This is a genomic window from Undibacterium sp. SXout7W (assembly GCF_049339385.1).
Lineage (GTDB): Bacteria > Pseudomonadota > Gammaproteobacteria > Burkholderiales > Burkholderiaceae_D > Undibacterium.
This window is the reverse complement of record NZ_JBMPPF010000013.1, coordinates 1-57,671: the sequence shown is the minus strand read 5'-3', so window position 1 is coordinate 57,671 and position 57,671 is coordinate 1. Positions and strand designations below refer to the sequence as shown.

At 47.5% G+C, this 57,671-nt stretch carries 50 protein-coding genes (1 of these 50 running past the window's edge); 31 read left to right on the top strand and 19 right to left on the bottom strand.

The genetic code is table 11. The features are described 5' to 3' along the window. On the top strand, nt 1-312 hold the 3' portion of the coding sequence (locus ACO0LB_RS13100) for a hypothetical protein (protein WP_423049701.1). The gene continues 1,956 nt to the left of window position 1, outside the view; only the last 312 of its 2,268 coding nucleotides appear in the window; its start codon lies beyond the left edge, outside the window; its stop codon occupies nt 310-312. Nucleotides 313-338: 26 nt separating this feature from the next. On the opposite strand, the gene ACO0LB_RS13095 is transcribed toward ACO0LB_RS13100, so the two are convergent. From ACO0LB_RS13095 to kbl, 3 genes are all read right to left on the bottom strand, one after another. Beyond that, on the bottom strand, nt 339-1,721 hold the full coding sequence (locus ACO0LB_RS13095) for an L-serine ammonia-lyase (protein ID WP_423049699.1): 1,383 nt from the start codon (nt 1,719-1,721) through the stop codon (nt 339-341). A 118-nt stretch (nt 1,722-1,839) separates the two neighbouring features. Next, nucleotides 1,840-2,811, bottom strand: a complete 972-nt coding sequence (locus ACO0LB_RS13090) for an NAD-dependent epimerase/dehydratase family protein (RefSeq protein WP_423049697.1) — start codon at nt 2,809-2,811, stop codon at nt 1,840-1,842. Between the two features lie 11 nt (nt 2,812-2,822). Continuing rightward, a complete protein-coding gene (kbl, locus tag ACO0LB_RS13085; RefSeq protein ID WP_423049695.1) occupies nt 2,823-4,028 on the bottom strand; it encodes a glycine C-acetyltransferase in 1,206 nt (401 codons plus the stop codon). Nucleotides 4,029-4,176: 148 nt separating this feature from the next. Here kbl and ACO0LB_RS13080 point away from each other — a divergent pair, with 148 nt between their 5' ends. Together ACO0LB_RS13080 and thrC are read left to right on the top strand one after the other, a co-directional pair. Further along, entirely contained in the window at nt 4,177-4,749 is a 573-nt protein-coding gene (locus ACO0LB_RS13080) for a helix-turn-helix domain-containing protein (protein ID WP_423049693.1), read from the top strand. A gap of 456 nt (nt 4,750-5,205) precedes the next feature. Continuing rightward, nucleotides 5,206-6,666, top strand: coding sequence for a threonine synthase (gene thrC / locus ACO0LB_RS13075; protein WP_423049691.1), 1,461 nt, complete (start codon nt 5,206-5,208; stop codon nt 6,664-6,666). A 131-nt stretch (nt 6,667-6,797) separates the two neighbouring features. On the opposite strand, the gene ACO0LB_RS13070 is transcribed toward thrC, so the two are convergent. The 4 genes from ACO0LB_RS13070 to ACO0LB_RS13055 form a co-directional block, all read right to left on the bottom strand. Further along, on the bottom strand, nt 6,798-7,334 hold the full coding sequence (locus ACO0LB_RS13070; protein ID WP_423049689.1) for a glutaredoxin domain-containing protein: 537 nt from the start codon (nt 7,332-7,334) through the stop codon (nt 6,798-6,800). A gap of 91 nt (nt 7,335-7,425) precedes the next feature. After that, nucleotides 7,426-8,406, bottom strand: coding sequence for a GlxA family transcriptional regulator (locus tag ACO0LB_RS13065; protein WP_423049687.1), 981 nt, complete (start codon nt 8,404-8,406; stop codon nt 7,426-7,428). A gap of 30 nt (nt 8,407-8,436) precedes the next feature. Further along, nucleotides 8,437-9,348, bottom strand: a complete 912-nt coding sequence (locus ACO0LB_RS13060; protein WP_423049685.1) for an EamA family transporter — start codon at nt 9,346-9,348, stop codon at nt 8,437-8,439. Between the two features lie 147 nt (nt 9,349-9,495). Continuing rightward, on the bottom strand, nt 9,496-9,804 hold the full coding sequence (locus tag ACO0LB_RS13055) for a DUF1272 domain-containing protein (protein WP_423049683.1): 309 nt from the start codon (nt 9,802-9,804) through the stop codon (nt 9,496-9,498). A gap of 428 nt (nt 9,805-10,232) precedes the next feature. Between ACO0LB_RS13055 and ACO0LB_RS13050 the strand changes: the two genes are divergently transcribed. The 9 genes from ACO0LB_RS13050 (at nt 10,233) to ACO0LB_RS13010 (ending at nt 21,710) form a co-directional block, all read left to right on the top strand. Next, complete coding sequence (locus ACO0LB_RS13050; protein WP_423049681.1) at nt 10,233-11,054, top strand: TatD family hydrolase; 822 nt, start codon at nt 10,233-10,235, stop codon at nt 11,052-11,054. Next, complete coding sequence (locus tag ACO0LB_RS13045) at nt 11,054-13,489, top strand: DNA internalization-related competence protein ComEC/Rec2 (RefSeq protein ID WP_423049679.1); 2,436 nt, start codon at nt 11,054-11,056, stop codon at nt 13,487-13,489. The genes ACO0LB_RS13050 and ACO0LB_RS13045 overlap by 1 nt, the downstream gene beginning before the upstream one ends. Before the next feature lie 14 nt (nt 13,490-13,503). Continuing rightward, nucleotides 13,504-14,319: an alpha/beta fold hydrolase gene (locus ACO0LB_RS13040; RefSeq protein WP_423049677.1), complete on the top strand. Its 816-nt coding sequence runs from the start codon at nt 13,504-13,506 to the stop codon at nt 14,317-14,319. Between the two features lie 45 nt (nt 14,320-14,364). Continuing rightward, a complete protein-coding gene (locus ACO0LB_RS13035) occupies nt 14,365-15,333 on the top strand; it encodes a lipid A-modifier LpxR family protein (protein ID WP_423049675.1) in 969 nt (322 codons plus the stop codon). A gap of 305 nt (nt 15,334-15,638) precedes the next feature. Continuing rightward, nucleotides 15,639-17,276 (top strand): CTP synthase, encoded by a 1,638-nt coding sequence (locus ACO0LB_RS13030; RefSeq protein ID WP_423049673.1) that lies wholly within the window; start codon nt 15,639-15,641, stop codon nt 17,274-17,276. A gap of 3 nt (nt 17,277-17,279) precedes the next feature. Then, the gene (kdsA, locus tag ACO0LB_RS13025; RefSeq protein ID WP_423049671.1) at nt 17,280-18,134 is read left to right on the top strand and encodes a 3-deoxy-8-phosphooctulonate synthase; all 855 of its coding nucleotides are present in this window, start codon (nt 17,280-17,282) and stop codon (nt 18,132-18,134) included. 240 nt (nt 18,135-18,374) lie between these two features. Continuing rightward, the gene (gene eno, locus ACO0LB_RS13020; RefSeq protein WP_423049669.1) at nt 18,375-19,658 is read left to right on the top strand and encodes a phosphopyruvate hydratase; all 1,284 of its coding nucleotides are present in this window, start codon (nt 18,375-18,377) and stop codon (nt 19,656-19,658) included. Between the two features lie 74 nt (nt 19,659-19,732). Continuing rightward, entirely contained in the window at nt 19,733-20,068 is a 336-nt protein-coding gene (ftsB, locus tag ACO0LB_RS13015; protein WP_423049667.1) for a cell division protein FtsB, read from the top strand. A 466-nt stretch (nt 20,069-20,534) separates the two neighbouring features. Continuing rightward, the gene (locus ACO0LB_RS13010) at nt 20,535-21,710 is read left to right on the top strand and encodes an acyl-CoA dehydrogenase (protein ID WP_423049665.1); all 1,176 of its coding nucleotides are present in this window, start codon (nt 20,535-20,537) and stop codon (nt 21,708-21,710) included. A gap of 89 nt (nt 21,711-21,799) precedes the next feature. Here ACO0LB_RS13010 and ACO0LB_RS13005 read toward each other — a convergent pair whose 3' ends face one another. The 3 genes from ACO0LB_RS13005 to ACO0LB_RS12995 all read right to left on the bottom strand — a co-directional run bounded on the left by ACO0LB_RS13005 (nt 21,800) and on the right by ACO0LB_RS12995 (nt 25,439). Further along, nucleotides 21,800-22,900 (bottom strand): MerR family transcriptional regulator, encoded by a 1,101-nt coding sequence (locus tag ACO0LB_RS13005; RefSeq protein ID WP_423049663.1) that lies wholly within the window; start codon nt 22,898-22,900, stop codon nt 21,800-21,802. A 1,025-nt stretch (nt 22,901-23,925) separates the two neighbouring features. After that, a complete protein-coding gene (gene hslO / locus ACO0LB_RS13000; RefSeq protein ID WP_423049661.1) occupies nt 23,926-24,852 on the bottom strand; it encodes an Hsp33 family molecular chaperone HslO in 927 nt (308 codons plus the stop codon). Between the two features lie 62 nt (nt 24,853-24,914). Next, nucleotides 24,915-25,439: a gamma carbonic anhydrase family protein gene (locus ACO0LB_RS12995; protein ID WP_423049659.1), complete on the bottom strand. Its 525-nt coding sequence runs from the start codon at nt 25,437-25,439 to the stop codon at nt 24,915-24,917. Nucleotides 25,440-25,798: 359 nt separating this feature from the next. Between ACO0LB_RS12995 and ACO0LB_RS12990 the strand changes: the two genes are divergently transcribed. Next, entirely contained in the window at nt 25,799-26,581 is a 783-nt protein-coding gene (locus ACO0LB_RS12990) for a ferritin-like domain-containing protein (RefSeq protein ID WP_423049657.1), read from the top strand. Between the two features lie 172 nt (nt 26,582-26,753). Here ACO0LB_RS12990 and ACO0LB_RS12985 read toward each other — a convergent pair whose 3' ends face one another. Further along, nucleotides 26,754-27,287: a GNAT family N-acetyltransferase gene (locus ACO0LB_RS12985; protein ID WP_423049655.1), complete on the bottom strand. Its 534-nt coding sequence runs from the start codon at nt 27,285-27,287 to the stop codon at nt 26,754-26,756. Nucleotides 27,288-27,654: 367 nt separating this feature from the next. On the opposite strand from ACO0LB_RS12985, the gene ACO0LB_RS12980 reads away from it, so the two are divergent. Then, entirely contained in the window at nt 27,655-28,317 is a 663-nt protein-coding gene (locus ACO0LB_RS12980; RefSeq protein WP_423049653.1) for a flagella assembly protein FlgT middle domain-containing protein, read from the top strand. Nucleotides 28,318-28,505: 188 nt separating this feature from the next. Here ACO0LB_RS12980 and ACO0LB_RS12975 read toward each other — a convergent pair whose 3' ends face one another. Next, nucleotides 28,506-30,242, bottom strand: a complete 1,737-nt coding sequence (locus ACO0LB_RS12975; protein WP_423049651.1) for an acyl-CoA synthetase — start codon at nt 30,240-30,242, stop codon at nt 28,506-28,508. Nucleotides 30,243-30,375: 133 nt separating this feature from the next. Between ACO0LB_RS12975 and ACO0LB_RS12970 the strand changes: the two genes are divergently transcribed. The 5 genes from ACO0LB_RS12970 (at nt 30,376) to ACO0LB_RS12950 (ending at nt 37,306) form a co-directional block, all read left to right on the top strand. Continuing rightward, on the top strand, nt 30,376-31,287 hold the full coding sequence (locus tag ACO0LB_RS12970) for an alpha/beta fold hydrolase (RefSeq protein WP_423049649.1): 912 nt from the start codon (nt 30,376-30,378) through the stop codon (nt 31,285-31,287). 135 nt (nt 31,288-31,422) lie between these two features. Beyond that, on the top strand, nt 31,423-32,670 hold the full coding sequence (locus ACO0LB_RS12965) for a cystathionine gamma-synthase family protein (protein WP_423049647.1): 1,248 nt from the start codon (nt 31,423-31,425) through the stop codon (nt 32,668-32,670). Nucleotides 32,671-32,787: 117 nt separating this feature from the next. Further along, nucleotides 32,788-35,286 (top strand): ABC transporter permease, encoded by a 2,499-nt coding sequence (locus ACO0LB_RS12960; protein WP_423049845.1) that lies wholly within the window; start codon nt 32,788-32,790, stop codon nt 35,284-35,286. A gap of 77 nt (nt 35,287-35,363) precedes the next feature. Then, nucleotides 35,364-35,783, top strand: coding sequence for a group II truncated hemoglobin (locus ACO0LB_RS12955; protein WP_423049645.1), 420 nt, complete (start codon nt 35,364-35,366; stop codon nt 35,781-35,783). A 203-nt stretch (nt 35,784-35,986) separates the two neighbouring features. Beyond that, complete coding sequence (locus tag ACO0LB_RS12950) at nt 35,987-37,306, top strand: DNA recombination protein RmuC (protein ID WP_423049843.1); 1,320 nt, start codon at nt 35,987-35,989, stop codon at nt 37,304-37,306. A gap of 505 nt (nt 37,307-37,811) precedes the next feature. Here ACO0LB_RS12950 and ACO0LB_RS12945 read toward each other — a convergent pair. Continuing rightward, nucleotides 37,812-40,886, bottom strand: a complete 3,075-nt coding sequence (locus ACO0LB_RS12945) for an Rne/Rng family ribonuclease (protein ID WP_423049643.1) — start codon at nt 40,884-40,886, stop codon at nt 37,812-37,814. Nucleotides 40,887-41,505: 619 nt separating this feature from the next. Here ACO0LB_RS12945 and ACO0LB_RS12940 point away from each other — a divergent pair. The 7 genes from ACO0LB_RS12940 to ccoS all read left to right on the top strand — a co-directional run bounded on the left by ACO0LB_RS12940 (nt 41,506) and on the right by ccoS (nt 47,794). Continuing rightward, nucleotides 41,506-42,519, top strand: coding sequence for an RluA family pseudouridine synthase (locus ACO0LB_RS12940; RefSeq protein WP_423049641.1), 1,014 nt, complete (start codon nt 41,506-41,508; stop codon nt 42,517-42,519). A gap of 106 nt (nt 42,520-42,625) precedes the next feature. Further along, entirely contained in the window at nt 42,626-43,285 is a 660-nt protein-coding gene (locus ACO0LB_RS12935; RefSeq protein WP_423049639.1) for an HAD-IA family hydrolase, read from the top strand. A 15-nt stretch (nt 43,286-43,300) separates the two neighbouring features. Beyond that, nucleotides 43,301-43,666 (top strand): Rieske (2Fe-2S) protein, encoded by a 366-nt coding sequence (locus ACO0LB_RS12930; RefSeq protein WP_423049637.1) that lies wholly within the window; start codon nt 43,301-43,303, stop codon nt 43,664-43,666. 14 nt (nt 43,667-43,680) lie between these two features. Beyond that, the gene (locus ACO0LB_RS12925) at nt 43,681-44,664 is read left to right on the top strand and encodes a S49 family peptidase (RefSeq protein WP_423049635.1); all 984 of its coding nucleotides are present in this window, start codon (nt 43,681-43,683) and stop codon (nt 44,662-44,664) included. A 476-nt stretch (nt 44,665-45,140) separates the two neighbouring features. After that, nucleotides 45,141-45,383, top strand: coding sequence for a heavy metal translocating P-type ATPase metal-binding domain-containing protein (locus ACO0LB_RS12920; protein WP_423049633.1), 243 nt, complete (start codon nt 45,141-45,143; stop codon nt 45,381-45,383). 2 nt (nt 45,384-45,385) lie between these two features. Further along, entirely contained in the window at nt 45,386-47,644 is a 2,259-nt protein-coding gene (locus ACO0LB_RS12915) for a heavy metal translocating P-type ATPase (protein WP_423049631.1), read from the top strand. A 6-nt stretch (nt 47,645-47,650) separates the two neighbouring features. Continuing rightward, nucleotides 47,651-47,794, top strand: a complete 144-nt coding sequence (gene ccoS, locus ACO0LB_RS12910; protein WP_423049629.1) for a cbb3-type cytochrome oxidase assembly protein CcoS — start codon at nt 47,651-47,653, stop codon at nt 47,792-47,794. A gap of 39 nt (nt 47,795-47,833) precedes the next feature. Here ccoS and ACO0LB_RS12905 read toward each other — a convergent pair whose 3' ends face one another. Beyond that, nucleotides 47,834-48,493 carry an arylesterase gene (locus ACO0LB_RS12905; RefSeq protein WP_423049627.1) on the bottom strand — a complete coding sequence of 220 codons (660 nt, stop codon included), beginning with the start codon at nt 48,491-48,493 and terminating at the stop codon, nt 47,834-47,836. On the opposite strand from ACO0LB_RS12905, the gene ACO0LB_RS12900 reads away from it, so the two are divergent. Further along, complete coding sequence (locus tag ACO0LB_RS12900; protein ID WP_423049625.1) at nt 48,492-49,205, top strand: ABC transporter ATP-binding protein; 714 nt, start codon at nt 48,492-48,494, stop codon at nt 49,203-49,205. The genes ACO0LB_RS12905 and ACO0LB_RS12900 overlap by 2 nt on opposite strands. Here ACO0LB_RS12900 and ACO0LB_RS12895 read toward each other — a convergent pair. From ACO0LB_RS12895 to ACO0LB_RS12875, 5 genes are read right to left on the bottom strand one after another with little or no spacing between them, the layout of a single operon-like run. Next, on the bottom strand, nt 49,202-49,987 hold the full coding sequence (locus ACO0LB_RS12895; protein WP_423049623.1) for a UDP-2,3-diacylglucosamine diphosphatase: 786 nt from the start codon (nt 49,985-49,987) through the stop codon (nt 49,202-49,204). The two genes, ACO0LB_RS12900 and ACO0LB_RS12895, sit on opposite strands and share 4 nt — an antisense overlap. Before the next feature lie 16 nt (nt 49,988-50,003). Continuing rightward, nucleotides 50,004-50,492 (bottom strand): peptidylprolyl isomerase, encoded by a 489-nt coding sequence (locus ACO0LB_RS12890; protein WP_423049621.1) that lies wholly within the window; start codon nt 50,490-50,492, stop codon nt 50,004-50,006. 42 nt (nt 50,493-50,534) lie between these two features. Further along, nucleotides 50,535-51,206 carry a peptidylprolyl isomerase gene (locus tag ACO0LB_RS12885; protein ID WP_423049619.1) on the bottom strand — a complete coding sequence of 224 codons (672 nt, stop codon included), beginning with the start codon at nt 51,204-51,206 and terminating at the stop codon, nt 50,535-50,537. Nucleotides 51,207-51,212: 6 nt separating this feature from the next. Further along, nucleotides 51,213-52,475: a L,D-transpeptidase family protein gene (locus ACO0LB_RS12880; protein WP_423049617.1), complete on the bottom strand. Its 1,263-nt coding sequence runs from the start codon at nt 52,473-52,475 to the stop codon at nt 51,213-51,215. Continuing rightward, nucleotides 52,475-53,509 (bottom strand): L,D-transpeptidase Cds6 family protein, encoded by a 1,035-nt coding sequence (locus tag ACO0LB_RS12875; protein ID WP_423049615.1) that lies wholly within the window; start codon nt 53,507-53,509, stop codon nt 52,475-52,477. The genes ACO0LB_RS12880 and ACO0LB_RS12875 overlap by 1 nt, the downstream gene beginning before the upstream one ends. Nucleotides 53,510-53,749: 240 nt before the next feature. On the opposite strand from ACO0LB_RS12875, the gene ACO0LB_RS12870 reads away from it, so the two are divergent. From ACO0LB_RS12870 to dnaQ, 4 genes are read left to right on the top strand one after another with little or no spacing between them, the layout of a single operon-like run. Then, nucleotides 53,750-54,397: a DNA-3-methyladenine glycosylase family protein gene (locus ACO0LB_RS12870; protein WP_423049613.1), complete on the top strand. Its 648-nt coding sequence runs from the start codon at nt 53,750-53,752 to the stop codon at nt 54,395-54,397. A 40-nt stretch (nt 54,398-54,437) separates the two neighbouring features. Beyond that, entirely contained in the window at nt 54,438-55,412 is a 975-nt protein-coding gene (locus tag ACO0LB_RS12865; protein WP_423049611.1) for an acetyl-CoA carboxylase carboxyltransferase subunit alpha, read from the top strand. Continuing rightward, complete coding sequence (tilS, locus tag ACO0LB_RS12860; RefSeq protein WP_423049609.1) at nt 55,409-56,827, top strand: tRNA lysidine(34) synthetase TilS; 1,419 nt, start codon at nt 55,409-55,411, stop codon at nt 56,825-56,827. Before ACO0LB_RS12865 ends, tilS begins: the two co-directional genes overlap by 4 nt. Nucleotides 56,828-56,838: 11 nt before the next feature. Further along, nucleotides 56,839-57,570, top strand: coding sequence for a DNA polymerase III subunit epsilon (gene dnaQ / locus ACO0LB_RS12855; RefSeq protein WP_423049607.1), 732 nt, complete (start codon nt 56,839-56,841; stop codon nt 57,568-57,570). The last annotated feature ends 101 nt before the right edge of the window (nt 57,571-57,671 follow it).

Genomic DNA, 57,671 nt, shown 5'->3' with positions numbered 1-57,671 from the left:
GGAAAGCGTTCTGCCGAGAAAAGAATGATCAAATCCTCGTTGCCAGTAACGGCTTACGAGGCCGCGCGCGAAGGTGGGCGTTATCCAGCGATGTTGATTAATGCCACGATAGCTGAAAATGGCGCGCCAGCATGGATGTCTGCAAAATTTGCCGCAAAATTACAAGTAATCAGTGCCAATAAGCAAAAGCCCGTGCTGTTTCGCTCGGATTTTAATGGAGCCTGGAAGCCGGATCCAGTGACGGATCTGGCTGATACGTGGGCTTTTTTCCTTTGGCAGACAGGTGATAAGCGATTTACTTTGCAGCCGTAATTTTTATCGATGATTTTTATAATGTGTCAGCAGGCCGTGTGGTTGACTGTCACTACATGAATAGCCAGTCCGCCGAGCGAAGTTTCTTTGTATTTTGCTTGCATGTCAGCACCGGTCTGACGCATGGTTTCTATTACTTCGTCGAGAGACACCTGATGTGTTCCATCGCTGCGCAGCGCCAGGGAGGCGGCAGTGATGGCCTTGACTGCTCCCATGCCGTTGCGTTCTATGCAGGGAATCTGCACCAGTCCGCCGATAGGATCGCAGGTCATGCCCAGATGATGTTCTATTCCGATTTCAGCTGCTGATTCTATCTGCGCATTCGTGCCGCCAAGTGCGGCAGTTAATCCTGCTGCGGCCATAGCGCAAGCAACACCGACTTCCCCTTGACATCCGACTTCCGCACCAGAAATTGATGCATTCTTTTTGCATAACATGCCGATAGCAGAGGCTGTCATTAAGAAATGGCGGATTCCCTGCTCAGGATGGCTGGGTTTGCAGTCTTCGGCGTAATACCGCAATACAGCAGGAATGATGCCGGCAGCACCATTGGTCGGTGCTGTTACAACACGTCCACCGGCGGCATTTTCTTCGTTAACAGCCATCGCATACAGACTGACGCGATGCATGCCGTCATGTGGCAGCACATCCGCAGTCTGGTTGGCTGTTCGCCACAAATCGGCGGCGCGGCGTTTTACGTGCAGACCCCCGGGGAGTTCGCCAGATAGTTGTAAGCCACGGGTTATACAGTGTTTCATGACTGACCAGATTTTATCCAGACCTGTGTTGAGTTCCTGGTCGGTACAATGAATCAGTTCGTTTGCGCGCAGCATGTCGCTAATGGACAGGCCGCTGCGTTCTCCGTGAGCCAGTAATTCTGCCATTGTCGCAAATGGGTAGGGCAAAGTTGTTGCAGAAGAGGGCTGTGCGCCCGAAGCTTGTGTCAGCTCTTCGGCTGAGTAGATAAATCCGCCACCGGTTGAGTAGTAAATTTGTTCGGTTTGGCTGCCATCATGCCGATACAGGGTTAGTTTGATTCCGTTCGGATGGCCAGGTAATACTTCTTGCTTATGCCAGACAATATCGCTTGTGGCAGAAAATGGAACCTGGTATTCACCTAATAAGCGTAATGTGCCTGTGTTGTGCAGTGTGGCGAGTTTTCCTTCAACAGATTCTGGGATCAGATCCTGAGGTGTTTCGCCCATCAACCCCAAAATCGCAGCTTTGTCCGTCGCGTGTCCTATCCCTGTCAGTGCCAGTGATCCGTATAACGATACCTGCACTCGGCTTGCCTTGATCAGTTCTGGCACTTCCAATAAAAAACGGCGAGCTGCCAGCATGGGGCCTACCGTATGGGAGCTGGAAGGGCCGATGCCAATTTTAAATAACTCAAAAACACGCATGTCCATCTTGTCACCTTTTGTCTCTTATTTTCTTATGGTTCATCACAAAAAGCAGCCAGCGACCTGATTGCGGTCGTTGGCTGCTTTGGTGTTACGGGCAGTCGTCAGTAGTGCGCTACTGTGTTCAGGCGGCTTTTTCTAATGGCGTGGTTTGGGTAGCGATATTTTTCAGCATATCTTCGACCATTTCCTGTAACCCGACTTTGGGTTTCCAAGACCAATCTGCCTGCGCTTGCGAATCATCCAAGCTTTGTGGCCAACTGGCTGCAATTGCCTGACGACTGTCTGGCTCGTAGTCTATTTGGAAATCTGGCAAATTTTGTTTGATTGCAAGTGCTAATTCCCGTGGATTAAAGCTCAGACCAGCAACGTTATACGATGAACGTACCGTTAAATGGGCGCTTGGTGCCTCCATGAGTGCGATGGTGGCACGGATCGCATCCGGCATATAGATCATGGGGAGCGTTGTACTTGCTTCCAAAAAACAGGAGTAGGTTTCACCGCGCAAGGCAGCATGAAAAATCGCGATCGCGTAGTCAGTCGTTCCGCCGCCAGGAGGGGATTTATAGCTGATGATCCCCGGATAACGTATGCTGCGGACATCAACACCGTATTTGTCGAAGTAGTATTCGCATAGCCGTTCCCCGGCTAGCTTGCTGATACCATAGATGGTGCTAGGGTCCATTACCGTGTACTGCGGCGTGTCGACTGCTGGTGTATTAGGTCCGAACGCAGCAATCGAAGACGGCCAGAAAATCTTCAAGGGTTTTCCTGCTTCTCCACGGACTCTTGCCAGTTCCAGAATGTTGAGTAAACCAGTCATGTTCAGTTCCCAAGCCTTCAGTGGCGCTTTTTCTCCTGTCGCAGACAGCAATGCTGCCAGTTGATAGACCTGGGTTATCTGATGTTGCTCAATGACTTCTGCCAGTCGTGCTGCATTCAGCACATCAATCACTGCATAGTGTTTTGCTCCGTAAAGGCTGGCGGGCGAGATATCTGCTGCGATGACTTGATCTTCACCATATTGCAATGCCAGCGCCTCAGTCAGTTCGCTGCCGATCTGACCATTGGCACCGATAACAAGAATTTTTTCCATAATGTACTTTCTTATTTAATCAGCTTCAATTCGCGGCCGGCTTGTGCAAAGGCGTTCAGTGCAGTATTCAGTTGCTCTGTTGTATGTGCAGCCGAGAGTTGTACGCGTACACGTGCTTGCCCCATGGGTACGACGGGATAAAAGAAACCTGTGACCAGCACGCCGAGTTCATATAAGCGAGCAGCGAATTGTTGTGCAATGTGCGCATCAAACAGCATGACTGGAACGACGGGATGTGTGCCGGGTTTGATGGTGAATCCCAGAGCTGCAATGTCATGCCGGAAATGCTCTGTGTTGGCTTGTAAACGATCGCGCAGTTCGGTTGAGGCAGCCAGTCGCTGTAATACAGACAAGGATGCGCCTGCAATGGAGGGTGCCAATGTGTTGGAGAATAAATAGGGGCGTGATTTTTGGCGCAGCGTATCAATAACTTCTTTGCGTCCGGCGGTAAACCCTCCCATGGCGCCGCCCAGGGCTTTGCCCAGCGTTCCTGTAATGATATCAATGCGCCCCATCACATGATGATGCTCATGCGTACCACGTCCGGTTTTCCCCATGAAGCCTGAAGCATGACATTCGTCAATCATGACTAATGCATCGTATTGATCTGCCAGATCGCAAATACGATCGAGTTGTGCGATGGTGCCATCCATTGAAAATACCCCATCGGTAACGATGATGCGGTGTCGCTTCCCTGCAGCAGCCTGTAATTGTGTTTCCAGGTCTGCCATGTCGTTGTGTGTGTAGCGAAAACGTTCAGCTTTGCATAGGCGTATTCCATCAATAATCGACGCATGGTTCAGAGCGTCCGAAATGATGGCATCGTTTTCGTCAAATAAGGGTTCGAATACGCCGCCATTGGCATCAAATGCTGCTGCATACAAGATGCAGTCTTCTGTTCCCAGAAACCCGGCAATCGCCTTTTCCAGCTCCTTATGAACTGTTTGTGTCCCGCAGATGAAGCGCACGGAAGAGAGTCCGTAGCCAAATTTTTCTGTAGCGGCGATCGATGCCTGCACCATCGATTCATCACCAGATAAGCCCAGATAATTATTGGCGCACAGATTAATAAGATGGCGGCCATCATCGCAAGTAACTTCGGCTCCCTGCCGTGAGGCGATGACGCGCTCTGGTTTATACAGACCCTGTGCACGTAAGGTGCTGAGGTTGTCAGCAAGTGAGTTGATAAAGTGTGTTCTGGATGTGCTGTGGCTCATCTTGATCTCCTGATTCTCTGTGGTGACAGGGCTTACCTGTTACACTGATGTGATTAAATTTCTTTGATTGAAAGAAATTTCGATATGTAGAACTTAAATTCGATATATCGAATATTAATCGTACTTTTTTAGCGGTGCAAGACTCTTTATGAAAAAAATTTTATCGAACACCCCGCCGGAAGTCGGTGCTACTTTGCAAAAGCTCAGGCTTGAGCGGGGTCTCACGCTGGAAGATTTGTCGAGAACCGCTGGCGTGTCGAAATCAATGTTGTCTCAAATCGAGAGAGAGAAGGCAAATCCGACAATTGCTGTTGCATGGAGACTGGCGAATGCATTGGGCGTCAGCATGGCGGAGTTATTGTCTTCTGAGGAGCGTAAATCAGACCCGATACGCTTGCTGGAAGCGCATGAGACGCCGACGTTGCCGGGTGAACACGCTGGCTACGTCTTGCGCATACTTGGGCCTATGGAGCTGGCGGGTAAATATGAGTGGTACGAGTTGACGCTGTCGCCGGGAGGTGCCTTGGTATCGAATTCGCATGATCCTGGAGCAACTGAACATCTGACGGTGTTGCAGGGGAGTGTGGAGATAGAGGTTGATAGTATGCGGAAAAAGCTGAAAACCGGCGCAACAGCCAGATATGAGGCAGACAAAAATCATGCAATACGAAACGTGGGGAAAACCGAAGCAAAAGCATTGCTGGTGGTGATACATCGTTGACAGGGCTATTGATTTTTGATCTTACACACTTGGCCGCTATAAATTTTCTCAAGTTTAACCATATTGAATCGGATTGCGGCCATATCGGCAATTTTTGTATTGCTGCTGGCCTGATTCTCTTGTCAGTCGATTTTCTTAAGTATCATCAATGGCGGTGGGGGCGCTCTGGGTCAGAGATTGCACAAAACTGCCCCAACGGCGTAATGGTTTATTGCTAAATAAAAACAGGTACAAGCTCCGTATAAACCTGTACTGGCTTCGTCAGCAACCCTTAAAAGAGATCATTTTGCTTAAGTTCTGTGAGTGAGATTGATTTCCAGTGTATTTTTGGTGCGGGTGATTACCGAATGAAGTCGTTCTAAAAACCCGTGTGCGCCAAATTTGCGTAAGTTTTGCAGCGGTAAGGACGATATAATAGAGAGAATATTCGTCCAACTCTCCTTTTCCTGTCATTTTATGCAATACGCTTCAACTCGCGGACATGCCGCAGCCCAAGAATTTTCCGAAATCCTGTTAGGCGGTCTTGCACCGGACGGCGGTTTGTATCTGCCGACGAGCTACCCACAGGTCAGCGCTGAAGAACTGAACGCCTGGCGCACATTGTCTTATGCTGAACTGGCATTGGAAGTTCTCAAAAAATTTGCTACTGATATTCCAGAAGCAGATTTAAAAGTACTGACCGACAAAACCTATACGGCAACGGTTTACCGTAATGCACGCAAAGAAGAAGACGCCGCCCAGATTACACCTTTGCGTGTACTGGAAGATAGTAATGGTCGCAAGCTGATTTTGCAGGCACTGTCGAATGGCCCGACGCTGGCATTTAAAGACATGGCCATGCAATTGCTGGGAAATCTGTTCGAATACACTTTGGCAAAGCATCATGCTGAGCTGAATATTTTTGGCGCAACGTCTGGTGATACCGGGAGTGCTGCTGAATATGCTATGCGTGGCAAAAAGGGCATTCGCGTTTTTATGTTATCCCCACATAAAAAAATGAGTGCATTCCAGACAGCACAAATGTTCAGTTTGCAAGACCCGAATATTTTCAATATTGCGGTAGAAGGTGTGTTTGATGATTGCCAGGATATGGTCAAGGCTGTTTCCAATGATCTTGAATTTAAGCAGCGTCAAAAAATTGGCACCGTCAATTCGATTAACTGGGCAAGGGTCGTGGCGCAGGTGGTGTATTACTTCCGTGGCTATCTGAGTGCAACCACGAGTAATGAGCAAAAAGTATCCTTCACGGTACCATCCGGTAATTTTGGCAATATTTGCGCCGGTCATATTGCGCGCATGATGGGTTTGCCGATTGACAAGCTGGTCGTGGCAACGAATGAAAACGATGTCTTGGACGAGTTTTTCCGTACGGGTGTTTATCGTGTGCGTAAATCCGCCGAAACCTGGCACACCACAAGCCCGTCGATGGATATTTCCAAAGCTTCTAATTTTGAGCGTTTTATCTTTGATTTGCTGGATGGTGATGCAGCGCGCGTCGCAGCGTTGTTTAAAAAAGTAGAAACCGAAGGCGGTTTTGATTTGTCAGGCAAACCCGGCAGTGACGGGGATGAGTTTTCTAAAGTGGCACAGTTTGGATTTGAATCCGGGAAATCGGTACACGCAGACCGCTTGCAGACGATTCGCCAGGTCGAGAAAAACTACGGTATTACGATTGATACGCATACTGCCGATGGTATTAAGGTCGCGCTGGAGCATATCCAGGCCGGTGTTCCGATGATTGTTCTGGAAACTGCTCTGCCTGCTAAGTTTAATGAAACAATACAAGAGGCACTGGGGCGTGATGCTGAACGTCCAGCTGGCTTTGAACGCATCGAAGATTTGCCGCAGCGTTTTGAGGTCATGGCGGCCGATGTGAATCAGATGAAGGCTTTCATTGCTGCCCATACAGGTTTGTAAATCCTGAATAAGCTTTACATTGTGAATGCTTAACCATCCATGATTTGTTCTGTTTCTGTTTTTGTCTTTGTATTTTGTTGATGTAAAAAACGAGCCAACCGGCTCGTTTTTTATTTGGGTATTGAAGTATTTCAGGTTTTTCTGATCCACGGAGCCAGTATTTGCTTCAACCCTGCCTCGTTATAGCCTTTAACGACTTCGCTGCCAATCGTAATGACGGGTACGCCGCCTCCGCCCAGATTTTTGTGTCCTTCGTAACCTTCGGTTGTTTTTTCTACATCAAGATCTTTAAAGGGGATGCCGTTGGCATTGAAAAATTCTCGTGCGGCGGCACAGTACCCACACCAAGTGGTGCCGTACAAAACGACCAGCGGTTGTCCGTTCTGTGCGGTGGAGGTTTGCATGGAGGCAAGAAATGTTTTTTTCTTTTTCCAGCTGGAATAGCTTTGCAGACTGACAGCAAGGAGCACTAATCCGATCAGAAGGTATTTCCAGAATGTGCCAGATTGAATGCTGGTTGATGCTACATTTTTTCTGGTTGTTGTGAAGTGGGTCGGGGAAGTATCACCCGCTTTGACATAGGCGATTTGACAAGATGGGCATTGCCATTCAGGACAGTCATCGGATTCTTTGCGCACATAGCGGCATTTTGGGCAGATTTTTGTCATATGGAGAGCAATATGGCGTTGATTGATTGTTGCTGGATGAATAATGAAGCATCAGTATAGCAACCAGTGTAGATCATCCGGAATAATATGTTCAGCGCATTTGTTTGGCGGCAGCAGAAGGAGGGAATGGATAGATCGCATTCCAGACTCTGCGGAATTGTCTTGTTGAGCCAAATCCGGCTTTTTGCGCAACGTAATCAATTGGCAGCGTTGTTTCTGTCAATAATTGCTTTGCCAGCGAGAGGCGTAATCCAGTCAGATACTCTTGAATTGAAATGCCGCTGTGCAATTTGAATAATCGTGTCAGATGCCGGCTGCTGGTGCAGGCTATCTCTGACAGGTTGCTTAGATTCCAGCTTTGCGCTGGATTTTTCAGAATGGCATTCTGAACTTTGTGAATGGCTGGGTGCAGGTGGTTGCGGTGTTGTAACCAGGGAGACAGTTGTGGGTCATGTCCGCTGCGTCGCATATACACCACCATGTTGCGGGCAACCGATGCCGCCGTCAGTGGATCTGCTAAATCACTGATCAGATGTAATACGAGGTCAATGCCGGCAGTCACGCCCGCACTGGTGCTGATTTTGCCATCCTCCACAAAAATACGATTTTCTTCGACGTAAATGGAACTGTCGATTTGCGAGAGATCCTGGCAATGATCATGATGCGTTGTTGCATGATGATTGCGTAATAGACCTGCATGAGCTGCCAGCAATGCGCCGGAGCAAATGCAGATCAGCCTGTGCTGTGATTGACGCTGTGATTGATATTGCGAACGTAGCCAGATGATCGCTTGTTGCTCAGCAGGTGAGTTGTAGTTCAGGTGTTGGCCGACCAATCCGGGTAACACCAGAATGGCATCATCTTCCATGAATGTTGGTAACGGGAGTAGTGGCCCCAGTTGCAATCCCGCAGAGCAGGTTACGTCTGGTAATGGGCTGATGAAGGCCAGACGAAAACGGACGTTATCCTGATAACGATTGGCAAACAAAAAAGCATCTGCCGGACCGGCCAGATCCAGCAATAAAGTATCTGGTAATAGTAAAAAATAAATGGTTTGGATTTTCATTGCCATTGATATCGCCATCATTGCAGCATCAACTGCCTAGGCAAATTTTTGCCGTATCCAGTCAAATGCACGTGTACCAAATACGTTGATCAATAAGCCGGTCATTACGATCAGTGCGCCGACGATTTGTAAAGTATTCAATGCTTCCCCTAACAAAATCCAGGCGGCGCTCAGGCCGATCACTGGCACCATCAGCGTCAGCGGTGCAACCATGTGAGTGGGAAGGCTAGAGAGTAATCTGCCCCATAATGTATAGCCGATTAATGTCGCAGCGCCTGCCAGATAGACTATTGTTAAAGCAGAAGACAGGCTCATGTGCTGAAGGCTATACACCATCATCTCGCCGCCTTCAAACAACCACGACAATAACAAAAAGGGAATGATCGGTATCAGTGCACTCCATGAAACCAGGCTCAATACGGCTGTCGGGCCGATTTTTTTATTGATGACGTTACCACTTGCCCAAGAAAACGCGCCGCAAATCGTGAGGATAAAACCAGCGACTGTCACCTGACTGCCAGTGGCCGCAATGCTGTTGCTACCCAATAGGAGCAAGCCTGCACTGGCAACCAGCATGCCAATCAGATTACCCGCACGTAATTTGTCGCCGAATACAAGAGCAGATAAGCCGACGGTAAAAAAGGCTTGTGCTTGTAATACGAGCGATGCCAGTCCGGCCGGCATACCGACAGCCATTGCCGAAAATAAAAAAGCAAACTGACCCAGGCTGATGGTCAGGGCATAAGCGATCAGTAACTTCAATGGCACTTTAGGCCGTGGCAAAAACAAAATAGCAGGAAATGCCACTAACATGAAGCGTAAAGCGCCCATCAGGAATGGCGGTATTCCTTTCAAGCCAATTTTGATAACGACAAAGTTAACTCCCCATAAGCAGACAACGATCAGCGCTGTCAGGATGTGGCGCGGGCTAAGGACAGTTTGGGACATAATATTTGCCTTGGTGAAGCAGAGTATGAACGATTATTTTCTTTGCAGAGTGTACACGTTCTCACACGTTCTTATGCATGTCGTCTGAATAGGTGTTATCAAGAATCGTCAACGAAGTTGTTGATATTTGAGGCCAATGGCCGGATGTTACCTTTCCTCCGGCGCCAAATTACCTATTTGGGCTACCAAAATAGCATGTGCTGCGATATCTGCAGGCCGATATTTCGGGGTGGCGCTGGCAGGATATTCTCCAAGAAAATTACCATTTTTCCAGTTGGTCGATGGGCGTACAGGGCGTTTTGTAAAGCCGCCACCGCAATTCGGACATACATTGCCAAGAATAGTGGTCACGCAATCGGTACAAAACGTGCATTCAAAACTGCAGATGTGCGCAGAGGTAGAATTGGCGGGTAATTTGGTGTTGCAATGTTCACACTGTGGGCGAATTTCAAGCATGGTTTGACTTTCTGAGATGAGTTTTGGAATAGCAATTGCATAGTCAATAAAGTTACTGCGAGGGCAATGTTATCGATGATGTCGATACTTCATCCGGCAGTAAGCTCAGTATCGGTATAAGCATAGCAAGTTGAATATCACTCGATAGGAATAAAATTGCCATATATCGGTCATATCAGGACAAGAAAAATAGCATCGATATTAAAAATAGATGTCACTTTGCTCTGGCTGAAGGCAGATACTGCTATTCTGTTATTTGATTTTTTTGATACAGGACTTACACAAAACCGCCTCCAGCGGCGTTATGACTTCTGGTCGTAGGCAAACGGTACCAACTTTATTGTCTTCGTCGCCTTTCCTTGCCGTAACAACTTTGCGGAAGTTCTCTATATTTTTGCTGTTTTTGCAGCCTTTGCTATCAATTACTCATGTGGATCGATACCCATTGTCATTTAGATGCCGCTGAATTTGCTGGCTCATCTGCTCTTGTCGCTGATAACGCCAGACAGTCGGGAGTATCTGCCATCGTCATTCCGGCTGTGCATAAGAGTAATTTCTCAGCAGTAGCTGCTTTGGCAGCAATGAGGGATGACTGTTTTTACGCATTGGGAATACACCCCATGTATGTGCCTGTGTCGGATGAAAACGATTTGCTGTCGCTGCGTAAGGAGGTAGAGCGCGTTATGGCGGCACCTGATGTGAGTCGTTTTGTAGCGATTGGTGAAATTGGACTGGATTATTTTGTTCCGGCACTCACTCAAAGTCCTTTTCGTGAGAAACAAGAGTTTTTCTACACTGAGCAATTAAAAATTGCCCGGGATTTTGACCTTCCTGTCTTGCTGCATGTACGCAAATCACAAGACATGATTCTTAAACATTTACGCCGTTTCAAGGTTCGTGGCGGTATCGCCCATGCATTCAACGGTAGCGTACAACAAGCAATGTCCTTTATTGATCTGGGGTTTAAGCTGGGTTTCGGAGGTGCCATGACATATTCTCGCGCATTGCAGATACGCCGTCTGGCTGCAGAGTTGCCTTTGGATAGTCTTGTGCTGGAAACCGATGCGCCTGATATTGCGCCGAGCTGGATTCGCGAAGAGATGAATTCACCCGCGCAATTGCCGCGTATTGCGGAGGTGCTGGCGCAATTGCGAGGGATGAGTATGACTTCACTGGCCTCTGCCATACGTGCCAATTCTTTGGTGGCTTTGCCCGCAATGGCGGCAACTATGCAGGGAAGTCTGCGCTGATGCGTTTGGCTGTCATTGCTTTTGTGGCGGGTGTTTGCGCATTGCAAATGCAGGCGGGTTTGCTGCCAGCGTGGCAAATGCTGATTGGCGTGGCAGTTTGTCTGATTGTCGTCCTTGTCCTTTTGCGTATCCATCTGTCAAAAATCTGGCGTGCCGGGGTAGTCGCTGCCTTGTCGATGGCGATGGGTTTTCTTTGGGCTGGTTTGTTTGCGGATCATTATCTGCGCCAATCCTTGCCGCAGAGTTGGGAAAATAAAGATATCACCCTGATCGGAACCATTGATAGCCTGCCCTTGCAAATGGAGCAGGGACGCAGGTTTAATTTTGCGGTCGAAAAAGTGCTGTCAGTGCCAATGTCAGCGCCAATGTCTGAGATAGCTATCGCAAATTTTCCGGCAAAAATCGCATTGTCCTGGTACGCCGATGCTTTCGATGCGTCACGAAAAGAAGCTGATGTGTTACCCGGCGAACGCTGGCAATTCACGGTGCGCCTGAAACGTCCTCACGGTAATTTAAACCCGCATGGATTTGATTACGAAGTCTGGTTGCTGGAGCAGCAATTGAGGGCAACGGGCGTGGTTCACAAAGCTGTTCAGACTGAGCCGAACCAGCGCATTACCTCGTTCGTCTGGAGTGCGGGTAATATGATCGAGCGTAGTCGTCATTATTTACGCCAGCATATACATGATGCCTTGCCTGGGAGTCCTTACGCAGGGGTGCTGGTTGCGTTGGTGGTTGGAGATCAACGAGAAATATCGCAATCAGACTGGTCTATTTTCAACCGTGCCGGTATTGGGCATCTGGTCAGTATCTCAGGTTTACATATCACGATGATCGCCGGGTTATTTGCTGGCTTGATGTTTTCTCTGTGGCGACATTCTTTTTTTCTTGGGCGGAATTTACCTTTGTATTTACCGGCGCAAAAAGTGGCTGCGCTGGCTGGCGCAGGCATGGCAGTGTTGTATGTCGCTTTGGCAGGTTTTGGTGTGCCGGCACAGCGAACGATGTATATGCTGATCGTCGTCGCTATTGCATTATGGGCTGGTCGTGCGACCAGTTTTTCTTCTGTCTTGTGTTTGGCTTTGGGTGTGGTGGTATTGATCGATCCGTGGGCGGTATTGTGGCCGGGGTTCTGGTTGTCGTTTGCTGCAGTGGGCATGATACTTTTTTCCGCGGGTAGCTATTTTCCTGCGCCTGAGCCGCAAAATCTCAGGGAAAGGCTGGTCAAACTGCTGCGTTCTGCCTCCCATACGCAATATGCCGTGACGATTGGTTTGGTGCCACTGACGATGTTGTTATTCGGACAGATATCACTGATCAGTCCGGTTGCGAATGCGATCGCGATTCCTCTCATCAGTTTTGTGGTCACACCATTGGCATTGCTGGGAAGTATTTTGCCCGGGCCGATGTCGGTATGGATGCTGCAATTCGCGCATCTCTGCGTGGCATGGTTGGCCGATATCCTGACCATATTGACGACATTCACATGGGCGACATGGACTGCACCTTTGCCGTCGATCTGGGTATTTTTGCTCGCATTGCTGGGAACATGCTGGGTATTGGCGCCTCCGGGTTTGCCTTGGCGCTGGATGGGTTTGTTATGCTGGATGCCGCTCGTGTTTCAGCCTGCGCAGGCACCTGCGCGGGGCGAGTTCCGGGTTACTGCGTTGGATGTCGGGCAAGGCATGGCTCTATTGCTGGAAACTGCCACTCATCGAATGATGTACGACACCGGCCCTGTTTATTCCGCCGAGTCGGATAGTGGTAGCCGGATTATTCTTCCCTATCTGCAAGCACGCGGCATTCACGGTCTGGATATGATGATGGTGTCGCACAATGACAACGACCACTCCGGTGGGGCGCTTAGTATTTTGCGACAGATATCGGTGAATCTGGTCAGTAGTTCGCTACAAGAAAGTAGCCGGATTGTGCAGTCATCACGTCAACATCAGAGATGTGAGGCGGGGCAACAATGGGATTGGGATGGGGTCCATTTTGAGGTACTGCAACCGGTGGCTGCAAGCTACGATAGCCAGAAATGGAAACCCAACGCCCGAAGTTGTTTGCTGAAGGTATCGGGCCCTGCTTATTCTATGTTACTCCCTGGTGATATTGAGGCCGTGCAGGAAGATGAACTAGTCAATAGCATTCCGGATAAACTGCGGGCAGACGTGTTGCTGGCGCCGCATCACGGTAGTGGGACTTCATCCACATCCGCTTTTTTGAGTGCAGTGCAGCCATCTCTGGCAATTTTTCAGGTGGGATATCTGAATCGCTATCATCATCCTAAAACGGAGGTGTATACCCGCTATGGTGATTTTGGAATAAAACGTCTAAGAACAGACGAAGCTGGTGCAATCACATTACAATTTGGCGCATCATTGCAGTTTTCTCAATTCAGACAGGAGCATGCACGTTACTGGTACGGCCAGTGATGTAACTTATTCATATGGTCGATCAAACTGATAAACCCCTTATTCATTTCGTGCATGGAAATAGTTTCCCCTCAGGGACATATCGTGTTTTTCTTGATCACCTGCGTCCACACTATGAGATCCAGGTGACTGAAATGGTCGGACATGATCCAGCCTATCCAGTCACGGATGGATGGAAATTTCTGGTGCAGGAACTGATTGATACACTGGCTGCTCGCTACCAGCAGCCAGTGATTCTGGTGGGGCATTCTCTGGGGGGGATTTTATCGTTGATGGCTGCCAGAGCCAGGCCTGATCTTGTCCGTTCGGTTATTGTACTGGACTCTCCCATAGTGGCGGGCTGGCGTGCGATGTTGTTACGCATATCAAAATGGTTGAATATTGATAAGAAGTTTTCTCCTGCGCGTTTTTCAGAAAAAAGACGGCATCTTTGGCCAGACGCTGAGGCGGCCTACCAGCATTTCGCTTCCAAGGAAATCTTCGCCATCTGGCCTCCCGAAGTGTTGAGGGACTATATCAATACAGGCCTTAAGCCGCATCCTGAGGGTGTTACATTAAAATTTACCCGTGAGGTGGAGACTGCTATTTATCTGACATTGCCACACGGACTCGGGCGTCTGGTTCGAAGACCTCCTCCGATGCCTGTCGGTTTCGTCGGTGGTACGGAATCAATTGAGTGCGGTCAGGCTGGAATGACGGCGACGAAAAAGTTAATGGGAAAGAATTTTGTCCTATTGCCAGGGGGGCACTTGCTTCCCATGGAGTCTCCTTTGCCAACAGCAGACGCAGTGCATGCGATGATTCAATCGTTCAAATTGCCTGCCATCTGAATATGCTGTTGAACTTTAAATTAAATTAAATCAATGAAATCGACGATGTTGAATATGTTTGCTGATCATTTCTCCTTTGAAAAAATTCTGTTGGCGGTCAGCGCCCTTACTGGTATGAGTGGCCTGAATGCTGTTGCTGCCGATGTTATTGCTCTGCCTTCAATACAGGAATACAAACAAGTTAATAGTGTCGGTAAGGTCGCCTGGCAACTCGACATTGATAATGACAGCCTGCTGATGAATAAGGATGATGGTTTTTATACCAGCGGTAATCGTATCGGGCGAAGTGTTGTCAGTGCATCAGCGATGCAGTCCATCAGTTATGGCTGGCGAATTGGTCAGGATCTTTATACTGCTTCGGATATCAAGTTGCAGCCAAGTCAGTTGTCACGCTTTGATCATCCATATGCCGCCTGGTTATATGCCGGTATTTTTCGCGATAGTACCGATGTGACAGGCCGGAGTTTTTCTCTGGGGCTGGACGTTGGCTGTCTGGGGCCCTGTGCCGGAGGTAAATGGACCCAGACCAATCTGCACAGACTGATTCAGCAGCCTCTGCCGCAAGGTTGGGATTCTCAATTGCGAAACGAGTGGGGCGTGATTGTCTCCGCGGAAGCGTCGCCGGGTCGCTTGTTGCCATTATCCGGCATGGATATCGCACCCAAATTAAAATTGCATTTGGGTAATATACAAACAGATGTCAGTGCGGAATTACTGATGAGGGCAGGGCATTTAAATACCTTGCCGACACATGCCGCGAGTTATGCTTATTTGCGTACGGAGTTGAAAGCGGTTGCTTATAACGCGACCATACAAGGCGGCTATTTTCATCAGCCAACTCAGCCTTTGCATGTCAAAAACGGCGTTGGCGAGGTCGAACTGGGTTACTTGTGGAAAGGTGATCAATACGGAGTCAGCGCCTCACTTATCCGTCGCAGCAATGAAATAAAAGAATTATCTAATGGTGTCGGCGCTCAAAATTTTGCAAGATTGCAATTTATTTATGTCATGTAAATTTTTGCTTAACATCTGATAAGCATCTGATCAATGTCTTAGGACTGACGCAAAATTGCCCCGGCAAGGCAAGGCGACGAAGGTCGTACCTGTTTGGTGGGATAAGGAGCCATAACGCCGCTGCGGTGGTTTTGCGTGAGTCCTGTATCTGACAGGTATTCCTGACAGGTATTCGATCAGTATTGATTCAGCAAATATTGATTCAGGATTTTGTGCTGATATTTTGGCGCGGGCAAATTCGCATCACTACACCTTAGTGATGTATAATTCGAATTTCCCGCTTGTGCCGTCCGGCACCTTCTGCAATGACCAAGTTTGTATTCGTTACGGGGGGCGTAGTCTCCTCACTGGGCAAAGGCATCGCCGCTGCCTCTCTCGCCGCGATCCTCGAATCGCGTGGCCTCAAAGTCACTATGCTCAAACTGGATCCGTATATCAACGTTGATCCGGGCACCATGAGTCCATTTCAGCACGGCGAAGTTTTTGTGACCGATGATGGCGCAGAGACTGATCTGGATCTGGGACACTATGAGCGCTTCATCAGTTCCAAGATGAAGAAAGTCAATAATTTCACCACTGGCCAGATTTACGAGTCCGTGATTCGCAAAGAGCGTCGCGGTGAGTATCTGGGTAAGACTGTTCAGGTGATTCCTCATATCACCAATGAAATTCAGGAATTCATCCATCGCGGTGCGGCTGGTGCAGATGTGGCGCTGGTTGAGATCGGTGGTACGGTCGGTGATATTGAATCTCTGCCTTTCCTCGAAGCTGCTCGTCAGCTGAGTTTGCGTGCAGGTCGCAATGCTGCTGCGTTTGTTCATCTGACGCTGGTGCCTTATGTTGCCGCTGCTGGCGAACTGAAGACCAAGCCGACGCAACATAGCGTACAAAAATTGCGCGAAATCGGTATTTTCCCAGATGCTTTGCTGTGCCGCGCTGATCGTCCAATTCCTGATGATGAGCGTGCAAAAATCTCTCTTTTTGCCAACGTGCCGGAAGAAGGCGTTATCTCTGTATGGGATGCCGATACCATCTACAAAATTCCGCAAATGTTGCACGATCAAGGACTGGATAAGATCGTTTGCGATAAGCTGGGTCTGTCGCCTAAACCCGCGGATTTATCCATGTGGGATAAACTGATTTATGCATTGGAAAATCCGAAGGCAGAAGTTACTATCGGCATGGTCGGCAAATATGTTGATCTGACCGAATCGTATAAATCATTGACAGAAGCGTTGCGTCACGCTGGTATTCATACCGAAAGCCGCGTCAATATTGAGTACGTAGATTCGGAAGAAATCGAAGCGCAAGGTACTAAATCGCTGGAAAAATACGATGCGATTCTGGTGCCGGGTGGTTTTGGTAAGCGCGGTGTCGAAGGCAAAATCATGGCGGCTCGCTATGCTCGCGAAAACAAAATCCCTTACCTTGGCATCTGCCTTGGTATGCAAGTTGCCCTGATTGAGTACGCGCGCCACATGGCCGGCCTGACGATGGCAAATTCAACTGAGTTTGATCCTGAAACAGAGCAGCCAGTAGTTGCCCTGATCAATGAATGGAAAAATCAGGATGGCAAAGTTGAAACCCGTGATGAAAATTCTGATCTCGGCGGCACCATGCGTCTGGGCGCACAAACCTGCGCGATCAAGCCTGGTACTCTGGCGGCGGAAATCTATGGCAATGTCGTGACTGAGCGTCATCGCCATCGCTACGAAGCCAATAATCATTATCTGGGTCGTGTTGAGGCTGCGGGTCTGGTCGTGTCGTCCCGTACGGCAACAGAAGATCTGTGTGAAATCATGGAATTGCCGCGCGACGTACATCCTTTCTATCTCGGTGTTCAGTACCATCCGGAGTTCAAATCGACACCGCGTGACGGTCATCCGCTGTTTATCGCATTTGCCAGAGCTGCGCTCGCCCACAAAAAGGCACAAGGAAAATAAAGCATGAAATTATGCGGATTTGACGTCGGTCTTGACCATCCATTTTTTTTGATCGCCGGTCCTTGCGTGATTGAATCAGAACAGATGGCGTTCGATACAGCAGGCATGTTGAAGGAAATGACGCAGGAACTTGGTATTCCCTTTATCTACAAATCATCATTTGATAAAGCGAACCGCTCTTCAGGTACTTCTTTCCGTGGCTTAGGTATGGAAAAAGGGCTGGAGATATTGGGAAAAGTCAAAAAGCAGATTGGTGTGCCAGTTCTGACTGACATTCATGCGATTGATGAAATCGCGGCCGTTGCTGCGGTGGTGGATGTGCTGCAGACGCCTGCTTTTCTGTGTCGTCAGACCGACTTTATCGAGGCTTGCGGCCGTTCCGGCAAACCTGTGAACATTAAAAAAGGTCAGTTCCTGGCGCCGCATGACATGGTCAATGTGATCGCCAAAGCGCGTGCTGCTGCGAAAGCGGCGGGATTGCCTGAAGATAATTTCATGGCATGTGAGCGTGGTGTTTCGTTTGGGTACAACAACCTGGTATCAGATATGCGCTCGCTTGCCATCATGCGCGAAACCAATTGCCCGGTTGTATTCGATGCCACCCATTCGGTACAACTGCCAGGCGGTCAGGGCACATCCTCCGGCGGGCAGCGTGAATTTGTACCGGTATTGGCTCGTGCAGCCGTGGCGGTGGGGATTTCTGGCCTGTTCATGGAAACGCATCCCAATCCCGCTGAAGCAAAATCCGACGGTCCAAACGCTGTTCCATTGGGTCGTATGAAAGAATTGTTATCCACATTGATCGAATTGGATCGCGTGGTAAAAAAGAATGGATTCCTTGAATCCAGCTTTACTTAATTTGTTGTGTGTCGGTTGTCATTGTCCGGCTTCTTTTGCTCATCCGGTAAAAGAAGCCAGCAATAGCATGATGGAATTTCGCGATTGCTGACTTGTTCTAAGGTCGCTTTACCGGAATTCATGTTTCGCTGGTAAAAATGATTGCTTGTCAGTGTCATCTTATCCGATGAACAGACAACTGCTCAGGTACAGATAAGTATTTACTTTGTTCGCTATAAATTAATAGTCTAGGAGAATTGAATGAGTGCCATCGTTGACATTATCGGTCGTGAAATTATTGATTCACGCGGTAACCCAACTGTTGAATGTGATGTTTTGCTGGAATCTGGCGTCATGGGCCGTGCGGCTGTGCCGTCCGGTGCGTCGACTGGCTCTCGTGAAGCAATCGAATTGCGTGACGGAGATAAATCCCGTTACCTCGGCAAAGGCGTCTTGAAAGCCTGCGAACATATCAATACAGAAATCGCCGAAGCGATTATGGGTCTGGATGCGAACGAACAAGCTTTTCTGGATCGCACATTGATTGACCTCGACGGAACAGAAAACAAGAGCCGTCTCGGCGCAAACGCCATGCTGGCGGTTTCTATGGCTGTTGCCAAAGCGGCTGCTGAAGAGGCTGGCCTGCCTTTATATCGTTACTTCGGCGGCTCTGGCGCGATGCAGTTGCCAGTACCGATGATGAATGTGATTAATGGTGGCGCACATGCAGACAATAATCTGGATTTGCAAGAATTTATGATTATTCCTGTTGGCGCTCCTAGTTTCCGTGAAGCGATTCGTTACGGTGCTGAAGTATTCCATGCATTGAAAAAAATCCTGCATGATAAGGGCTTGACAACAGCTGTTGGTGATGAAGGTGGTTTTGCTCCTTCTGTTGAAAACCATGAGTCTGCTATCAAGATGATTATTCAGGCGATCGAAGCTGCCGGATATACTCCTGGTACTCAGATTGCGCTGGGTCTGGATTGTGCGGCGAGTGAGTTCTATAAAGACGGCAAATATCACCTCGAAGGCGAAGGCCTGACATTGTCTTCTGCAGACTTTACCAATCTGCTGGCAACATGGTGCGATAAATACCCTATCATCTCCATCGAAGATGGTATGGCAGAGGGCGACTGGGAAGGTTGGGCAATTCTGACCGAAAAACTGGGTAAACGTGTACAGATCGTTGGTGATGATCTGTTTGTCACGAATACTAAAATTCTGAAAGAAGGCATCCAGAAAGGTATCGCCAATTCTATTCTGATCAAAATCAACCAGATCGGTACATTGACCGAGACTTTTGCTGCGATTGAAATGGCAAAACGTGCTGGTTACACAGCCGTGATTTCGCATCGTTCAGGCGAAACAGAAGACAGTACGATTGCCGATATCGCTGTTGGCATGAATGCCTTGCAGATCAAGACTGGTTCTATGTCGCGCTCTGATCGTATGGCAAAATACAATCAATTATTGCGTATCGAAGAAGATTTAGGCGAAGTTGCAAGCTATCCAGGTCGCGATGCCTTTTATAATCTGAAGTAATCTGGTATCGTTGGTCAATAAGAGGGGAACAGTGTTCCCCTTTTTGTTGTGTCTTCACTTTCATTTCTTTTTCTGTGCGCCTGATTAGCCTTATTTTTGCCGTCTTGTTGTTGATGATCCAATATCCTTTATGGTTAGGTAAAGGTGGCTGGCTACGTGTGTGGGAAATGGAGAGGCAGGTTGCCCAAATCCAGAAGCATAACGATGGACTCAAAGAAAGAAACAGCAAACTTGACTCTGAAGTTCAGGACTTGAAAAACGGTACTGGCTCCGTCGAAGAGCGTGCCCGGTTTGAGTTGGGTATGATCAAAAAAGATGAAATCTTCGTCCAGATTCTGGATGCCAATGCAGTGATGCAACCTCCGCCAATCGCTTTGCCAGGTGCAGTTGCTGGTAAAAACAAGCACTAATCGAACTGACATCGAACTGTCGCAGTTTATCTCTGATGGCATGATGACGAGAGCCACATGGGTCGTGGAAGCCATCAATCCGCCATCACGCTGCCAGGGCAGTATTATAAATGCCCAGCGTGATACTAACTTTTATACAAACTCCAACACAAACTCTGATACAAACAACACGTACTTTGTTGTCTCGTGGCATGTTTTACGCATCCCTTATCGTATGCACATTCGCGGTATCGTTTATACTCATTAGTAGTTTGTTGTTGTAATTTCTTTTTGTTGTGTCTTTCACTTCTTTCATTTTTGCGTTTGGCATCACAATGCGCTGAAATTTACCTTTTCTCGGAGGTGATGGATGAAAATTGACCATGCTACAGATACGATGATGGTGAGCGTCATGACAAACGAGAAAATACAGTAACAAGATTATTAGCTACATCAATCTAATATTAAAAACAGACAGGAGAATCAGATGGCGAAAGCGGTATTTCAGTGGGACGATCCTTTGTTGTTGTCTTCTCAGCTCAGTGAAGAAGAGAGAATGGTGCAGGAAGCTGCACGTACTTATTGCGCTGAAAAGCTCGCACCGCGTGTGCTGGAGGCTTTTCGCCATGAAAAAACAGATCCGGCGATCTTTCGTGAAATGGGCTCCCTGGGTTTGCTGGGTTCGATGATTCCTGCGCAATACGGTGGAGCTGGCCTGAATTATGTCTGCTATGGCCTGGTTGCTCGTGAAGTAGAGCGTATTGATTCCGGATATCGCTCGATGATGAGTGTGCAAAGTTCTCTGGTGATGGTGCCGATTAATGAGTTTGGTAGCGAAGAGCAAAAACAAAAATATCTGCCTAAGCTCGCCACAGGTGAATGGATCGGCTGCTTTGGTCTGACTGAGCCTGATCACGGTTCTGATCCTGGCAGCATGGTGACGCGTGCTAAAACGGTACCGGGTGGTTACTCGCTGACCGGTGCCAAGATGTGGATCACCAATAGCCCGATTGCGGATGTATTTGTGGTCTGGGCGAAAACCGATGATGGTCGTATCCGTGGTTTTATTCTGGAAAAAGGCTGGAAAGGTCTGAGTGCGCCAGCGATTCATGGCAAGGTCGGCCTGCGTGCATCCATTACAGGTGAAATCGTGATGGATGAGGTTTTTGTACCTGAAGAAAATCTGTTACCGCATGTGGAAGGGTTGAAAGGTCCATTCACTTGTCTGAATTCGGCCCGTTTTGGTATTGCCTGGGGAGCACTGGGGGCGGCAGAGTTTTGTTGGCATACGGCACGTCAATACACGATGGATCGCCAGCAATTTGGTCGCCCGCTGGCAGCGAATCAACTGGTGCAGAAGAAACTGGCTGACATGCAGACAGAAATTACTCTGGCACTGCAAGCCTGCCTGCGACTGGGGCGCATGAAGGATGAAGGAACCGCCGCTGTTGAAATTACCTCCATGATGAAACGCAATTCCTGCGGAAAATCATTGGACATCGCTCGTACTGCGCGCGATATGTTGGGCGGTAATGGTATTTCTGACGAATTCGGTATTGCCCGCCATCTGGTTAACCTTGAGGTGGTCAATACGTATGAAGGTACACATGATATCCATGCGCTGATATTGGGACGTGCGCAAACTGGAATCGCAGCATTTTAAGTTGTTTGCATACGCTGCCTTCATAAAAAAACCGCATTCGTGCGGTTTTTTTTATCAGAAATAAAGTCATCGGGAATGAGCCACCAGTATCAGCTTGCAGGTGGTGGATTGTTTGATGCATCAGAATCACGCGCCGGATTATTTTCTGCCTGCCGCCGAATCTCGGTTTCCAGAAAGATGAGTCCTTGTCGGGCATAGAGCATGAGTTCTGGTGACAGACCGCCACCTAATAATGTAGGTGTTTCTTTGGCAAGAATTGCCCGGACTTTGGGAATGACACGCATATCATTGCCCCAGGCATCCAAGAACAGACGGCGCCATTGTCGCAATAGTGTTTGCACTTCAGGCGATTCCGGGGTGGCTTGCTGTTCCATTTTTTCTTTTACTTCTGAAAATAACAGACTCCAGGCATCGGCATTCCTGATCGATGATTCCTTAAAAAAACGACACTCTTCTTCGCTCAGGTGCTGCCGATAGGCGGCGTAGCGCATTTCGGTGACGGATAACATGATGTAGTCGATGAGTTCTTTATCGACACCGGTCAGGGCTTGCACTCCCGGTTCCTGGGTATGCATTTTTGTCAAATTCATCATGTAACGCGGATTTTTGGGCATGGTTTGATCGACTGCCGCAATCCAGCGAGCGGTCAATTGTTGCGCGCGTGGGTCAGATGGTGGCACCTGTTGTTGCAGTAATTGTTTTGCTTCTGCAATCAAAGGGCGCATTTGCGCATCTGGTGAGAATGCTTGCGCAGGATGTTGTTCCCGTAGATGGCGCCATTCTTCCTTTGTGAAATACTTGTCTGCGACACTCATCATCTCCAGCGCGCCGAGCCAATCATCCAGTTGCAGTTCCTTGTTTGTTTCGAGTAACTGGTGTAGGTGCCGTAAGCGATCCCGCAGGGTCATATCCTGATTGATTTGCTGTTCCAGTGCAGAGATTTGCTCAGCGATAACGGTTTTCAGTTGCACGTCTTCCTGATCGATAATATCTGCAATGTCAGCCAGTGACAGATGAAGCCGACGCAGCGCCTGTATCCGGTGTAGCCGAACAATATCTTCCCGATCATACAGGCGGTAATCTGCCTCTGAGCGTCCAGAGGGAGTCAGTAAACCGATGTGGTCGTAGTGGTGCAGTGTTCTGACTGTCAGACCAGTGCGTTTTGCCAATTCGCCGATTTTTAATAACATGATATCTTCCTCATTCAATACGATGACTATAAAGCCTTACCTTGTGTCAGGGTCAAGTGGATTGTAGTGAGTCATTCAAAAGACGGGGCATGAGCGCGCAAAAACAGGTAGGTTGAAGAAGTACTGGTGCAGCATCGGCGACTGAGCACAGAGCGGTGGCAAGAAGAGTGCGATGCTTGAAAAGGAGTCGTGATGCTGTTGATATGCTTGATATTGATCGGTGGCTCTGCGCTGATTGGCGTTCTGTGCTCGTATATCCGACATGCGCAATCGCGATTTGTCTGGACTGTTGTCTGGCCCGTTTATTACCTTGCTTGTCTTTTCTGGGCTTGTGACTGTAATTGTGACTGTAATTGTTACTGTATTCGGTCTATGTCGTCCCGCATCAGCAAGATGCCTTATGGCCAATTACACAATGGGCCGGCGGAACACTGCGGCAGCCATTGGTGGTTTTTCGTGCTTGCTTTACCGTGCGTTGGCGCAAGTTGTCCTGATGTGGCAAGACTTCCAGAAGTGCCGAGAATGACGTGGAAATGACATTTCATAGCATTTTTTAGGGGAGTATAGGTATTAATTCAGCTTTTTGTCAGGATAAAATAAGGCCTCTTAAAATATACTGCCCCTAGTATATTTTGATCAAAAAATGCCCTTTTGGGACTGGAAGCGAAGTGCCCTGATTTTTTCGGTTACTTTTCATCTGGCTTCATCCCGCTGAACATTGGGCTGAAAAGGGAGGCAAATCAAATGAGTGATGTCCCGCGCTATTGTCGGGACAGGCTTAGGCTTGTTTGTTGTGACTTGGTTGAGGAGGATGATCCGGAAGGGGAGGGAAGAACGGCTGGGAGCGTTGTGTCGGCCATTACCGACATTTTGTCCAGAGATGGAATGTGACGAAGTCAGCATTCCTTTTTTGGCTTCCCATTGGTGCTTCCAGTGCGCTTCCCCGTGCTCTATGCATTCCTATACACCCATACATTGATTGCCTGGAGCACTGAAGCGGACTGATGCCTGAAATGTCTGAACGGTTAATGCTTGATGTCGCTGGCGGGGGAGGTGCCTTCGGTCAGCGTTTTGGCGATGAAAAGTTGTGCGCAATCGACAGGATCAAAGCTGTAATGCTTGCCGCAGAAGTCGCAGTTGATATCGAGCCTGCCAATTTCTGTAATGGCACTTTCTACTTCTTCTGCGCCGAGCATTCTGAGCATATCGCCCACTTTTTCCCGACTACAACCGCAATGAAACACAGGATGCAGCGGATCGAATACCCGCAAGGTCTGCTCCCAGAACAGGCGGTGCATGAGAATACTGATATTGGTTGTCAGCAATTCTTCACGTTTCAGCGTATCACCCAATAGCACTGCGTGGTTCCAGGCATCTGCATCGTCATCCACCTGAGCGCCGCTACCGCCGGTTTTGGGTAGTTTTTGCAATAACATGCCGCGTGCGACCTGATCATTCGCTGCCAGCCATAGCTTGGTATCGAGCTGTTCAGAGCGCAGCATATAGTTTTCGATGACTGTAGCAATGCTATCGCCATCGAGCGGCACAATCCCCTGATACGCTTGCTGGCCCGGCACTTTGTCGTTCGGGTCGAGCGTGATGACGAAGCGTCCCTGGCCATGCGCATGTACCAAGTCTTGCAAGGTCTCATGATCCTCGATGATGGCATCTTCTGCCAGCTTGGCAGTTGCCCGCAGGCGAAGATTGGCGTCGCATTCAACAACCATCAGCTTGACTGGGCCATCACCATGAATCTGCATGATCATCGTGCCGTTGAACTTCAGATTGGCGGAGAGCAGTGCAGAGGCCGCCATCAGTTCACCCAGTATCGTTTTGACTGCCTGAGGATAGTTCTGGTGAGACAGCATTTGTTGCCAGGATTGTTCCAGTTCGACAAATTCGCCCCGTACGCCGGCGTTTTCGAACATAAATTTTTGTAGAGTATCTGTCATGTAATCGGTCTTAATGCATTCTTGATTGAGTCGCTGTGTTCATTTGCCGCGGGGCGCTAGCATCAACCGATACGCTTGAGCTGGGTTTTGAAGGCTTGTCCGCGTTGAGCGTAGTTGTCACTGTTGCGACGCATACCGGCGATGTCTTGTTCTGTCAGTTGTCGTACCGCTTTTGCTGGGGTGCCGATAATGAGTGAATTATCAGGAAACTCCTTACCTTCGGTGACCAATGCACCTGCACCCACCAGGCAGTTTTTACCGATTTTCGCGCCATTCAAAATGACAGCCTGAATACCGACCAATGAACCTTCACCGATCGTGCAGCCATGCAACATTGCCTGATGACCGATCGTGACGTGTTTGCCAACCGTGAGTGGATAGCCAGGGTCAGTATGCAAAATACAGCCTTCCTGCACATTGCTGCCTTCTGAAATAGTGATTAATTCATTGTCGCCGCGGATCGTGACATCAAACCAGATACTCGCCTGTGCTTCGATTTTGACCTTGCCGATGATGTTGGCCGAGTCGGTGATATAAGCGGAAGCATCGATTTCTGGGGCGATATCGCCTAATTGGTAGATGGGCATAATTTTTCCGTAAAATGGAGGGTATGTCGTTTGTTTGGTTTGTCTGGCCAATGTGAGCCGCTGAAGCTATTTGTATGAGCGACTATATTGGTCAATATCGTACTCAACATCAGACTCAGCATTGGACTCAATCTATCAACAGATAGATGAATGAGCAGATATGACTGATATGACTGATGGGTATTGATGTCAGCATAGCGTAGCTTATAGAGTTGCTCACCGTTCGGTATATCCAGACGTATTGTGCTATTTTACCGCTCCACGGCACAGATTGCCCGGACGTACACTACAAATCGCCCGTTGGCGATCGTTCTCCACTTCAGAAATAAGCTGAAAACGATCAGTTTGAAGAATACATTATGTTAAGACTCTCCGCATTACAAGCGATTACGCAGCCCACATATGCCACGAAGCTGGCTGCGACTCTGGCACTCAATGAGCAATGTGCGGTTGATCCTTCTGCCAGATTGCATACTGAATTGGCAATACCTGGGCGAGAGGCTTTGCCTGAGTTGGTAGCACCGGCCAAACTGGCGCGGCGCGCCATGCACACACCGGAAGGGCGGGCTATTCTGATTCATGCTCTGGCACATATCGAAATGAATGCTGTTGATCTGGCGCTCGATATTGTCTGGCGTTTTGCTGATTTGCCAGAGCAGTTTTATCGTGACTGGATCAAGGTTGCTAAGGAAGAGGCCTATCATTTCAATTTGCTGAACCAGCATCTGCAGTCCATGGGATATGTTTACGGTGATTTTCCAGGGCATCAAAGTTTGTGGGAAATGGCAGAAAAAACACAGGGCGATATTCTGGCGCGTCTGGCGCTGGTACCCAGAACATCCGAAGCCAAAGGGCTGGATGTCACTCCCTCTATCCGGGACAAACTGCGACAAGCCGGTGATGGGCGAGCCGCCGATATTCTCGATATTATTTTGCATGATGAAATTGGCCACGTGACGATTGGTAATCATTGGTACAAATATATTTGTCAGCAACGTGGAGTCGAGCCGATTGCCACGTATGCAGAACTGGCCCTGCAATATAAAGCGCCGAAATTACGTGGCCCATTTAATCTGGCAGCAAGGCGTGAAGCAGGCTTTGATGAAGCTGAATTACAGGCCTTGCTGGAAGCGGCGCAATAACTCTGCTGTCATTTCTGGGTGCTACTTCATCAGGGGTAATCGATGAGTTGCTGATCCGTTATGGGGGAGTTTTATATTGGCTGTAGATAAGTACCAGATGCCCAGCGCTTGATTGTTGTTATCGACTTGGGATCTGCGCTTGCGTCAATGGAGGCATCAACGCAAGCCACAGTCACGGTGATAATCTGCGTTCATAATGCAACACATCGAGCCATTTGCCATGTAATAAAGTCGTCGCATGTGAGCGTGAAATGCATTGAAAATGACATTTTTCCATAATGCGCTGCGATGCTTTATTACCAGCAGCGACCACCGCTTTTAGCCGGCGCAGGTGTAAATCTGCCACCGCAAGTTGAATGACAATATCAACAGCAGCGGTAGCAAAACCTTGTCCAGCATGACGCTGGCTAAAACGGTAACCGAGAGTGGCCTGATGAAAAAACACACGGTCAATATGCCGCAGCGTCACACGGCCAACAATTTCTGATCCCACCCATGCAAGATAGTGGCATTCCTTCTGCAGGTTTGCAGACATTTGTGCTTGCTGCAGACTGGCGCTGACTGCTTGCTCGTGGTAATAGTCATCACCACGCGTGGCGATCCATTGTTCAAAATAGCGACGATTTTCCAACTCAAATGCGAGCACTGCCTTTGCGTACTCAGGGTGTGTCGGGCTGATTTGTAATGAGGTAGGGGTCGTTTGCATTAAATGACGGTGAGTGAATGTGTTAATGCTGATGCCAAAGGCAAATATGGCAAATATGCTAAACGCCGCAGCTACAGTCGCTATACGGGCGTGCTTGTCGTTCCGGAATCATTTGCGTAGCCAGTTACTTTATGCGAAATTTGCCGGAGTATAAAGGTACCGACAATGCATCGTAGTCCTCTGGTACCGGATTGATCGCAAAACATGGGTATAGCTACTGATGGTGTCGTATGAGGTTTGTAGTATCTTTGGTACTCGTGGATACTCTTTACTATTCTTTGATTTCGTTTTTTGTGCGTTTGCCTGCTTGTTCATTTAACTCTGCTTTTTCTTTTATTTTTATTTTTATTTTTCCTCTATGCCACCTATGCGTTCGCTATTCCGTCAATTGACATTGCTAAGCGTCTGCCTGTTCACAACAAGTCTGTTGAGTGCTTTTACTTGTCAGGCGCAGACATATAATCCGGTAATCCAGAATCAAGCGACAACGTGGGCGAAGCCAGCCGTGCTGTTGACTGCCTTTGCGCTTAACAAACCGGCACAAGTGCTGGACCTGGACGATGTTTCTCAGGGGTTTGCGCGGGAACTGGCACGTCGTTTGGAGAATAGTCAGCAATTCATGGTGAGGGTTTCACCTGATTTGTTGTCGCTGGATTGGCAGCAAACCGTACCTCCGCCAGCGAAATTGCTGCAACAACTTAGCGCCTACTATGGTTCTCGTTTTATCATCGCCGGAGAAGTTCGTAATGCCGGTAGCAAAATTGAGACGAATTTATTTGGCCTGACCAAAAAAGAAACCCGTGCCATTGAAGTTGAAATACGTTTGTACGATGCATCTCAAGGGCGCCTCATTTCCCGCTATGATTTGGCGCGCAGCGTCACCAGTGATATTCAGGTCGATGTTGCGGTGGGGCGTTCCCATGTCTTTGGAGGTGCTGCTTTTGTCAGCACGCCTTATGGTAAAGCCATTGCTGATTTGATTGACGAGGCGGCGCAATTGGTGACAGCCAACATGCTGGAGCAAAAATAAACGCAGCAAGCACATGATGTGTGCTGCTGCGCGGATATTGTGGTGAGTTAATAATATGGTGAGTTAGTGACTACCTGTGATTTTTAATTGGCATTCTCCATTTATTCGCCAATGACTCATTGAGTTTTATTCGGTTTCATTTCGTATTATTTCGATTTATTTCGTTTCGTTCTGCTGACATTTTTTTGTTAACCCGCTCGCAGCTCTTCCCGCAAACGCAAGATTCGACGTTGTACCTTGCCCGTTGTTGTCATTGGCAGCGCATCAATAAATTCGATTTCTTTCGGATATTCATAGGGTGCCAGTTTGCCGCGGACATGCGCCTGTAGTTCGTGAATCAGTTCTTCACTGGCTTGGTATTCCTGGCTCAGAACGATGTAGGCTTTCACCAGGTTTCCTCTTTCCTTGTCGGGTTTCGGTACCACGGCGACATTCAGAACAGCAGGATGTTTGACCAGACAGTTTTCAATTTCTGATGGGCCTATCCGGTAGCCAGCGGCTTTAAACATATCATCGGCACGTCCTTGATACCACAGGTAACCATCAGCATCTCTGGACGCCAGATCGCCTGTTCTGCACCAGTCACCGGTAAATTTATTGCGTGTTGCTTCATCATTTTTCCAGTAACCCAGAAAAAATACCGGATCAAGGTGACCAAAGGCATCATAGCGATGCATGGCGACTTCGCCAATCTCGCCTGTAGCGACTTCGTTACCAGCGTCATCAATGATTGCCACTCTGTGTCCCGGGTAAGGTCGGCCCATACTGCCTGGCCTTGCAGGCCACATATGGGAGCTATTCCCCACGATATAGTTCATCTCGGTTTGTCCGAACATTTCATTCGGTGTCACATGTAAGGCTTTTTTGCACCATTCAAATACAGTATCGCCGACGGCTTCACCTGCGCTCATGATGGCACGCAGCCGCAGTTGATGATGTTTGCGTGGCGTCGGATCGGCTTTCATCATCATTTTGAGCGCCGTTGGAAATAAAAAGGTATTCGTTACTTTGTATTTGGCCAGCAGGTAGTACGCTGTTTCTGCTGAAAAACGTCCTTGGTATCCAACGATGGGTTTGCCGAAATACAAACTAGGCAGTAATGCATCCATCAGTCCGCCAGTCCATGCCCAGTCTGCGGGCGACCAGAACACATCTTTTTCTTGTGGAAACCAGTTTTGTGACGCGACAAAGCCAGTCAGATTGCCGATGATGGCTGAGTGCGGGATCAGTGCGCCTTTGGGGGCACCAGTCGTGCCGCTGGTATAGATGAGGATGGCAGGGTCGCTGGCTCTGGTTTGCTCATAGTCAAAATATTTGGGCATGCAGGGCACATGCGTTTCCCACTCGATGCAGGGCGCTGTGTCCGCTTTGGTATGGCAGTCCACTGTGATGACGGTTTTTAACTGGGGGCAGTGACTACGGATTTCTTCAAATGCATCCAGTCCGCTTGCATCCAGCACCAACGCTACGGCTTCGCTGTGTTGCAGACGGTATTCCAGCGCCTCTGGTCCAAACAAAAAAGACAGTGGCATGGCGATAGCACCCATTTGCAGACAAGCAAGAATAGTGATCGCTGTTTCTGGTCGTTGCGGCAAAATACAGGCAACTACGTCGCCACGTTGCACACCTTCTTGCGCGAGTAACTGCGATAACTGATTTGCTTGTTCGTACAGAGATTGATAAGACAATTTGCTGGTATTACCCAGACTGTCTTCATGGTAAATCGCGATGCGCTTGGGATCGTTGGCCCAGCGGTGACAGCATACTTCGGCAATATTGAAATAATTGGGGACGGCCCAGCGAAACTCTCGATAAAGCTTGTCGTAATGATCGGCTTGCTCAGTTGGATTGTTGATGGGTTTGCCTGTTGATTTTCCTATTGACTCGCGTGTTGGGGTATTTTTTTTCTTCTCCTGCGCCTTCATCCTGCCTCCGTTATAATAATCGAACGGTCGTTCTATTGTTTTTAATATGACTACGTACGACCTCGCATGTACCTTTGTATCCATGCTACTGTATTTTTGGGGTTGCCAGTCGCTTCCGGTAACATGTTCCTTGATGAAAATATTTAATCGCCCTATGAATCCATCTTACACAGCATCCCGTTCAGAATTTCTTTCCATTCGTGGTTTGCAATACCATGTTCGTCATTGGGGAGATGCCAAGGCTCCTGTACTTGTGATGTTGCATGGCTGGATGGATGTTTCTGCATCGTTTCAGTTTGTCGTCGATTGCTTGCAACAGGACTGGCATGTGATTGCACCGGATTGGCGGGGATTTGGTCTGACCGATAATCCACATACAGATACCTACTGGTTTCCAGACTACATGGCGGATCTTGATGCCATACTGAATCACTATGTACCGGAAGGGCAGATCAATGTGATCGGACACAGCATGGGGGCAAATGTCGCCGGTTTGTATGCCGGTGTGCGTCCTGAGCGTATCCGCCGTTTTGTCAATCTGGAAGGTTTTGGTATGCCGGCGACGCATCCAGCGCAAGCGCCGGGTCGTTACCGCAAGTGGCTGGATGAATTGAAAGAGCCACCTGTCTTGCGCACGTATGCGACGCAAAATGAAGTTGCGGCACGCCTGCAAAAAACCAATCCTCGGCTGTCGGATGAGCGGGCGGCTTTCTTGTCATCGCATTGGGCAAAACAGAACCAGGAGGGACGCTGGGAAATTCTCGGTGACCCTGCCCATAAACAGACCAGTCCATTACTGTTTCACGTAGAAGAGGTAATGGCATGCTGGAGCAAAATCACGTCACCGGTATTGTGGATGGAGGCCGACGATACCAATGTATGGCACTGGATGGGGCCAAAAGAAGAGGCGCATCTGGAAATTAACCGTCGTCTCGATCACATACCTCAATTGCAAAAAGAGATGATTCAGGATGCGGGGCATATGCTGCATCATGATCAGCCAGAAATTCTGGCGCAACTGATAGAGACATTTTTATTGAAATAAGCGACGTGGCCCTTGAATAGCCTTCATTGGCCTTGAGTAGCCCTTGAATACCCGGTACCTATCCATAAAAAAGAAAGCAGTGTTCTGAGTTAAACTCATGGAACTTCTTTCTTTTTTTTTATTTACGTTGGCACCATGAGCGAGCAAAAACAATACGGCTTTACCACTACCATTCTACATAGCGACCGTCAGAAAGAAATCGAACACGGTTCGGTACACAAGCCCATCCACACATCGGTCATGTTTGGCTACAAAGATGCACGCGATCTGGCGGCCGTTTTTCAGGGAAAACAATCCGGCTATCGTTACGGACGTCAGGGTAATCCAACGGTGACAGCGCTGGAAGAAAAAATCACCAAGATGGAAGACGGTGCCTCAACCATTACGTTTGGTACTGGAATGGCGGCGATTGGCGCTGTTTTTCAGGCTCTGTTGCGTCAGGGTGATCATGTCGTCTCTTCGGCATTTTTATTTGGTAATACCAATAGCCTGTGGCAGACCGTCAGTACGCAGGGTGTCGATGTTGCCATGGTCGATGCAACGGATGTAGCCAATGTTGTCGCGGCGATTACGCCATCAACACGGATGGTATTTGTCGAGACGGTGGCCAATCCCCGTACGCAAATTGCTGATCTGAAGCGTATCGGCGAAGTATGTCGTGAACGTGGTATTTTGTATGTAGTCGATAATACGATGACATCGCCTTACCTGTTTCAGCCTAAAACTGTCGGAGCTGGTCTGGTAGTCAATTCGTTGACCAAATATATTGCAGGCCATGGCAATGTGCTGGGCGGCGCTCTGACCGATACCGGTTTGTTTGATTGGGCCGCCTATCCGAATATTGCTGCTAATTTCAGAAAACAGGCTTCAGCACAACAGGGTATGTCTCAGGTGCGTGCTAAGGCGCTGCGCGATTTTGGCGCCACTTTGTCCCCGGAAGCTGCACATCAAATTGCTGTCGGTGCTGAAACAATGGCGCTGCGTATGGAGCGTGAATCTACCAGCGCGATGGCATTGGCGACCATGCTGGCAGCGGATCCTCGTGTCGCAGTTGTACATTATCCGGGGCTGGCCTCGCATCCACAGCATCAACTGGCAAGCGAGCTATTTCGTTCTTACGGCGCCTTGTTCAGTTTTGAATTAAAGCCAGAAATTGATTGCTTCGATTATCTGAATCGTTTGTCGTTAGCGATTAACGCCACGCATCTTGGCGATACGCGCACTCTTGTGATTCCGGTTGCGCACACCATTTTCTTTGAGATGGGTGCAGAGCGCCGTGCTGCGATGGGAATCGCCGATTCTCTGATCCGGGTATCGGTCGGTATTGAAGATACGCAGGATTTATTGACTGATTTTGCGCAGGCGTTGACTCCCGTATTGTAATGATACTCTGGGGGGGTATGGATATTTCTTCTCGTTTGCCGCTGATTTTGATTGGTGTATAACGGTCAAGATATCGATACTCCCCCGATGACTGTATTGCTGAAACCTAAGGAATCTATGTTCAGGCTTGCTCTTCGTATGACACTGCGTGACTGGCGCGCGGGGGAGTTGCGCTTCTTGTTGCTGGCATTAATGATTGCGGTGGCTTCATTGTCATCGGTCGGATTTTTTGCAGATCGTATGCGTAGTAGCCTGAATCGGGATGCGCACCAGTTGCTTGGCGCAGATTTGCTGGTCAGCGCTGATCAACCTATTAATCCAGAATGGCGCGAAGAAGCAAAAAAACGTGGCCTGACTCTGGCAGAAACTGTGGTGTTTCCAAGCATGGCGATTGCCCCGCATGGCGATCAACCAGCGGTCAAACTGGTGTCACTGAAGGCCGTCAGCATAGCTTATCCACTACGTGGCAATCTGAAGTTGGTTCAGGGTGATGCCGAAGTAATGACCAGCGCTATTCCGGCTGCGGGTACCGTATGGATAGATCCTGCATTGCATACCAGCCTCAACGTGAAGGTGGGGGAGCAGATTCAGTTAGGGGATCTTCAGTTGACGGTTGCCCAGACGATTGCCGCAGAACCTGATCGTGGTGCGGCATTCATGAACTTTGCCCCGCGTGCCATGATTGCATTGAGCGATTTGGCGGCGACTCATCTGATTCAAAATGGTTCGCGTGTCACGTATCGCCTGCTGATGGCGGGTAATACAAAAAATGTCGCTGCGTTCCAGACCTACCTTCAAACCACCATTGATCAACAGCAATTGAAAGGTGTGCGACTGGAGTCATTGGAATCAGGGCGTCCGGAAATGCGGGCAACCCTTGATCGTGCAGAACAGTTTTTATCGCTGGTCAGCTTGTTATCCGCCATGTTGGCTGCGGTTGCTGTGGCTATCGCAGCGCGACGCTTCATGTTGCGCCATCTGGATGCTTGTGCCATGTTGCGATGCCTGGGTTTGACGCAGTCGCAAGTGACACAGATGTATCTGACAGAATTTTTCCTGCTCGGTTTATTGGGTAGTATTGCTGGTGTGATGCTGGGGTTCGGCGCGCATTTCATGTTGCTGGAATGGCTGGGCAAGTTGGTTGCGAAGGAGTTGCCAGCCGCCAGTTGGCAGCCAGCAGTACAAGGCGTGGCAACGGGTCTGTTATTACTGGTTGGGTTTGCTTTGCCACCAATTTTGCAATTACGTAATGTGCCGCACAATCGTGTGATGCGTCGTGAACAGGATGCGCCACAAACACTGACCTTGCTCAGCTATCTTCTGGGATTGGGAATGTTTGTCAGTCTGTTGTTGTGGCAAACCGGCGATGTTCGTCTGGGGATGATGACTGCTGCCGGGTTTTTGATCGGTGTTTTGTTGTTTACGCTGATCGCGTGGTTGGCCGTGACATCCCTGAAGCACCTTCGAACCTTATTTGATGCGACTGCCTGGCGCTTTGCGGTGACCGCATTGCAACGCAGGCCTGGTGCCACTGTGGTACAGGTAGTGTCGCTATCTCTGGGGCTCATGGCATTGTTGCTGCTCACCGTAGTGCGCGGTGATTTGATGGAGGCCTGGAAAAAAGCGACTCCGGCGGATGCCCCGAATCAGTTTGTGATCAATATACAGCCCGACCAAAAAGCGGAAATCGCCACCAAACTCAGTGCATTCGGGCATGCGCAAATGTACCCGATGATACGAGGCCGGTTAGTGCAGATCAACCAGACTGAGGTCTCTGCAAATACGTATGCCGATGATCAGGCCAGACGCATGGTGGACAGGGAATTCAACTTGTCGACGATGGATGATATTCCGCCCATGAACAAGATTACTGCTGGTCGTTGGTATAACGATGCCAGCACAACACAGGCTGAAGCCTCTGTTGAAGAAGGAATCGCAAAGACATTGAAATTAAAACTCGGTGATCAGCTGATTTTTGATATTGCTGGTCAGAAAGTTACTGCGACTATCAGTAGCTTGCGCAAGCTGGATTGGGGATCGATGCGAGTCAATTTCTTTGTCATCATCAATCCCAAGGCAATGGCAGAGATGCCTCAGACCTGGATCACGGCCTTTCGCTTACCGGAATCAGATAAGACTCTGGTTAATCAGCTGACGCAAACCTATCCGAATCTGACGCTGGTGGATGTGGGGGCAATGCTTAAGCAGCTACAGGATGTCTTGGATCAGGTCATTACCGCGGTGGAGTTTCTATTTTTGTTCACGCTCGTATCAGGTGTACTGGTGTTGTATGCCGCATTGGCCGGGTCGCAGGATATACGTATGCGTGAAGCTGCTTTATTAAGAGCATTAGGAGCTACTCGTACTCAACTATCTCAATCACAGTGGATAGAGTTTTTGCTAGTAGGCAGCTTGTCGGGATTGTTGGCTGCCAGCGGTGCATCTGCCATAGGGTGGGCACTGGCGCGCTTCAGTTTTAATTTTGAATGGACTTTTTCCCCATTGGTCTGGATTGCAGGCATCGCCGTTGGTGCTTGTTGTGCCATTCTTGGTGGTTGGATTGGTCTGCGCAATGTCCTGAATCAGCCCCCACTCCTGAGTTTGCGCGAAGGTTGACCGACTATTTTCAGGGATATCGGATCGTCAATTTGACAGTTTGTCAGGTTATATAACATTAATAGAAGTGAGTAGTGATGAGTAAAGAGTTGCAGCATCAGGAAGCGGAAGAAGAAAAATCTAATCTCTACACCCTGATTGGCGGTGCTGAGCCACTGCGGGCATTAGTTGACCGTTTTTATGATTTGATGGAGCTGGAGTCGGAATTCAGTGGTATTCGCGCCATGCACCCGACGCCTTTGGATAGTTCCAGAGATAAATTATTTTGGTTTTTATCCGGCTGGATGGGCGGGCCAGATTTGTATATCAGTCAGTTTGGTCATCCGCGTTTACGTGCGCGCCATTTACCTTTTGCAATCGCCAGTAGTGAGCGTGATCAGTGGTTGCGTTGCATGGCGTGGGCGATGCAGGATGTCGGTATCGCTGAACCTTTACAGCAGCATTTGATGCAGTCTTTTTATCAGACAGCTGACTGGATGCGTAATACACCCGGTTAATTCAGGTTCTCATCCTGATGGCGTCACTTTACTGAATCACCTTTGCTTGCCCTATGACTTTATTTGAAATCCTGATACTGCTATTGCTGTTACTTCTTGTCGTCGTCAATATTATTTTTTTCTTGCGTGGACGTCATGCTGGTGAGCCGCTTGATATTCAGGCGCTACAGAATTTTTTACAACAGGTGCAACAACAGCAGCTAATGAGTCTGGAGAGGGTGGAACGCTCTTTACGGGAGCAGATACAGTCAACAGCGCTGGCCAGCAGGCAGGAGCTTGGGAGTAATTTCAGTCGTTTGCAGCAAGGTTTAACGACGCAATTGACCAGTGTGGCCACCCTGCAAAAAAACCAGATTGATGGTTTTTCGCAGCAACTGATTAAATTAAATGAAACGAATGCCCAGCAACTGGAGCAAATCCGGCAAACGTTGTTGCAGCAGGGTCTGAGTGCGCGAGAAGAGCAAGGCAATAGTCTCAAGTTGTTTGGTGATACTTTACATCAAACTTTGTCTACGCTGACCGAATCAAATTCTCAGCGTATGTCAGAGATTAGGGCGACTCTGGAGCAAAAAATTCAGCAGTTACAGGCGGATAACGCAGGAAAACTGGAAGAGATGCGTAAAACTGTTGATGAAAAGTTACATGCGACATTAGAGCAGCGATTGGGGGAGTCTTTCCGTTTAGTATCTGATCGACTTGATAAGGTACATCAGGGATTAGGCGAAATGCAGCAACTCGCCATCGGAGTGGGCGATTTAAAACGTGTGCTGACGAATGTAAAAACGCGCGGAACCTGGGGTGAAGTGCAGTTAGAAATGTTGCTTGAGCAGATGCTGACACCCGATCAGTATGGTAAGAATGTAGAAACCATCCCGGGAACTGGAGAACGGGTCGAATTTGCAGTGAAGTTGCCTGGCAAAGAAGAGGGGCGAGCGCCTGTCTGGATGCCGATTGATGCCAAATTTCCTAAAGAGCAATATGAACGCTTGCTTGATGCAGCAGAGCGTGCTGATGCCGATGGTGTCACGCTAGCTGGTAAAGAGCTGGAGCGTGCGATTCGCTCGGAGGCAAAAACCATTTCCGATAAATATCTGTCGCCACCGCTGACGACAGACTTTGCCATTCTTTTTCTACCTACCGAAGGCTTGTATGCGGAGGTCATGCGCAGACCAGGTCTTGCAGATGACTTGCAAAGAACTTGCCGTATATCAATCGCAGGGCCGTCGACTTTGTCGGCACTATTGAACAGCTTGCAAATGGGTTTCCGCACACTGGTGCTTGAAAAGCGTTCATCCGAGGTTTGGCAGGTATTGGGTGCCGTGAAAACAGAATTCGGTAAGTTTGGCGATGTTCTTGCTGCGACGAAAGCAACATTGGAGCGGGCAGCAAAAAATATTGACCAGGCGGAAGTACGAACCCGTCAGATGAGTAAGAAATTAAAGCAGGTGGAAGCATTACCATCAGAGGCCGCTCAGAATTTATTGGAAATTGCGGCAGATGAAGATCGTGGCCTTGATGATTGATGGATCTGGCTAAGATGAGGTGATGCAAGTGCTGATATTGTATGTGGTAGCCGTATAGTTGCAGGACATTGACAGGTATCAGCAGAATTGGAGCAGCGGTATGCCGCTAGGTGAAAGCGCTTGTTCCTTTTGGTGAGCCTACGAAATCCTGACCGAATTGTGGCAGCATGACGGGATGATCAGATTGTTTTTAGTGAAAATCGGCACAAAACTGCCTTAGCAGTGTTATGGGTTTTTCGCTGTAAAAGCTATAAATCGATATAAAGCCCGTATTTCCGTTATCACCATTGTGTAGTCGGGAGTTCGGGCAGTAGTTGTTTCTGCCGACGTAACAGATTTCTTTTGCGAAGAAGGTTCCCTGAGTATTAACGGCTGTTTTGCCTTGTTGGGATAATTTGAGTAAGTTCTCTTCGATTATTTTTAGTGATAAAAAAGGCCGCTGACTCCATGAAGTCAGCGGCCTTTTTTTGAATCCGGCATCTTCATGCCGGTTGATGCTTACTGATTAACGGCGAGTTTCTACTAAAACCAGTGGCTCGTCAGCAGTGACTGGAACTGGCTTTCTCTCGCGCGGAACGCGTGGTGCCGGTGTCGATTGCGAGGATACATCTTGTGCGGCGCGCAGTTTTTCAGGATTGGTTGTTGCCAACTCTAATCCCGCAGCACTCAACATTGCTTGTAACTGATCGACTGGCATTGCTGCCGCCGTTACCGTAACCGCAGCAGGTGCCGGTGCAGTTTCTCCGATTGTTGCTGTAATTGCTGGAGCTGCTGCAGGCACGAGCGGAGTAACTACCACAACATTTTCCGACTGAATAACTTCTTGCGGTGTTGTTGCGATTTCAGCTGTCGCCTCTGCAACTGTTGTCACAGAAGTTATTGCTGCCGCAGGTGTCGTATCGGCGGTGTTGATCACAGCAGGAACTGCAGTAGTCAAATCGACTGGCGTAACATGAGTAGTGACATCGCTTGCAGCAATTGCGACTACTGCTTCGCCGGCTTGCACAGCTGCTTTCACTACAACTACAGGCTGTACTTGCGCAGCTGTTTCAGTCGTTATCGTTGATGCTGCTACTGGTTCAATGATTTGTACTGATGTAGCTATAACAGCGTGAGTACTTGTCGGTACCGGCGATGCAACAGCAGTTTCAACAGGCGTACTCAATGCCGCAACTGGCGCGACAACTGCAACTGATTGCACAGGTTGTACTGGTGTAGTTCCCGCCGCAGCAACATCCGCATTCAATGCAACTGCCGTAGCGTTGCCGGATACATTGTCGGTGCTGGCATCAATCGAGGTTGCCAGCTGCGTGGTAGTTGCATCTGCTGCATCAGCTTGCTCATTCGTCAGATCGCCAGGTTCACGGTCACGACGATTGCGATTACGACCACCACGACGGCGACGACGACGGCGCTCTTCACTTTGTTCTGCATTCTCGTTTTCGGCGCCGGATTCCAGAGCTTCTAATTGAGTATTGGCGGGCATGACTTCTACCGGAACAGGATCAGCATGCTTTTGAATAGCGAGCGGTGCATTTTCTTCCGGTTTGGTATCTGCTATCAACGCTTCTTTACGTTCTTCGCGCTGGCGTTGTTGACGCTCGCGACGATTTTCTTGTGGTTCGCGCTCTTCACGTGGTGCTTTTGGTTGTTTTGCCGGACGTTGATTTTCCGTTGGCGCTACAATTTTTGCCTGCTCTTGTTCCACTTTTTCCGATTTTGCCGGACGATCTTCTCGCTCATCACGGTCACGATTGCGGCGGTTACGATTGCGTTGTTGCTGACCATTGCGTGGATTGCGAGCATTCCGGTCACGGTTTTCAGATTTATCTTCAGGCACAACTGGCGTTTCGACTTTCGCCGGCGTTTCAGTTTTGCCTAAAAAGAAGCCAAACAATTTACCGAAGAAACCTGGCTCTGCTTTAACTGGTGCGGTAGCAACTGGCGGTGTTTCTTTACGCTCTACGATAGGGGCTGTTTCTGGCGTGATACTTTTCACAACAGCTTCCTGACGTGGTTTTACGTCTTCCTTCTGGCGTTTGCTGTAGCCAATATCCGTATCAGCCTGTTCTGCCATGGCGTAGCTGGCGTGATGATCTTCCAGACGAGGGTCATCGTGTTTCAGGCGTTCCAGCTTGTAATGTGGTGTTTCCAGATGTGTATTCGGAATCAGGATGACGGTGACGCGATGGCGTGTTTCAATTTTCAGAATCTCACCACGTTTTTCGTTCAACAGGAAAGCAGCCACATCGACTGGTACCTGAACATGAATCGCAGCTGAATTTTCCTTCATTGCTTCTTCCTGAATAATACGCAGGACTTGCAAAGCGGAGGATTCCGTATCGCGGATGTGACCAGTGCCATTGCAACGTGGGCAGGTGACATGGCTACCTTCCGACAGGGAAGGACGCAAGCGCTGGCGTGACAGTTCCATCAGGCCAAAGCGGGAAATTTTTCCCATTTGTACGCGTGCGCGGTCATAGCGCAATGCGTCTTTCAGGCGTTGCTCGACTTCGCGCTGATTTTTGGCGTTTTCCATGTCGATAAAATCGATCACGATCAGGCCACCCAGATCACGCAGACGTAATTGACGTGCAACTTCTTCCGCTGCTTCGCAGTTGGTATTGAATGCTGTCGTTTCGATATCTGAGCCGCGTGTAGCACGTGCTGAGTTGACGTCAACAGAAACCAGTGCTTCTGTATGGTCAATTACAATGGCGCCACCGGATGGCAGGGGAACTGTGCGGCTGTATGCTGTTTCGATCTGATGTTCGATCTGGAAGCGGGAGAACAGAGGTACGTCGTCGCTATACCTTTTTACGCGATGTACCATATCTGGCATGACATGGCTCATAAACTGCTGAGCCTGTTCATAGATATCATCTGTGTCGATCAGGATTTCACCAATGTCAGGCTGGAAGTAATCACGAATCGCACGAATCACCAATGAGGATTCCTGGTAAATCAGGAATGCACCAGGGGAGGACTTGCCAGCACCTTCAATGGCGCGCCAGAGTTGCATCAGGTAATTTAAATCCCATTGCAACTCGTCCACATTGCGACCAATGCCAGCTGTACGTGCAATCACAGACATGCCTGACGGTAGATCTAGTTTGTCCATTGTTTCACGCAGTTCCTGACGATCTTCTCCTTCAACACGACGGGATACGCCGCCGCCGCGAGGATTGTTTGGCATGAGGACCAGATAGCGACCAGCAAGGGAGATAAAAGAGGTCAGCGCAGCACCTTTGTTGCCGCGCTCTTCTTTTTCGACCTGGACCATAATTTCCTGGCCTTCGCGCAAAGCATCTTTAATGGATGCGTTACGCACGTCGATGCCTTCTTTAAAGTAGCTGCGGGCAACTTCTTTGAATGGTAAAAAACCATGGCGCTCTTCACCGTAATTGACGAAACACGCTTCTAGCGATGGTTCAATACGGGTAATCACACCTTTGTAAATATTCGACTTGCGCAATTCGCGACCAGCGGTCTCGATATCGATGTCTATAAGCTTTTGCCCATTGACGATGGCTACGCGCAATTCTTCCTGTTGCGTAGCATTAAACAGCATGCGTTTCATGTTTACTCCGTGACCTGATGGTCATCTTTTGCCGCCTGTTTTTGAATAACAGGCAACTGTGCTGATACGGGATGTATGCAGGAGCGGAGCGTCTGATGGGGTGGGAATGCCTGTAACATGAGCAAGAATAACAACTTCATATCAGCAGCTTATGCCTGTTGATATGAATGTATTTCTGTCATGCGCTGGCGCAGACGGTCGCCAGTAAATCGAGTGCACATGTCCCCCGCATTACGCATTTCATATCTGCTGTGCAGACGAATGCGAAGCCAGGCGATGCGCAACTTTGGTGCCAGACCATCTTATTTTATTGTATCTGGCGGAATCGACTTTGCTACGGCAACCATCAACTGACAAGTTGCTGGCACGCAATGTCAGCCAGCACTTCTCGTCAGACTAATCCTTACAATTCAAACTCTCTGATCCAACATCACTTAATTCTGGCCGATAACAACAATTGGCTGTCACCTTGACATCTAAATGATGCTGCATACACATCTTTTCCATCAAATTTGCAAACAGGCGAGGCTGATGGACGTGCCCCTGTGTAAAATAGACGTTTATTCCTCTTACACTGCTTGAGCGTAATTGCTGAAGCGAAAATGATTATATATTCAAAATGAAGGACTCAGCGACAATTAATAGGGGAGCGCCTAAAATTCAGGCGCAAATGCCGCTCTCAGAGCCTGTTCAGTCCTCACAGCCCAAAGTCCAGCTTCTGACTATCGCAGAAGATGACGCTGGACAGCGTATTGATAATTTTCTATTGCGCATATGCAAAGGAGTTCCTAAAAGTCATGTTTATCGGGTCCTGAGATCAGGAGAAGTCCGAGTAAACAAAGGTCGTATCGATCAGTTATATCGTTTGGTTGAAGGCGATGTTGTCAGAATTCCGCCAATTCGTATGGCAGAATCCCCTGTGCAAACTGTTCCCAAACTGGAATTCCCTATTTTATTTGAAGATAATTATTTACTTATCATCAATAAGCCAGCCGGAGTTGCTGTGCATGGCGGCTCTGGTGTGAGTTATGGTGTGATTGAGCAATTGCGCGCCTCCAGGCCTGATGCAAAATTTTTGGAATTGGTGCATCGCCTTGACAGGGAAACATCTGGAATTTTGTTGCTGGCAAAAAAACGTACAGCATTAACGCATTTACATGAGCAAATGCGAGATGGTGTAACAGATAAGCGTTACTTGACTCTTGTCAGTGGCGATTGGAAAAATGTGCGTCAGCACGTCAAATTGCCTTTGCATAAATACACGACTGCGGAAGGGGAGCGTCGTGTGCGGGTTCAGGCTGACGGAATGGCTTCACATACAATTTTTTCTCTGAAGAAAAAATACCCTGAATTTGCTTTGCTGGAGGCGGAACTTAAAACTGGAAGAACGCATCAGATTCGCGTTCATCTGTCAGCGAGTGGATTTCCGATTGCCGGTGATGATAAATACGGTGATTTTTCCCTGAATCGCGCATTACTTAAGCCTACTGATCGCCGGGGCGCATTCAAGAGGATGTTTCTACACGCGCATCAAATCAGTTTTATTCATCCGGATTCTGGCAAATTGATGACGGTGAATGCAGCGCTTCCGAAAGAATGTGACGATTTTCTAAGAACGCTGAATTCAGTCTGAAAATAGTAATTATTTAATAATGCTAGAATGGCTTGGCATTACAGAAATGTTTTCACTGATTCGACTGATTCCACTGATACATCACAGATTTGTCTTTGAATAGAATATGGCAAAAAAGCAATTTGATTTAATCGTATTTGATTGGGATGGTACGCTGATGGACAGCACTGCTACCATCGTGAACTGTATACAACTGGCAGCAAAGGATCTCGGCTTACCCATGCCAAGTGAAAGTGCGGCGTCTTATGTGATAGGTTTGTCGCTGGCGGAGGCTATGCAGGCGGCAATGCCTGGCATTGATCCCAAATACTATCCACGTATGGTTGAGCGCTACCGCTATCATTATCTGGCGAAGGATCATGAATTACCTCTGTTTGACGGAGTGCGTGAAATGTTGAACGATCTTGCTAATGATGGTTATTTTTTGGCAGTTGCTACCGGCAAGAGTCGTGTTGGCCTGAGTCGTGCCCTGCATACAGCAAAACTGACTTCGTTATTTGATGCAACTCGTTGCTCAGATGAAACTTTCTCCAAGCCTCACCCTGCGATGTTGCAAGAGCTGACAAGGGAATTGGGCCAAGATATGCGCCGCACCCTGATGATCGGTGATACCACGCATGATTTACTGATGGCATCCAATGCCGGTGCTGCTGGAGTTGCGGTGGAATATGGTGCGCACGATGCGGAAGCATTGAATGGGCTAAAACCTTTGTTTTCTGCTAAATCTGTCAAGGACTTGCATGCCTGGTTGTTTGAAAATGCTTGAACGGAGTTCTGATCAATGACTGCAATTGAAGTATGTTTCTCCTCCGATCTGTTGGATGCAGGGAAAGGTGTCCGTTTTTCTGTCACTGCCGGTAGTGATGATGCAGTTGGTTTTGTCATTCGTTACAACGGAACGGTGTACGGATATCTGAATCGGTGTGCACATGTGCCAGTCGAGCTGGATTGGAATCCTGGGGAGTTTATCGAGTCCAGCGGCTTATACATTATGTGTGCGACCCATGGCGCGATTTATCAACCAGAGTCTGGTTACTGCAGTGGTGGCCCTTGTCGGGGTGGTCGTTTGAGGAAAATTGAAGTAAGCGAATCTGATGGCCATGTATTTTGGCATCCGGATGACTATATACAGCCCGTAATTGCATAATGCCAGGAAATAGTATGGATGACCTTTTACTTAATTCAAAATTACCAGAGCAGGACAGGGCTGGAACCACATGGGAACGCGAGTTGCTGGAAAAACTCGCTATGGAAACCTTAAAAGAGCAGCGTTTGAAAAGGCGCTGGGGCATTTTTTTTAAATTTGCCTTTTTGGCATTGGTTGTGGCGAGTTTATATCATTTCAGTGAATACGGTACTGCTGAAATGGAAAATCTTGGCCATCATACTGCCCTCATAGAAATTGAAGGTTCTATTGAGTCTGAAGGGAGTGGTAGTGCCAATAGCGTTATTCCTGCGTTGAACAGAGCTTTTTCCGATGCTGGATCTGTCGGTGTTGTTGTGCGTATCAATAGTCCCGGCGGAAGTCCGGTACAGGCGGGCATGATTAACGACGAAATCGGCCGTCTAAGGAAAGAATATCCTCAGAAGAAACTGTATGTAGTGGTGGATGAGATTTGCGCCTCCGGCGGATATTACATCGCCGCAGCAGCAGATAAGATCTATGTCAATAAGGCCAGTGTCGTTGGATCTATTGGTGTTTTGATGGATGGTTTTGGATTTACTACATTGATGGATAAAGTTGGGATCGAGCGTCGCTTGATGACGGCAGGTGAGAATAAGGGTTTCATGGATCCATTTTCTCCACAAACGGAAAAACAGAAGGTGTTTTCTCAGTCGATGCTGAATGATATTCATGAGCAGTTCATCGATACCGTTCGTCGGGGTCGTGGTAAGAGATTAAAAGAAACTCCTGAGATGTTTTCTGGTCTGTTCTGGATAGGATCAAAGGCTGTTGAAATGGGTTTGGCAGATGATTTCGGCACCATTGATACAGTCGCACGTGATGTTATTAAAGCCGAGAATATTGTCGACTACACGCAAAAAGAAGGCTTGCCTGAGCGCGTATTGAAAAAATTTGGTGCTTCCGTGGGGCAAGGTGCTATCAAGGCATTATCAAAAACGAATTTACCTAGTTTGCGATAGTGTAATCAGAATTGAGTCTCATCTCGGTCAATCAATATTGTTTAGTTGATTTTTTAAATCTCGAATTGAAAATACATAGTTATATTTTTCTTCTCAGTACTTCATTCATCTCCTATATTGACCATGTAGCTGGTTCAAAAAAGGAGGCCGATATAAAAAGTAATTTTTGTATCTTTGGAAGTAATTATCTGAGCTCCGGTTGTATTTGTTTTTCCGGTTATTAATGAAGTGGATGGTTGTACAATTTGAGTAGTATCTGTTGCCGCTGATGAAGCGGAAATGAGGCATCTTAGATGCCTCGGCATGTAGCATCCATATCAAACAGAAAACGGTAGTGCAACGCTACCGTTTTTTGCGTTTACGGCTAGCCGTTCTAAAGTCTATTCTTGCGTCAAATCAAGATATGTTATTTCGTTGCGTGTAGTATAAAATTTATACTTCATTGTCCCTTCATCGATTTTCCATTATCTGAATCAATGGCATTTGCTCTCTCCTCTCTGTATAGTTTTTTTTCTTTCCCCCGAAAAACAGGAGGGAAGATTGATTGCTATCATTGTTCCGAGAAAATGCATGAACATCGAGCCTTGACTGTTAATTTTAATGGCATTACCCAGCCTGTATGCTGTCATGGCTGTCTCGCAATTCTAAAAACAATAGAAAAAAATGGAATGATTGCTGAGTATTTGCAAGCAAAATCTCACACCAAAACCGAAGCATAGTAATGCATTCCAATGAAATGATATCGGGTATAACGCAAGCCCAAAATGAGCCTTCAACTCAGGAGCAAGAGCGTTTATATCTATCGGGCATGCACTGTGCAGCCTGCGTTCAGTTAATCGAGTTCCGACTTCGTCAGTTGCCTGGCGTGATTAAATTCACTATTAATGTCACCAGTCATAGAGCTGATGTGATCTGGCAGTCGGATAAAACATCACTCAAGAAAATTCTCGACGCGATTGTCAGTTTGGGTTATGGCGCATTGCCGTCGAATCAATCTCCTGATGAGTTTGAAAAAAAAGAAAACAAACTCGCGTTGTGGCGGCTTTTTGTCGCTGGCTTTGCAATGATGCAAATCATGATGTATGCATTTCCTGCATATTTGGTGCCAGTGCCACAGCCTGATGGTGATCTGACACCTGATCTGGATAAGCTGTTGAAACTTGCCAGTATGATTATCGCCATCCCCGTAATCGGATTCTCAGCCACGCCATTCTTTAAGTCTGCGTGGCGCGATGTGCGTAATCGACATGTTGGCATGGACGTGCCGGTTTCTCTCGGGATATTGCTGACATTTTTTGCTAGTGTCTGGGCTACTTTTCATGGCGGCACCGTATATTTTGACTCTGCCATCATGTTTGTGTTTTTACTACTGGGTGCCAGATACATTGAGTCCCGGGTGCAGAAAAAGACAACGGCCGCGTTACGCATATTGACGCAGCTAACGCCCGCAATGGCGCAAAAAATTTCCGGATATCCTGATCATCGTCAAATGCAAGTCGTCGATGCCAGTGTATTGATGCCGGGTGACATTTTGCTTGTTAATGCGGGCGAGAGTTTTCCTGCAGATGGAATTGTTCTTGAGGGCACTAGTGAGTGTGACGAGTCATTAATGACAGGTGAATCTTTACCTGTTTCAAAAAGTGTTGGCAGTGAAGTGATTGCGGGTGCTGTCAATATTACCGGAACATTGGTTGTGCGCGCACTGCATGTGGCTGGACAAACGCAGTTATCCGCATTGATTGGCATGATGGAGTCCGCCGCAGCAGAAAAGCCACCATTGGTGCTGCTGGCAGATAAACACGCGAGTCGCTTTTTAGTCCTGATTTTACTGATTGCTTTTATGTCGGTCGTGGTCTGGATGCAAATTGATTCTTCACGTGCATTGTGGATAGGTATTAGTATTATTGTTGTAACTTGTCCATGCGCTTTGTCGCTTGCGACACCGGGCGTGATGTCAGCGGCGATAGGTTTATTGGCCAAGAATGGGGTACTGATTACCAATGGCAAAGTGATACAGGCAATGGCATCAGCGACGCATTTTGTTTTTGATAAAACAGGAACACTGACAGTAGGTAAGCTGCGCGTCGTGGAGATGAGGCATGTGGTGAAGAATGCGTCACATGATGTAGCAGAACATCTCGCGTTCACTCTTGCGTCATACTCATCGCATCCTGTCTCAAAAGCGATTGCTGATGCTTTGTCGGTGAATCATTCTGGTTTAATTGCTGAAGAAATTGCAGAGATCAATGAAATGCCGGGACGTGGTGTTGAGGTGAGATACGACGGGAAGTTCTATCGGCTTGGGAATATTGATTTCGTTTGCGAACATCACTCTTCAAAATTGATGATTTCACCTGATTTTGCTAATAAAACTGTGTCTGCAATTGGAGATCGTGAGCAGATTTTCATCTTGTTTGCACTGGAAGATGTTTTGCGTGCCGATGCAAAGGAAGCGATTCAACATCTGATGGCAAACGGAAAGCAGGTTTTGTTACTCTCGGGCGATCGTCGGGAAGTTGTGCAAAAAATTGCCGATGAATGCCATATTACTCAGGCCATCGGAGAGTTAAGTCCTCAAGGTAAATTTGAGATCGTTAAAAAATTGCAGTCTACGGGGGCATCTGTCGTGATGGTTGGCGATGGTATGAATGATGGCCCGGTGCTGTCACTGGCCGATGTGGCTGTGGCGATGGGGCAGGGTGCACCTATTTCTCAATCGCGAAGTGATTTGCTGTTAATGTCCAATCGGTTGACCGATCTGAATTTTGGCTTTGCCGTTGCTACCAAGGCTTTTCGCTTGATTCGTGAAAATTTGGCGTGGGCAGTGCTCTATAATGCGCTGGCAATTCCAGCAGCAGTGATGGGCCTGCTTGAGCCTTGGCATGCAGCTCTAGGAATGTCGTTAAGTTCTCTGATTGTGGTGCTCAATGCTTTACGCCTCTATCTGATTACTCCTCCTGTTCATCTGATGGCAGAATAAAAACATATGGATATATTGTACTTACTCGTTCCTTTGAGTCTGGTTGTCGTTTTCGCTATTGGTGGTGTTTTTTGGTGGGCGATTAATCATAAGCAATTCGATGAGTTGGATCACGAAGGTCAACGTATTGTGGATGATGTTGATGCGTGAGTCCGTAATCATTAAAAATGTTTTCGTTCTATGGGTACTTTATTTCATTAACGGAATAAGGTGAGGCCAGACGTTCTCAAGTATCGTGGGATGCGCTTCAGCGATGGGATGAATACGGTCTGGCTGAAATAAACTGGAATTTTCAGCAACGCCATCGAGTAAAAAAGGAACTAGGCTAATCTTTTGTTCTTTGGAAAGTTTAGCGTAGATAGAAAAAAAACGCTCAGCATAATCTTTGCCGTAGTTAGGAGGGATGCGCATGCCGACAAGTAAGACTTTTGCTTTATTCTCTTTCGATTGTTGAATCATGGAGCGGAAGTTTAATTCCGAAGCTTTGAGATCGAGCCCTCGCAGGGCATCATTCCCCCCCAGTTCTATTATTACAATATCCGGTTTGTGTTTGCTCAATAAGAGCGGCAGGCGAGCAACGCCGCCGCTGGTTGTGTCGCCACTGATGCTGGCGTTCACCACGGTGGCATTCAGATGTTTTTGTTCTACTCGTTGCTCTAGTAATGCGACCCATCCTTTGCCTCTTGGTAACCCATATTCTGCTGATAAGCTGTCGCCAAGCACAAGGATAGTTTTTGATGCAGAATAGGCTTGTGTCGGTAATAGCAAATTAATGAATAAATAGGCAATGAGAAACAGAGTTTTGGACAGAGTTTTGATTTGACATTGAACCGGATAAAAAGACAGCATGGAAAAAAAATCCTTAGAAGCAAAAGATAACGCAATCGAAGTTCAGCATTTATATAAGCGTGTTGCTGACGCTGCAGGTGAACTGACTATTCTTAATGATATAGATTTTACCGTGCGAGCAGGAGAAACGCTGGCTATCGTTGGTTCTTCAGGTTCAGGTAAATCGACTTTGCTTGGAATTCTTGCTGGCCTTGATGTGCCTAGCAGTGGGAAAGTTATTTTGGATGGCGTAGATTTGTTTGATCAAACTGAAGATGGACGCGCACAGTTTAGAAAGCAACATGTTGGTTTTGTTTTTCAATCATTTCAACTATTAATGCATTTAAACGCATTAGAAAATGTCATGCTTCCTCTGGAGTTGAGGGGCGATAAGCAAGCAAAAGTCAAAGCGCAAGAGATGTTAGAGCGCGTCGGATTATCATCCAGGCTGCGGCATTACCCTAAATTTTTATCCGGTGGTGAGCAACAGCGCGTTGCATTGGCAAGGGCATTTGTCATGGAGCCGCCTCTGCTATTCGCCGACGAGCCAACCGGGAGTCTGGATGCTGCAACAGGTGAGGCGATTATTCAATTAATGTTCTCGTTAAACCGTGAGCGTGGATCAACATTGATTTTGGTTACGCATGATTTATCGATTGCGGCGCGTTGTGAGCGTACATTGACGATTCATGCAGGACGATTGCTGTCAGGCGATGATTTGATCGCAGCCTAGTTGTTTTGAATTTCACCATTGATATCGTGGCGCAGAATGTTGCCTGTTTTGCTGATGCTGATCCATCCACCGCGATACTTCGTTGTCTCGCAATCCCAGTCTGGTAGGACATAACGTATGGTTTCTCCAGCCTGATGCATCGCGGGCCTGTGAGTGTGTCCATGGATCATCAATTTTGTCGCTGATGTTGAAAATAAATCCGCAATGGCACTTTCGTTGACATCCATAATTTCGGCAGATTTGTTTTTTTGCTCCATTTGGCTGTTTTTTCGTAAGCCAGCGATAATGGATTGCCTTTGTGCTAATGGTAGAGCTAGAAAATTTTTCTGCCATTCTGGTCGACGTACATCTTTCCTGAATGCAATGTAATCGATGTCATCCGTACATTGTGCATCGCCATGTGCTAACACAATTCTTTTATCGCTGATCTGAATGACATCACCGTCATGTAGCGGCGTTACTCCAGTAGCATCAAAAAAATCTTTACTGACCAGAAAGTCGCGATTGCCAGCAATCCAGTATATGTTTGTGCCATGCCGACTGACATCGCGCAGGGCATTTACAATCACCTGATTATATGGCTCAGAAATTGCGTCATCCCCCGCCCAGTATTCAAACAAGTCACCGAGCAGATACAGGCGCTCTGAGTGAATGGCATAATTCTCCAAAAACGCCAGGAAACAATGGGTTGTTTTGGGAATGTCAGGGCTTAAGTGAATGTCAGAAACAAAAAGCGCAAGTGGATGATCTTGCGCTTTTGTTTTCAATTGATCGTGTTTCAATTGGGTGTTTGAAAAATTAAACGATTTCTGCTTTTTCAATCACGACGTTTTCGACAGGAACGTCCTGAAACATTCCTGTGCGAGTAGTTTTGACGGCTTTGATTTTATCAACGACATCTTGACCCTCTGTTACTTTACCGAAAACGCAGTAACCCCAGCCATCTTGTCCAGGATAGTCAAGGAATGAGTTATTTGTTGTGTTGATGAAAAATTGAGCACTGGCAGAGTGTGGGTCTCCTGTGCGCGCCATTGCGATGGAATAACGTTCGTTTTTCAGGCCATTTTTTGCTTCGTTTTCAACTGGAGCATTTGTTGGCTTTTGTTTCATGCCTGCTTCGAATCCGCCACCTTGAATCATGAAGCCGTCAATCACGCGATGGAAGATCGTGCCGCTGTAATGACCTGATTCGACGTAAGAAAGAAAATTGGCAACAGTTTTTGGCGCTTTGGCATCATCGAGTTCAATTGTGATGTTGCCGTGATTGGTAGTCAGAATAACAGCCATGATAGTCCTTGAGAAATTAAAAAAATGAAGATTGGTAATAAATTACTTAACTAATACTATTGTTTCGATAACCACTGGTTTTACGGGTATATTCGGCATCATTCCCGAGTCTGTGGTGGCGACAGCTTTAATCTTGTCGACAACATCCATACCTTTAATTACCTTTCCAAAGGGAGTATAGCCCGCCGTCGCCAAGAGTGCTCTGCTACGTGGGGCGGTGACACTGCGTCCCTGATAGCTAAATTGAACCGGGTCGCCCTCTGGCAGTTCCTGATGATTGAGGAAATCATTGTCTTTGACGTTGATATAAAACTGCGCAGCCGCTGAGTCAGGATCTTCAGTTCTGGCCATGGCAATGGTGCCTAAATCATTCTTCAAGCCTTTTTCCAGCGCTTGTTTTGCCTCTAGTTGAATTGGCTTCAGTGTAGGTTTTTCTTTCATATTTTTATCAAAACCACCACCTTGAATCATGAAGTTATTGATGATCCGGTGAAAAACAGTATTTTTGTAATGTCCTGCTTTAACATATTTAAGAAAATTATCGACCGTTTTGGGTGCCGCTTCGGGATGCAGTTCTACCAAAATCTCTCCCATATTGGTTTTAATGGCAACTTTGGGAAATTCTTGTGCTTGAGTTGATGAGCTTGCCAATAACATGAGTCCAGAGGTGGCGAAGCTGATCAATATGGTTTTATAGTTTGTTAAGTATTTCATTTTATCTTACACGGTTGTTTCGTAAATAATGCGCCATTTAGCCGCTTCTTTGATCCAATATTGTCTTTTACGTACACTGGTTTTATTTTTTTTACTTGATGTTTCCTGCGTAAAAGTACTGACAATCAGCTCTTCTTTTCCCGGGTAACGGAATTGGGTAATGTCTTTTAACTTAATGCTGGGATTTTGCAGACTTTCCAACTGCGGTAGCTGTTTGCTGAACCAGATATTTAAATTATCTCCCTGCAGGGTTCTGAAGTTTCTGGAGTAATTGGTCAGCACCCGATTCGCATTTTGACTCTCCAAGTCCAAACGCCAATCATCAATGAGCTTATTGGCGAGAGATTTATCCACATTCCATTTTGTATGATTCACAAATTCTACCTGCTCACTAATGATGACAGGCGTTTTTCCAATATCAATCACAGAAGCAATTTTCAAAAAATCCGGGTTGGTCAACACCACACATCCATCTGATGCGAGAGGTGGCCGACTGAAGCTTTCTGAGGGCATTCCATGCAGCCAGATACCTGAGCCGTTTCTTCCGTTAATCTTGTCCCATTCATTTGGGTAATTGAGCGGAAGTGCCCCAGGACCATAAAAATCCGGAAGCTTTGACCCAGATAAGCGGCTTGTGATGTAGTACACCCCTAAAGGAGTTTTCTGATCGCCTTCCTTTAGTTTATTCGTGCCGAATTTTCCTTGGCTGACATAATAATCATTGGTTAATTTTAATTGACCTGCGTGATTTTCATAGACATACATCCGGGATTTTTTTGCATCCACAACTAATACCTGTTTTTGATCTTCACGCAGTTGTAATACGGCGCGCGGAATCAGGTCAGGATCTGGACGGTCGCGCAAGGACTTAATTCTGATTGCAGCTTCTTCGCGTAACTCTTTGAGTTTGTCAGCCTGCGCATGAGAATAGCCACCAAAACTTGCGATAGGTCGTGTATGTAACAACAGGATATCGCCACGAATTAAATGAGCGAGCTGGAAGTGCGGATAAGCCTCAATCAGCGCGTCAACTTTAGTTTGTGCTGCTTGTAAATTATTTGCGGCAAGGCTTTTGTAGACGTCGTTTAACAGTTTGTCTGGATCCGGCAGATTGGGGTTGGTGTCAATTGCTGAAGCTTTGTAGGAGCGCACTTTTCCTGTCGCATCTGCAGGAAAAGTCGCACTCAGTAAACTCAAGCAAAAAATAAATACTAGTAAGCTACAGTCTTTTAATCGAGACGGTAAAAAAGAAGAAACGGAGAAATGCATCAGTTACCCGCATGCTCCTGCTTGATTAACCATTTGCCATCCTGCTTTAGCATTTGCAAGGTTTTCCGGCTATTTGCTGTTAGCTGGTCTGAAGTGTAAATCTGTTTGAACTTGACAGTCGCTGTATTGCCATCAACATTAATCTTCGGAGATTCTACCTTAACATTAATGTGGCCCTTACCTTCAATTCTGTTCCGTCTTTCGTCGGCCCATGCTTTGCGAGACTCCCCTTTAGGAGTCTGAAACTCTTTTGCGTAGTGTGATAAGTAAATTGTAATATCTTTATTACTCCATGCTTTAGCCCAAGTTTCAACGGCTTTTAAAACATCATCTTCATCACGATCCGCTTGTGCTGCTGCTTTTGATGCCTTGGCTTCTGCTTTTGCCTCAGCTTTACTTAACTTCACTTCCGCTTTAGGAGGTTCTTGCTCTGTCCTCGCGGTCACTGGCGTTGGTTTGCTCGGCGCTGTAGCAACGACAGTAGCGGGAGACGGGTTTATCTTGGGGTTTGTTCCGCCCGTGGTATTGCCAACCAGATTTTTAACCAGCGTTAATTTCAGCTTTGCCGTTGCATTACCTGAGTCGAGTTGCAATGCTTTATCGTATGCTTGACTTGCTAATTTGGCATAGACATCACCGAGATTTTCATGCGCTGTGCCATACGTTGGATTGGTTCTGATCGCCATTTCTAATGAGGCTCGTGCTTTGTCATATTGCCCGGTAGATGCGTAGAGAACGGCTAAATTATTATATGGCTCTGGCAGTTCCGGATAGTCGTCTGTTAATTTTGTGAAAATGGTAATTGCTTCGCTTGATTTGTTTTGTTCAGTCAGAATCAAGCCTTTAAGGAAACGCAATTGAGCATCCTTGGGGCGCTGCAGTAGGGCTGAATCCACTTTTTGTAATGCTTCTGCAGTTTGTCCTGAGCGCATTAATTTTCCTGCATCTGCCGCATCATCTGCATAGGCTATGCCAGACAAGAGTGAGAGTGACAAACTAGATAATGCAAAGACATTTTTCAAAATGTGGCGCATGGTGTACGGTCGTGTATTTATATGAGATTGGCGAAACAGTAAGACGGCAATGTTATACTGAGCGTAAAGCAAAGCGTCATCTTATCAAATAAGTGCGACTCAATGGGAAATTGACTTACTAAACGCCACTCCGCGCTGAAGTTCAATTGAATAGGAATAAAGACGTTATGTATTTTCTGAGGAATGTGCCTTGAAACAAAAGATGTATCCGTCGGTGATAATTCCCGGGGTAGGTTGTTAATGAAGATAGCAAAGGTTGGTGTTTCTTCATCGGATGGCTTGCCATTGTATTGGGAGGAAGCGAAGTCGGAATTAATGCAACGCGACAGAATTTTACGTAAATTGATTCCGGGATGCGATAGCTTTCCAGTCGCAGCGACCGATGATCCGTTTGTGACTCTGAGCAGGTCGCTCATCGGGCAACAGATTTCGATTGTTGCTGCCGAGCGGGTGTGGAGTAATTTTAGTATTGCCTGCCCGGGTTGCACTCCCTCAGAGGTACTTGCCGCTGGGCAGGTCGTACTTATTTCTTGCGGAATGTCGAAGCGTAAATCAGAATATATTCTTGATCTGGCCACGCACTTCCACAACCAGAAACTGCATGTTCAGACATGGTCGGACATGAGTGATGAAGATGTTATTTCAGAATTAATGCAGATCAGAGGCATTGGACGCTGGACAGCGGAGATGTTTTTGATATTTAATCTGCACCGTCCAAATGTTTTGCCATTAGATGATCCAGGATTATTAAAAGGTATTAGCATTAATTATTTTTCAGGTGAGCCAGTTTCTCGAAGTGATATGAGGGAAGTTGCCGCAAATTGGGAACCATGGCGCACGGTTGCTACATGGTATCTATGGCGCAGCCTTGATTCCGTCGTAAGCTAAATGGTTTATTTTTTAACTCGTGTTGAATTAAGGGGGCACGATGACTAAAACATCATTCTTGAGTTTTGAGCAGTCTATTGCAGAACTCGAAACGAAAATCGAAGAATTACGTTTTGTGCAAGACGATTCTGCTGTTGATATTTCAGAAGAAATCGATCGATTATCCAAAAAAAGTCAAATGCTGACCAAGGATATCTATGCCAAGCTGACTCCTTGGCAGGTATCTCAAATATCCCGCCATCCGCAAAGGCCTTACACATTAGACTACATCAACCAAATTTTTACTGATTTCCATGAGTTGCATGGTGATCGCAGTTTCGCGGATGATCAGTCCATCGTTGGTGGCTTAGCTCGTTTCAACGGGCAAGCTTGCATGGTGATGGGACATCAAAAAGGGCGCGATACGAAAGAGCGCGCAATGCGTAATTTTGGTATGCCTAAGCCTGAAGGTTATCGCAAAGCAATGCGTTTAATGAAGCTGGCTGAAAAATTTGATATCCCCGTATTCACATTTGTTGATACAACCGGTGCGTGGCCGGGAATTGATGCAGAAGAACGTGGCCAGTCTGAAGCAATCGGACATAATTTGTATGTGATGGCAGAATTAAAAGTGCCACTGATTACGACAATTATCGGCGAAGGCGGCTCTGGTGGTGCGTTGGCATTGGCTGTTGGTGACGCTGTATTAATGTTGCAATACGCAACATATTCTGTGATATCTCCAGAAGGATGCGCCTCGATACTTTGGAAAACGTCAGATCGTGCGGCAGATGCGGCGGAAGCGCTTGGGTTAACTGCACATCGTCTGAAAGCAATGGGATTAATCGATAAGATCGTGAATGAGCCTCTGGGCGGTGCTCATCGTGACCCTAAGCAGATGTGCGCGTTGGTGAAGCGTGCATTAGCAGATACGTTAAGGCAGTTCCAAGGTGTTAAAACGAAAGATTTATTGGCAGCTCGTCATGAAAAACTGATGAGTTACGGTAAATTTAAGGAAACCAAGTTGCCGGAATGATGGCAAAGAAAAACATTGGTAGCGCACTTAGTCTTCGCTTTTCACAATCTATAAGCGCATTCGTTCAATCGAATTCAAGTATCCAGTCTGATCAGGTGTTCGCCATTGCATACAGTGGCGGACTGGATTCGTCAGTTTTATTATCGCTGGCAACGTCCTACTGTCTCGAACACAATATCCCGTTATTTGCCTTTCACATACATCACGGTCTGAGTCCAAATGCATCAGGCTGGATGCAACATTGCCGCGATACTTGCTCGAAATATGGGGTGAGCTTTGATGGAAAAGAGATTCTGGTTAACAATGATGATGGTGCAGGTATAGAGGCGAGTGCCAGGAGTGGCCGTTATCATGCACTAGGTGAGTTGAGTAAGAAACACAACATCAAGTTGTTGTTAACCGCTCATCATCAGGATGATCAGGCTGAAACGATTCTTTTGCAGATGCTCAGGGGGGCCGGTGTTGCAGGGCTGGCAGGTATGAATGCTTGCCACCATGCGCCGAAGTTGTTTGGTGATGACAAATTGTTGCTGGGAAGACCCTTGTTGTCGGTCTCCAGACAGGAGTTGGAGTTATTTGCTGCCGAACATGCACTTTCTTATGTACAAGACGAATCTAATGCTGATCACCGCTATTTTCGTAATGCTCTGCGCCAAAGAGTGATGCCGATACTCGGCGAATTGTCGCCAGGTTATGCAGAACGTATTGCGCGGGCGGCGATTCATATTCAGTCCGCCAATGATTTGTTAAATGAGGTGTCTGAGCAGGATTGGTCTGAGTGTATCGAGGGAAATGCACTCAATGTGAGTGCGGTAGAGCAATTGAGCGAAATGCGGCGCAATAATTTATTGCGATTGCTGCTGAAAAAGACTGGTTGCAGAATGCCGTCAACAGCAAGGCTAAAAGAAATCGTTCATCAATTGCTTACGGCCCGGCAGGATGCCAGAGTGACCGTGTTTCACGAGCATGTGGCGATTCACAGATACAAAGAGCGCATTTATGTGGCGGACGCGCATGTCGAGCGTGAAGAGGAAAAAAATCCTATTTCATTTCAATGGCAGGGGCAGCCTTTCATCGCATTCAGTGAATATCATGGAAGCCTGTATTTTGATGAAGGTGATTCCGGCATTGATGCCACTTGGTTAAAGCAAGTTTCTTTATTGCTGCACTTACGTCGCGGTGGTGAGCGTTTGAAGTTGGGCGTCAATCGTTCAACGCGAGATATGAAAAGTCATTATCAGACCCTGCAAATCCCATTCTGGTTGCGTCAGCAGTTGCCATTTGTTTCTGTGAATAATGAGGTTTTATTTGCAGCAGGCGTTGGGATGCAATCAAAATTTTGCCATGAGCCGGGTACTTCGTTGATTCGTTTGAGATGGGTTTCTGATAACAAGGATGTGCTTCCAGAGCGCTAAAAGAGATAAATATGTACTCAAGACAAATTGTTTTAGATACGGAAACTACCGGCTTGAATCCCCGCCTGGGTAACCGCGTCATAGAAATAGGTTGCGTGGAACTGGTTGATCGCAAACTGACGGGGAATAATTTCCATGTATATATCAACCCAGAAAGAGACTCCGAAGAGGGGGCGTTGAACGTTCATGGATTGACCACGGAGTTTTTGAGCGACAAGCCGAAGTTCGAGGAAATTAAAGACGACTTTCTTTCGTATATCAAAGGTGCAGAAATTATTATTCATAATGCCCCATTTGATGTGGGCTTTTTGAATGCAGAGTTTGCACGGCTTGAGCTTGGTTCTTTTTCGGATTATGTTCCGCATATTACGGACACGCTGGTGCAGGCGAAGGAATTGCATCCTGGAAAAAGAAATTCCTTAGATGCATTGTGTGATAGGTATGAAGTTTCTAATTCACATCGCAAATTGCACGGTGCTCTACTGGATGCTGAATTACTTGCAGACGTCTTTTTGGCGATGTCTCGGGGTCAGAATAGCTTCGCGATTGATATTGAGGAAGAGGAAAAGCCGGTTGTAGTCGAAACTGTTTTTGATGATGCGCCTTTGGGCGATGTAGCAGTTTTTCTTGCTTCTGATGCTGATGTTGCTGATCATGAAGCCATTTTGGCTGGGCTGGATAAGGATGTGAAGGGGAGTTGCCTTTGGCGCCAGCAAGGTAACCGCCCGGCGAACTCATGTTGACCGAACGACTTTATCGTGGTGAGAATTATTGTACGGTGGCCCAGCGATGCGGGAGCAGTTGGCTAATTTGACTAAACGGTTGTAGCGGCAGCCGTTCCAGA

Bases quoted from the DNA above. Each gene is read 5' to 3' on its own strand.
- thrC (WP_423049691.1), top strand. From the start codon at position 5,206: ATGCAATACGCTTCAACTCGCGGACATGCCGCAGCCCAAGAATTTTCC.
- hslO (WP_423049661.1), bottom strand. From the start codon at position 24,852: ATGACAGATACTCTACAAAAATTTATGTTCGAAAACGCCGGCGTACGG.
- dnaQ (WP_423049607.1), top strand. From the start codon at position 56,839: ATGTACTCAAGACAAATTGTTTTAGATACGGAAACTACCGGCTTGAAT.
- ACO0LB_RS13030 (WP_423049673.1), top strand. From the start codon at position 15,639: ATGACCAAGTTTGTATTCGTTACGGGGGGCGTAGTCTCCTCACTGGGC.
- ACO0LB_RS12950 (WP_423049843.1), top strand. From the start codon at position 35,987: ATGAGTCTGGAGAGGGTGGAACGCTCTTTACGGGAGCAGATACAGTCA.
- ACO0LB_RS12985 (WP_423049655.1), bottom strand. From the start codon at position 27,287: ATGCAAACGACCCCTACCTCATTACAAATCAGCCCGACACACCCTGAG.
- ACO0LB_RS13040 (WP_423049677.1), top strand. From the start codon at position 13,504: ATGGTCGATCAAACTGATAAACCCCTTATTCATTTCGTGCATGGAAAT.
- ACO0LB_RS12940 (WP_423049641.1), top strand. From the start codon at position 41,506: ATGAAGGACTCAGCGACAATTAATAGGGGAGCGCCTAAAATTCAGGCG.
- kdsA (WP_423049671.1), top strand. From the start codon at position 17,280: ATGAAATTATGCGGATTTGACGTCGGTCTTGACCATCCATTTTTTTTG.
- ACO0LB_RS12870 (WP_423049613.1), top strand. From the start codon at position 53,750: ATGAAGATAGCAAAGGTTGGTGTTTCTTCATCGGATGGCTTGCCATTG.
- ACO0LB_RS13095 (WP_423049699.1), bottom strand. From the start codon at position 1,721: ATGGACATGCGTGTTTTTGAGTTATTTAAAATTGGCATCGGCCCTTCC.
- ACO0LB_RS12880 (WP_423049617.1), bottom strand. From the start codon at position 52,475: ATGCATTTCTCCGTTTCTTCTTTTTTACCGTCTCGATTAAAAGACTGT.
- ACO0LB_RS13035 (WP_423049675.1), top strand. From the start codon at position 14,365: ATGTTGAATATGTTTGCTGATCATTTCTCCTTTGAAAAAATTCTGTTG.
- ACO0LB_RS12970 (WP_423049649.1), top strand. From the start codon at position 30,376: ATGAAAATATTTAATCGCCCTATGAATCCATCTTACACAGCATCCCGT.
- ACO0LB_RS13005 (WP_423049663.1), bottom strand. From the start codon at position 22,900: ATGTTATTAAAAATCGGCGAATTGGCAAAACGCACTGGTCTGACAGTC.
- ACO0LB_RS13050 (WP_423049681.1), top strand. From the start codon at position 10,233: ATGTGGATCGATACCCATTGTCATTTAGATGCCGCTGAATTTGCTGGC.
- ACO0LB_RS13090 (WP_423049697.1), bottom strand. From the start codon at position 2,811: ATGGAAAAAATTCTTGTTATCGGTGCCAATGGTCAGATCGGCAGCGAA.
- ACO0LB_RS12925 (WP_423049635.1), top strand. From the start codon at position 43,681: ATGGATGACCTTTTACTTAATTCAAAATTACCAGAGCAGGACAGGGCT.
- ACO0LB_RS12865 (WP_423049611.1), top strand. From the start codon at position 54,438: ATGACTAAAACATCATTCTTGAGTTTTGAGCAGTCTATTGCAGAACTC.
- ACO0LB_RS13080 (WP_423049693.1), top strand. From the start codon at position 4,177: ATGAAAAAAATTTTATCGAACACCCCGCCGGAAGTCGGTGCTACTTTG.
- ACO0LB_RS12965 (WP_423049647.1), top strand. From the start codon at position 31,423: ATGAGCGAGCAAAAACAATACGGCTTTACCACTACCATTCTACATAGC.
- ACO0LB_RS12955 (WP_423049645.1), top strand. From the start codon at position 35,364: ATGAGTAAAGAGTTGCAGCATCAGGAAGCGGAAGAAGAAAAATCTAAT.
- ACO0LB_RS13010 (WP_423049665.1), top strand. From the start codon at position 20,535: ATGGCGAAAGCGGTATTTCAGTGGGACGATCCTTTGTTGTTGTCTTCT.
- ACO0LB_RS13055 (WP_423049683.1), bottom strand. From the start codon at position 9,804: ATGCTTGAAATTCGCCCACAGTGTGAACATTGCAACACCAAATTACCC.
- ACO0LB_RS12900 (WP_423049625.1), top strand. From the start codon at position 48,492: ATGGAAAAAAAATCCTTAGAAGCAAAAGATAACGCAATCGAAGTTCAG.
- ACO0LB_RS12960 (WP_423049845.1), top strand. From the start codon at position 32,788: ATGTTCAGGCTTGCTCTTCGTATGACACTGCGTGACTGGCGCGCGGGG.
- ACO0LB_RS13065 (WP_423049687.1), bottom strand. From the start codon at position 8,406: ATGGCAATGAAAATCCAAACCATTTATTTTTTACTATTACCAGATACT.
- tilS (WP_423049609.1), top strand. From the start codon at position 55,409: ATGATGGCAAAGAAAAACATTGGTAGCGCACTTAGTCTTCGCTTTTCA.
- ACO0LB_RS13060 (WP_423049685.1), bottom strand. From the start codon at position 9,348: ATGTCCCAAACTGTCCTTAGCCCGCGCCACATCCTGACAGCGCTGATC.
- ACO0LB_RS12890 (WP_423049621.1), bottom strand. From the start codon at position 50,492: ATGGCTGTTATTCTGACTACCAATCACGGCAACATCACAATTGAACTC.
- ACO0LB_RS12875 (WP_423049615.1), bottom strand. From the start codon at position 53,509: ATGCGCCACATTTTGAAAAATGTCTTTGCATTATCTAGTTTGTCACTC.
- ACO0LB_RS12945 (WP_423049643.1), bottom strand. From the start codon at position 40,886: ATGAAACGCATGCTGTTTAATGCTACGCAACAGGAAGAATTGCGCGTA.
- ACO0LB_RS12935 (WP_423049639.1), top strand. From the start codon at position 42,626: ATGGCAAAAAAGCAATTTGATTTAATCGTATTTGATTGGGATGGTACG.
- ACO0LB_RS12975 (WP_423049651.1), bottom strand. From the start codon at position 30,242: ATGAAGGCGCAGGAGAAGAAAAAAAATACCCCAACACGCGAGTCAATA.
- ACO0LB_RS12885 (WP_423049619.1), bottom strand. From the start codon at position 51,206: ATGAAATACTTAACAAACTATAAAACCATATTGATCAGCTTCGCCACC.
- ACO0LB_RS12980 (WP_423049653.1), top strand. From the start codon at position 27,655: ATGCGTTCGCTATTCCGTCAATTGACATTGCTAAGCGTCTGCCTGTTC.
- eno (WP_423049669.1), top strand. From the start codon at position 18,375: ATGAGTGCCATCGTTGACATTATCGGTCGTGAAATTATTGATTCACGC.
- ACO0LB_RS12905 (WP_423049627.1), bottom strand. From the start codon at position 48,493: ATGCTGTCTTTTTATCCGGTTCAATGTCAAATCAAAACTCTGTCCAAA.
- ACO0LB_RS12990 (WP_423049657.1), top strand. From the start codon at position 25,799: ATGTTAAGACTCTCCGCATTACAAGCGATTACGCAGCCCACATATGCC.
- ACO0LB_RS13045 (WP_423049679.1), top strand. From the start codon at position 11,054: ATGCGTTTGGCTGTCATTGCTTTTGTGGCGGGTGTTTGCGCATTGCAA.
- ACO0LB_RS12920 (WP_423049633.1), top strand. From the start codon at position 45,141: ATGGCATTTGCTCTCTCCTCTCTGTATAGTTTTTTTTCTTTCCCCCGA.
- ccoS (WP_423049629.1), top strand. From the start codon at position 47,651: ATGGATATATTGTACTTACTCGTTCCTTTGAGTCTGGTTGTCGTTTTC.
- ACO0LB_RS13070 (WP_423049689.1), bottom strand. From the start codon at position 7,334: ATGACAAAAATCTGCCCAAAATGCCGCTATGTGCGCAAAGAATCCGAT.
- ACO0LB_RS12995 (WP_423049659.1), bottom strand. From the start codon at position 25,439: ATGCCCATCTACCAATTAGGCGATATCGCCCCAGAAATCGATGCTTCC.
- ACO0LB_RS12930 (WP_423049637.1), top strand. From the start codon at position 43,301: ATGACTGCAATTGAAGTATGTTTCTCCTCCGATCTGTTGGATGCAGGG.
- ACO0LB_RS12915 (WP_423049631.1), top strand. From the start codon at position 45,386: ATGCATTCCAATGAAATGATATCGGGTATAACGCAAGCCCAAAATGAG.
- kbl (WP_423049695.1), bottom strand. From the start codon at position 4,028: ATGAGCCACAGCACATCCAGAACACACTTTATCAACTCACTTGCTGAC.